Below are 55,746 nucleotides of genomic sequence, written 5' to 3' on the forward strand. Positions count from 1 at the left end.
ATTCGAAGGGTGACACAGGGGGCAGGCATAGGCGGGCTGCTGCAGGCGGGGGGGGTTGGCCCCCCTTTCGAAGCCCGCTTCCCGGGGGGGGGGGGGCCCCGGCCCCCCGGGGGGTCCCCACATGTTTTTCCCAACCCATTAAAACCCCCCAAAAACCCCCCGCCGGTCCCCCCGCGCCTGTTCTGTCTCCGACCTTTTTGCAAGCCCGCTTCCCCGCCGCTCTGGCCGAGGCCAACACGCCAAGTACGGCAGCGACAACTAACACCACTAACACCGTCACCCTGGCCAGCGTCACACAGCGCGCAGTGGTCCCCTTCAAGGGCCTGCGCCCGCTGGCGCGCCCCAGCCAATTGGCTCGCGCCGAAATCCCAACCACACCCGAACCCATCGTGGTCACCCGCCTGTCCACCTCTGGCGGGCGCTATTGGGGCATCAATGTCGGGCGCTACACCAGCCGCTATCAGGCCGAAAAGGTCCTGCTGCGCACCGCCCTGTCTGAAATGGAATCGCTGGATGGCTCACTGCGCAAGGTCGCGGAATCGCGTCTTGGCTTTGACGCCAATTTCCTAGGCATGACCCGCGAAGGCGCAGAGCTGGCTTGCCGTCGCCTGCGCGCGCGCAACGTCACCTGCGACACGCTTGGCCCCTCCTCCTGAGGCAAAGACACCTCGCGACACTCTTTTACAGTGGCCACGATTTACCTCGTCTACAGGCCGCAAACAAAAGGCCCCTTTGCGAAGGGGCCTTTTTGCTTGTCCGGACATGTGGGGTCTCAAGGCTTTGGATGATCATCCCATTCTTCGCTCAGGATGCGGCGCGAGTCCCCTTCAGGGTCGTCATACTGGTTTGAGCGAACCGTATAGACAAAAGCCGCCAGCGCCCCGCCTCCAAGCAGCAGCGAAATCGGAATGAGATAGACGAGGACGCTCATGACGGGTGGGTACTTTGTTTTAGGGGCCTATTATCGCGGCCTATTTCAAGCGCAGGGCGTTGAGCGATACGGTAATCGATGATGTGGACATCGCCAAGGCCGCAATCAAAGGTGTCGCAAATCCGGCGATGGCCAGCGGCACCGCGATCACATTGTACAGCGTTGCAATGCGGAAGTTTTCACGGATGCGTTTGGTGGCCTTTTGAGCCACCACGCAAGCCTCGGCGATGGGTTCCAGATCCTGTCCCAACAGCACGATATCAGAGGCCACGCGCGCGGCATCCAGCGCCGAAGCTGGGGATATCGAAACATGTGCTGCCGCAAGGGCAGCCGTGTCGTTCAGCCCGTCCCCGACCATCAGAACCTTTTTGCCCTGATCCGTGAGCATTTGCACCCGCGCCGCCTTGTCTTCGGGCAGAGCTTCGGCCAGCCATTTGCTGATGCCAAGCCGCGCCGCCAGATCCTCGACCGCGCCGGTGGTGTCACCGGAAATCAGCAGCACCTCTTTACCGGCTGCATGCAGTGCTGCCACGGCCTCGGCGGCGCCGGGGCGCAGACTATCGGTGAAACGGAACCCGCGCGCAGGGCCGCCTGCGCCGGTGTCCAGCCAGGCCGCCGTCTGGCTGCCCTGATCAGCGCCCAGCCAACCCGCACGACCAAGGCGAACCTCACGCCCCTGATAGAGCCCTTCGGTGCCATAACCCGGACGTTCCTGTAGATCGGTCACGATTGCTGGGGCGATGCCCGCGGCACGGGCTGCAGAGGTCAGCGCCCGCGACAACGGATGCGCTGAACCCTCGGCCAGGGCCAGGGCAATCTCCAGATCTTCACGGCCAAAATCATCAAAGTTTTCCAGCTGTGGTGTGCCTGCGGTCAGGGTGCCGGTCTTGTCAAAGACCACGGTATCCACCCCCGCCAGACGCTCCAGCGCTGTCGCATGTTTGATCAGCATGCCTTTTTTGAACAACCGGCCTGACGCGGCCGTGGTCACAGCAGGCACGGCCAGCCCCAGCGCACAGGGGCAGGTGATGATCAGCACGGCCGCTGCGATATTCAGCGCCATGCGCAGATCGAACGTGTAGAGATACCAGCCGACAAAGGCGAGCGCCGAAAGGATGTGCACACCCGGCGCATAAAGTTTTGCAGCACTATCCGCCAAGGAAGTATAGCGCGAGCGGCCCGATTCCGCGATCGCCACCAGATCCGCCATGCGGTGCAGCGATGTATCCTCGCCCACCGCCTCGGCCCGGATCACCAACGGTCCTGTCAGGTTCACCTCCCCTGCGGAAACCTGCGCGCCCGGCGCGGCAAAAACTGGCAGGGTCTCGCCAGTCAGCAGGGAGCGGTCCAGTTCCGACTGACCTTCGGCAACCACCCCATCCACAGGCATCCTCCCGCCGGGGCGTACCAGTATCAGATCGCCAATTGCCAGATCAGCCACCGCGACTTCGACTTCTGCCCCGGCTTCCATACGGATAGCACGAGGCACTTCCAGCGCGGCCAGTTCTTCGGCAGCAGAGCGCGCTACAGCGCGGGTGCGATAGTCGAGATAACGCCCCGCCAGCAAAAAGAAGGTCAGCGTCAGGGCGGCATCGAAATAGGCGTGCTCGCCCGAAAGGGAGGTCTCCCAAAGTGATGTGACCAGCGCCAGCACCAGGGCCAGCACAATTGGCACATCCATGTTCAGCCGCCCGACACGCAGCGCGCTCCAGGCGTTTTTGAAAAAAGGTTGGCCCGCAAAGATGACAGCCGGAAAGGCAATCGCCGCCGAAATCCAGTGGAACATGTCGCGGGTCGCATCCGCCGCCCCGGACCAGACAGAGATCGACAAAAGCATGACATTCATCGAGGCAAAGCCAGCCACCGCCAACCGCATCAAAAGATCCCGCCCGGCGCGATCGCTTTGGGTCGCGGCCAGTGTGGCCAGATCCAGCTCATGCGCTTCAAAGCCCAGCCCCGCCAGCACCGGGATCAGATCATCGGCGCGCACCTCCGGGTCGGCTTCGATCAGGGCGCGCTTGAGCGTCAGATTGACCCGCGCCGAATGGATGCCCGGATACGCATTGAGCCCGCGTTCCACCGCCGAGATACAGGCCTGACAGTGGATGGAGGGCAGGGAGAGTGCCAGACGCGCCTCGGTCGGAGCCGTCTCTACCGCCTCGGTTGGGGCAGCGACACAGCCGGGGCATACAGCCATCGCGGGGCGCATCTGTGCAGTCATCTTGGGTCAGCCTTTCACGTGCAGGATCACCCGCTGGGTGAATTCCGTGCCGTTCTTGGCCCGTGCCACCATGCGGATGTTCCAGTTGCCGTCGCCCAGTTCTGCCGGGGCGACATAGGCCGCACCGTCGAACTGAAAATCAGGCTTCTGGTCGTCTTTGACATGGGTGGCTCGACCCAGCGTCGCGGTCAGCTTGGCCACTTCGACCGGATTTCCATCCGCATCGCTGATTTCAAGCTTCACCTGATCCTGCGTTGCAGAGGCATAGACCGACCAGCCCAGCGCCTGCTGGGCGTCGCGGCGCACATCAAACTCCTGACTGGCCACATAGGAGTTTTTAACCTCAAGCCCCGGGAAGGTTTTCACCGCGTTGACCGCCAGCGCAATATTGACGCCGATGATCACTGTGAAGGCCCCACCAAAAACCATCAGGGCATGACGGCCGGTGAATTCGCGCTCCCGCTTGGTCATGCTCAGTTTCCTCTTCCGTTAAAGGTGGTGTCCTTGAAGGCGCGATCCCCGGTGGTGAGGTCTTCGACCCAGATGCGCACCGGTGTCGATTCCGCATCAGATGCAGCAGCACCCTTGGGTGTCACGATATAGACCCTTTGAAGATAGGCGGTATCGGCCGGCACCTCAACAGTGGCATAGGGCGTACCTTCGAGCTGCACCCGCATCGCAGGATCACCCTTGAGCGACAGCTGGAAAGGCCGTGCCTCGCCGTGCTTGTTGCGCAGGCGCACATCATAGGTGTTGCGGATCGAGCCATCCGACAAGGTGACAAAGGTCGGGTTACGGACCGGTGCCACGGTCAGGTCGATTTCAGAACGGATGAACAGCGCAAAGACCAGCGCCAGACCAACAAAGCCCCACATCGAAGTATACATGACGGTACGTGGTCGCAGGATATGCTTCCAGATATTCTTGGGCGGCTGGCCTGAGCGTTCATGCGCCTCATCCGAGAGCGCCATGTAATCGATCAAGCCGCGCGGTTTGCCGATCTTGTCCATAACGTCATCGCAGGCATCAATGCAGAGCGCACAGGTGATGCACTCCAACTGTTGACCGTCGCGGATATCAATCCCCACCGGGCAGACGTTGACGCAGGCCATACAGTCGATGCAATCGCCCTTTGGTTCCTCGGCGATCTCTGCCTTGCCCTTGTTTTTGTGCATCTTACCGCGAGGCTCACCGCGCCAGTCACGATAGCCAACCACCAGAGTGTCTTCGTCCATCATCGCGGCCTGAATACGCGGCCAGGGGCAGGCGTAGATACAGATCTGTTCACGCGCGATACCGCCGAAAAAGAAGGTCGTCGCGGTCAGAACCAGCATGGTGGTATAGGCAACGGGATGCGCCTGACCTGTTACCAGATCCACCATCAGGGTCGGCGCATCGGCAAAGTAGAACACCCAAGCACCACCGGTAGCCAGCCCGATGAGCATCCAGGCAGCCCATTTGGTCACGCGCAGGCGCGCCTTGCGGAAATCCATCTTTTTCTGCCGGTGCAGACGCAGGCGCGCGTTGCGATCGCCCTCGATCCAGCGCTCCACCAATATGAACAGATCGGTCCAGACAGTCTGCGGACAGGCATAGCCACACCAGACCCGCCCCAGCGCCGAAGTAAACAGGAATAGGCCAAGCCCGGCCATGATCAGCAACCCTGCGACGAAATAGAATTCATGCGGCCAGATTTCGATCCAGAAGAAATAGAAACGACGGTTTGCCAGATCCAGCAGCACCGCCTGATCCGGCAACGATGGCCCCCGGTCCCAGCGGATCCACGGGGTTAGATAGTAAATCCCCAAAGTTATCGCCAGAATGTACCATTTCAGGTTACGGAATTTACCCGATACGCGCCTTGGAAAAATTGGTTCCCTGGCGGCGTATAGGCTGGGGGCGGGATCGGAATCACTCACGGACTCACTCCACTGAATTTAGGTCTCTCTTCTAGGGTTTCTTTCAAATGTTAAGTGCGCGCTCTTTGACGTGGATCAAAAAGCGCATCAGACAAGCATCTTTATGTCTGCAACCGATCTGAAAATTCTGTGAACAGCAAACGCCGGAGAGATCAAATTGCAGGCGGCCGCTGCAGGCAGGCGAGCCTTTTACTCAAGCGGCATTTCTCTGCCGTCGCAGCCAGGCAATGAACTGACGCGCCTGCGTGCGCTGCACCCCCGGGCGGGTCACGATGTGATAGCCACGCCCCTGATTTTCGACAAACAGCTCCAGCAGGCGGCCTGTATCAATGTCTTCGCTGACGAAATCACGCACCCCAACGGCCACCCCCTGCCCTTCGCGCACCGCCTGCATCAACAGGTTCCCCGGCAATTTGATCCTGGATCCGCGTATGGCATCCGCCACCCCACGTGAGCGCAGCCAATGGGCGGCCTCGGTGGTGCCCAATTCTTCGAGCCAGGGAAAATCCAACAGATCTTCGGGTGCACAGACCTGCTGCCCCTGCAACAGATCCGGCGCCGCTACCACCACCATGGGAGAGGCCAGCAGGATTTCTGCCTCAAGCCCCGGCCAGCTGCCATCGCCATAGCGCAGTGCAATATCAATGCCACCCGGGCTAAGCTGGACCAGCTCACCGCTGGGATCCAACACCAGATCGATTTCCGGGTTCCTGGCGCGAAACTCTGCCAGGCGCGGCATCAACCAGTTGGCGGCAAACATCGGAGTGCAGCTGATGTGCAATGGACGGACAGCCCCACGTGTGCCGATATCTGACACTGCCGTCTGGATAGCTCCAAAGCCAAGCAGGAGCGCCTGCGCGAGATGCTGGCCATCGGAGGTCAGCGACAAAGCCCGCGCGCTGCGATCTACCAGCACCGCGCCAAGCTGCTCTTCAAGGCTGCGCAATTGCTGGCTGATGGCAGCATGGCTGACATTGAGCGCGGCCCCCGCCTTGCTGACATTTCCATGTTCGGCAAAGGCCGCAAAGGCCCGCAAGGCAGCAAGGGGCGGCAGGGTCAACCAATCCATATGTAATCCTGACTTACATTGCTACATTTTTCCTGAGTCGCATCTTGCGCCAACTGAGACCAGTGTCAAAGGCAGAAAAACCAGCCAAGGAGACATTGAGATGCTCACCGATATCTACGCCCGCTCCATGCTGACCGCGACGCGCCATGACTGTGTTCGGGTCCGGGATCTGCCCTCTACAACCGGTCGCCTTCGCGATTTGCCGCCGCCCGCGCACTATCAAAGCAGCGAGGCCGGAGTCTTTGCCAAGCTAGTCCTGCTGATCAAAAGGCGCGCGGCTGTATTCGGCCTCCAACGCCGTCCGGTGCGCTGCATCGACCCACAAAACCTTTAGAGAGCGACAGATGGAGCTTTCGTCCGGAGAGAAAACTGGGAACGAAAAGGCACCGGCTTTTCAGGAAACGCGCGAACAGATCGAAAAGCCGGTGCTTGATCCCAGTTGACCTGCACGTCGGTCAGTTGGGAATGAAATGCGTGCCAGTTTTAACCCCCATGGGAGGGCTGTGCGACTGGCCCGCATGTCTCCATCGTTGCGATCAGTTGATCAAATAATGCGCGGTAAAACCTTGACCCTGATCAAGTTTCACAAAGAAATTCTCTTGTTGCGAAAAAAGTCTCCAAGTCAGGCTTTTGCCTGTAACACGCAAAAAGGGCCGCTCCAATTGGAGCGGCCCTTCGATTTTAAACGAGAGGGTAAAGACCGGCTTATTCGCCGCCACCCAACTGGTGCACATAGGCGGAAACTGCACGGATCTGCGCCTCGGTGAGGCGGGTGTTCCAGGCTGGCATCACACCATAGCGCGAATTGTTGACGGTCTGCATCAGACTGTCGTAGTCGCCGCCATAGAGCCAGATCGCATCCGCCAGATTTGGCGCACCCTGGCTGCGATCACCGGTACCGTCTTCCATGTGGCAGGAGGCACAGTTGTCTTCAAAGACCACAGCACCGGCTTCAACCTGCGCCGGATCCTGTGCTTCACCGGACAAAGACATGACAAAGTTCACAACCTGGTCAATCTCTTCTTTTTCCAACAGCTCATCACGACCAAAGGCAGGCATTTCAGAATAGCGCGCATCGTCGCTGTCCTCGTTGCGAATGCCGTGGGTGATGGTCATGTGGATGTCCTCGACGGAGCCACCCCAAAGCCAGTCATCGTCCAGCAGGTTGGGATAGCCCTTGGCCCCAGCCGCACCGGATCCGTGACACTGCGCACACCACGTTTTGAACACGGCAGAGCCGGAAGACACCGCGTAAGAGCCCAGATCGGGATCGCCCGCAATCGATGTCAGCTCAGCCACTTCGAGCTTGGCATTCATCGGTGCGTTGGTTTCTTCCACCGCCGCGATTTCGGCGGCCACGTCCCCACGGGTTGACCAGCCCAGCACACCCGAGGTGGCAGAATTCACCATCGGCCAGGCGGGGTACAGGATGGTGTAGCCAATCGCCCAGACGATTGTTGCGTATAGAGTCCAGAGCCACCAGCGCGGCATCGGGTTGTCAAACTCTTCGATCCCATCCCAGCTGTGGCCGGTGGTGTTTGGATCGTCGTCGAATTTTTTGACGGGTTTGCTCATGTCCTCGCCTCCTTGGATGCGGCGGGTTTCGCCTCGCCCCTTACCCGGGCCGGGGCGTCTACGTGGCGAAAGGGAATGCTTGCGGTGTCTTCATAGGCCTTGGTGCTGCCCGGGCGAAACGCCCAGACAACAACGAGGACAAAAAAGGAGAACAGGAACAAAAGCATCCAGCTGTCTGCGAATTCCCGCAGGAGAGTGTAGATTTCCATCGTCAGCCCCCCTTAGCGGCTTGCGTCAGGTGTGAAGGTCGAGAAATCAACCAGCGTGCCCAACATCTGCAGATAGGCGATCAATGCGTCGGCTTCGGAAACACCGGGCTGACCATCAAAATTGCGTACACTGACTTTTTCACCGTAGCGTTCCAGCAGACCGTCGTAATCCGCATCCGGATCACCTTGCGCTTTGAAGTCAGCTTGGGCACTCGCCAGCATTTCTTCGCTGTAGGGCGCACCAAGCATCGCATTGGTCGACATCAGATCACCGATATATTTGCCGTCGATCATGGTGTTTTCCAAGAAGCCATATTTGGGCATCACGGATTCAGGAACAACCGACTGCGGGTTGCGCAGATGGTCGACGTGCCATTCATCCGAATAGCGGCCACCAACACGGGCCAGATCCGGCCCGGTCCGCTTGGAGCCCCACTGGAACGGACGGTCATACATCGATTCCGCCGCCAGCGAGTAGTGGCCGTAGCGTTCGACCTCATCGCGCATCGGGCGGATCATCTGGCTGTGACAGGTGTAGCACCCTTCACGGATGTAGATGTCACGCCCCGTCAGCTCGAGAGGGGTGTAAGGGCGCATGCCCTCCACCTTCTCGATGGTGTTTTCCAGCCAGAACAGCGGTGCGATCTGAACCAGCCCCCCAATGGACACAACCAGAAAGCTGCAGACCAAAAGGAGGGTTGCGTTGGTCTCGAGGATTTTATGTTTGTCGAGAATTGCCATTTGCCATCCCTCCTTATTCAGCCGGGACCGATACCGTCAGGCTCGACTCTTTCGCCGGGGCCTTACGGACAGTCATCCACAGGTTGTAGCACATGATCAGCGCGCCAGAGAGGAACATGACCCCACCCAGACCACGGACCACATACATCGGGAACTTCGCAGCGACAGTGTCAGCAAAGGAGTTCACCAAGAAGCCATCGGCATCCACTTCACGCCACATCAGGCCTTCCATGATCCCGGTCACCCACATCGAGGCGGCATAAAGAATGATGCCGATGGTGGCGAGCCAGAAGTGCCAGGAGACCAGGCTGAGGCTATAGAGACGTTCGCGTTTCCACAGCACCGGAACCAGGAAGTAGAGCGCACCAAAGGTGATCATCCCGTTCCAGCCAAGCGCACCGGAGTGCACGTGACCAATGGTCCAGTCAGTGTAATGCGACAGTGAATTGACCGCGCGGATCGACATCATCGGGCCTTCAAAGGTCGACATGCCGTAAAAGCCGATCGAGATCACCATCATCCGGATCACCGGATCGGTGCGAAGCTTGTCCCAGGCGCCAGACAGCGTCATCAGACCGTTGATCATGCCACCCCAGCTGGGCATCCACAAAACGATCGAGAACACCATGCCAAGGGTCGAAGCCCAATCCGGCAGCGCGGTGTAATGCAGATGGTGCGGACCAGCCCAGATATAGAGGAAGATCAGTGCCCAGAAGTGGATGATCGACAGCTTGTAGCTAAAGACAGGGCGTTCAGCCTGCTTTGGCACAAAGTAGTACATCATGCCCAAGAAACCCGCCGTCAAGAAGAAGCCCACAGCGTTGTGGCCATACCACCACTGCACCATGGCGTCCTGCACTCCGGCCCAGACGATGACCGATTTGGAACCCCAGATGGACACTGGGATCGTCGCATTGTTGACCAGGTGCAGCATCGCAACGGTCACGATAAAGGCCAGATAGAACCAGTTGGCCACATAGATATGCGGCTCTTTACGCTTGATCACGGTGCCGAGGAAGACCGCCAGATAGGCTACCCAGACGATGGTCAACCACAGGTCAACATGCCATTCGGGCTCCGCGTATTCTTTCGACTGGGTGCCGCCAAGCAGGTAACCGGTTGCCGCCAGCACGATAAAGAGCTGGTAGCCCCAGAACACGAACCAAGCCAGGTTGCCGCCCCAAAGGCGCGCCGCCGACGTACGCTGTACAACGTAGAACGATGTGGCGATCAACGCGTTGCCTCCAAAGGCAAAGATCACGGCAGAGGTATGCAATGGGCGCAAGCGGCCAAAATTGGCAAACCCCTGAGCCCATTCAAAATTCAGCGCTGGAAATGCCAGCTGGAAAGCGATGAACGTCCCGACGAGAAAGCCCACAACACCCCAAAAGGCGGTGGCGATCACACCGTAGCGTACAACGCTATCGAAATATTCATTTTGCAGGCTGCCAGCAGCCGGCTGTGGCTCGCCCGTGCGGCGAAGCGTGTAGAGGAACAGGCCACCAGCCACGAGCATGACGATAATCGCATGCACCTGGTAAGCCAGATCCCGCGCATAATTGGTCCCGATCATCGCGAAAAGCGTGACCAGACCAAGCGCTATCAGCTTGATATAATTAGACATCTTGCGTCCCTTTGCCTTGTTCCCCGCGATTCTTAACGCCACGTGGAACCCGTTTAGTCCATGCTTTAGATGCAAAACATGCGCTTCGAATGCATTGATCTGCATCAAGACAATTGCCATTCAACTGTGACACACCTTGTGCGATCCCGCTAGAACAACAAATTCTCCTGCCGGAGCCCTGAATTTTGCCACCATGAGGTGAAACATGACCTACAAGACCATTCTCACCGTGCTGACCTCCAAGGAGACTGCCGAGACACCCTTGTCACAGGCAGCCGCCATGGCCCAAGCGTTTGACGGCCATGCCGAAGCGCTTTGCTTGGGGGTGGATCGCACGCAAACCGGTTATTATTATGCCGGAGCCAATGCCATGGTGCTGCAAGAAACCATGACACGCGCCAAGGACGACGCCGCCGCGTTGAAAGCTTACGCCGATGACTACCTCGAAAAGTCCGGCGTGCACTTCGCAACTGACGCGGGCATTGCGCAGATTGCCGACATGGGACGCCATGTCGCACGACTGGCCCGTTTTTCCGACTTGGTTGTACTGGGCCAGCCTTATGGTGTCGGCAAGGGGGTCGAGGCAGAACCGGTTGTTGAATCCGCCCTCTTCGAGGGGCGCACGCCAGTGCTGATCGTGCCCGACAATGCCAAGCCCGTTGGCCAGCCAAAGACCGTTCTGATCGCCTGGAACGAAAGCATTGAGGCCATGACGTCGATCCGCAAGGCAATGCCTTTCCTCACCGGTGCTGATCTGGTGCGTATCGTGGTGATTGATCCGCCGCAGCACGGCCCGGAGCGCTCTGATCCCGGCGGCATGCTTGCACAGATGTTGTCACGCCATGGGGTGAAATGTGAGATTGATGTGCTCAGCAAGACCATGCCGAGGGTTTCCGATATTCTGATCCGCCATGCCACTGACACCGATGCCGGGATGATCGTGATGGGGGCCTATGGGCATTCGCGTTTCCGCGAGGCCATCCTGGGCGGCGCCACCCGCAATATGCTTGAGAAGGCCACCGTGCCCGTCTTCATGGCACACTAGGTTTGCAGGGCACGAGTGCAGGGCCTGGGTGTGGGGCTGGGGGCTGGGGGCTGTTTCTGATCCGGCTTCTCCGCATCGGCAATACTTCGTAAAAAGAGACTGCAACAACGAATTGGTAGCTGTTTGCCTCTAGCGTGATCGGTGTTTTGAGCAGGCCATGGTCGCAGTCTCAACCTCTGGTGGGAGATGGGGGAAATCCTGTTGAACACAAGGCCAGGGTTCTGTGAAAGACAACTGGTTCTGCGCGTGAAACACGCGCAGAACCTCCCTGCCCCATCATTTTGCCAGCCAGTTTGCGCAGCTTTCACCGCCTGAAATCTTGTGTTCAAGCGTAAAAAGCAGCATCCCATCGGGGCGTATCAGCTACGGATATAGTGAAAACCCTGGAACCTCGCCCGCATTTCGCGGGTTTGCGAGGCAATCATCGCAGGATCATTACTGGTCAGCCCCTGGGCAATCAGGCGGGCCAGCCCTGGCGCATCCGCCACCGTCACGCCACGGCGTACCAATTCCGGAGTGCCAATGCGCAGCCCGTTCATGTCCCCCGCAACAGGGTCAATTGGCAGGCCAATGCCACAGGCCAGAAACCCTGCCCTGCGCAGCGTTTTCGACGCCGCCTGACCGCCGCCAAACCGCGCCGCCTCGATGGCGAACTGATGCGAGGTTGTGGCTTGCCCGTTTTTTTCACCACCGGGTTTGAATACCGGCAACCCGAGGGTCTCCAGCTCAACCGCAAGGGCCTGTGACAGATCAATCATGGCCTGCGCATAAGCGTTCCCGTGATCAATCCAGTCCAGCATGCACAGGGCCAGAGCCGCAGATTTTGCCGCGTCGAAATTCGCGGTCATTCCCGGAAAGGCAATCTCATCCAGGCGTTCGGCGATCTCAGCGTCATTGGTAACGATCAACCCTCCGGCCGGACCACCAAGGCTTTTATAGGTGCTCATCGTCATCATATGCGCACCTTCGTCCAGCGGGTTGGCCCAGGCCTGTCCGGCAATGATGCCGCATTGGTGGGCTGCATCAAACAACACCTTGGCCCCGATCTCATCGGCGATGGCGCGGATCTCGGCCACCGGATGAGCAAAGAGGTTGAGGCTGCCGCCAATGGTGATCAGTTTGGGGCGCTCGCGCTGCGCCAGCTCCCGCAGGGCCTCCAGATCGACAGTGTAGCCATCCGCATTGACCGGCGCCGGATGCGTCACCAGACCATACAGTCCGGCGCAGCCATCGCCGTGATGGGTCACATGGCCACCGACAGCCGCCGGTGGCGCGATAATGCAGTCTCCCGGCTTGGTCAGCGCCATGAAGCCATAAAGATTGGCCAGCGCGCCGGATCCGACACGGATCTCGGCATATTTCGCGCCAAAGACTTGGGCTGACAGCTCGGCGGCCATGACCTCGATCTCTTCGATCGCCTCAAGACCCATTTCGTATTTGTCACCGGGATAGCCCAGCGACGGGCGGCTCCCCAGTCCCCGCGCCAGCACCGCCTCGGCGGCGGGGTTCATCACATTGGTGGCCGGATTGAGGTTGAAGCACTGGTGATCATGGATCTCGGTATTGGCCTCTATCAGGCTCTCGATGCGGGTGGCTGCGGCGGAGCTGTCCATGCCAGAAGTTGCCTTGGCGATATCCTGAACACGGGCCTCGCAGGCGGCGGGAACCCAGGGGCGGCGGGCAAGTCTGGTCATCATTGTTCTCCTTTGCGCGGGATTGCGGTGGATCCGGTTATCCAATTGATGCGCATCGCAGCCCTTGCCCGCAAATCAGTTTTCTGAAAATCTAGAGCCAGAAAAATTAAGCCTTTCGAAGGTTGCGATACCATGGCCGTTGCTCCGCCCCGCCCCAAGTCTTTGCCGCTGAATGCGCTGCGTGCGTTTGAGGCGGCAGCCCGGCTCAAGGGATTTGCTGCTGCCGCCGAAGAACTGGGGGTCTCTCCCGGTGCGATTTCGGCCCATGTCAAAGCGTTGGAGGCGGAGCTTGGCGCGCCATTGTTTCAGCGCAGCCCCAAAGGGGTCACGCTCACCAATCTAGGCCTGCGCGCGCTGCCCGGCTTCACCCAGGCCTTTGATCAGATGGGACAGGCCGTTCAGGACATGCGCGATGCCGCCGCCCCAAAGGTGGTCCATATCGCCACCCTTCCGGCCATTGCCCAGTTCTGGCTGTCACCCCGCCTGCCACAGCTACGGGCAGAAATGCCCGGTATCGAAATCTCGATCACCGCGCTGGAACAGCCGCCGAACCTGAAGCGCACGCCCTATGATCTCTGTCTGTTTTTTGACGCAAGCCAGGGCGATACCCTTGCCGATGACACTGTCTTTCCGGTCTGTGCGCCGAGCCTTGCCAGCGCCCTATCCAGCCCGCAGGATTTGTCATCGGTGCCCTGCCTTTTTGACACCACCTGGGAGGATGACTGGTCACGCTGGCTGGAAACCGCAGCCCCCGGACAGGAGATCGCCCCGCGCGGCCCGGTCTATTCGCTATATGCGCTGGCTGTGGAAGAGGCGCTGAATGGGGCCGGTGTGCTGATGGGCCATGCAGCCCTGCTGGCACCGCATCTGGCAAGCGGTCGTCTGGTTGCTCCATTTGTTGCGCAGGTGACCCTGCCCAATGCCCTGCGCCTATGGAGCATGCCCGGGCGCAGCACCGCTTCAGTCAGCCAGCAGGTTGCCCGCTGGCTGCACAAGACCTGTGAGCCCAGCCCATAGATGCAGAATTGATGGTTCCGGCAGTGATGAACCCATTCAGGCGAGGAACCCGCCGTCGCTGTCGTCGCCTGCTTCTTCCATCAGGCGTCCCATGTCGGGCACCGTAACACGGCGTTTGCCTTCCAGCACGATGACCCCGTCCTTCTTCAGCGCCGAAACCTGTCGACTGACAGTTTCAAGCGTCAGACCAAGGTAGTCGGCCATGGCTTCGCGAGTGAGCGGCAGATCAAAGACCATGCTGTTGACGGCGCCTTCCGGCGTCAAGGAGGCATCACGTCGGGCGATGATCGCCAGCAGGCTGGCGATCTTTTCGCGGGCCGTCTTGCGCCCCAGAACCAGCATCCATTCGCGGGCTGCGTCCAGTTCATCTAGGGTCATTTCCAGCAGACGATGAGCGATATGAGGGGTGCGTGCCATCATGTCTTCGAAAGGTTTCTTGCGAAAACAGCACATCACCAGATCTGTCGTTGCCACCACGTTATAGGCGGCCCCGTCGCGACCGGGTCGGCCGACAAAATCGCTGGGCAGCAACAGGCCCACCATCTGCGTGCGCCCGTCTTCCATGGTCTGTGTCAGGGTGGCAATACCCGATACCACCGAGCCCACGAAATTCATCACATCGCCCGACCAGATAATCGGCTGCCCCGCCTCATAGCTGCGGTAATACTTGATCGTATCCAGCGCTTCCAGCTCGTCCGACTCGCATCGGGCGCACACAGCACGGTGGCGGATAGGACAATCGGCGCAGCTAATATGTGCAATAGTTGGGGCGTTCATGGGCAGTCCCGCTTGATCTAGGTCAAAGTTTGGTCGCGCGAATAACGAATACAATAATCGTATGTGTCCAAAACCACAATTGGCCAAGCTCGGTTTATTCGATGCCAAAGTGCCGCGCTACACGAGCTATCCCACCGCGCCCCATTTTGGCGCGGAAATTGATTCCGGAGATTTCGCCTCCTGGCTTGGCGATATCCAGCCCGAAAGCCAAATATCCCTTTATTTGCATATACCTTTTTGCCGACGGTTGTGCTGGTTCTGCGCTTGCCGGACGCAGGGGACCCGATCAGATGGGGACCTCAGTGCCTATCTGGATGTGTTGAAACAGGAAATTAGCCTGTTGAAGTCCCATCTGCCACCAGATGTCAGCCTGTCGCGGGTCCACTTTGGTGGCGGTACGCCAACCATTCTCCCGCCTGAGATGATTCGTGATTTGACGGGGGCGATTGCCGATCTCGCGCCTTTGGCTCCGGGGGGCGAATTTTCGGTGGAAATCGATCCCAACGAATTTGACCAGCAGCGCTGCGATGCCTTCCTGCAGGCCGGGATGAACCGCGCCAGTATCGGCGTGCAGGATTTTGACGGCACCATTCAGCAGGCCATTGGCCGCATTCAAAGCTACCAGCTCACCCATGAAACGGTCGAAATGTTGCGCACAGGCGGAGTCCGCAACCTGAGCGCGGATATTCTTTTCGGCCTGCCACATCAGACCAAAGCCCGGATCACCAAAAGCATAGAGCAGCTGCTATCGCTCGCGCCGGATCGGATTGCACTTTATGGCTATGCCCATGTGCCCTGGATGGCACGGCGTCAAACCATGATCCCCACCGAAACCCTGCCCACACCCGAAGACCGGCTTGAGCTGTTCGATACAGCAAAGGCACTGCTGATGTGGGATGGCTTTGAGGAGATCGGCATTGATCACTTTGCCCGCCCGCAGGACGGTTTGGCGCAGGCACGCAACAGCGGGCAGCTCAGGCGCAATTTTCAGGGGTATACAGATGACCCCGCCGAAGTTCTGATCGGTCTTGGGGCTTCGGCAATTTCCAGGCTGCCACAGGGCTATGCCCAGAACGCCCCCAGCACCGCCGCCTATATGTCAGAGATCCGTCAGGGACATCTGGCAACCGCGCGCGGCCATGCCTTTCAGGGCGACGATCAGCTGCGGGCCCGTTTGATCGAAATGCTGATGTGCGAATTTCGCATTTCACTCACCGAGATAACTCGCCAGTTTCCGCATGCTGCCAGCCAGTTGCCAGGTCTGTTTGCCAAGGCTCAACAGGCATTTCCCGGCATGGTCGAAGTCACCCAAGAGGGGCTAAGCATAACCCATGCCGCCCGGCCGCTAACCCGGATGATCGCACGCAGTTTCGATGCTTACGGACTTGCTTCGTCGGGACATAGCAGCGCCATCTAAACTGCGCCACCTGCCTGTTTGCTCAACCAGTGCTTTCGCCGCCTCTTGGCCCGGCCTGCCTAGCGCGCTGCCGCAAGTAGCGTCCGGGTATAACCTTCCTTCGGATGCTCAAACAGCTCTTCGGCGGCTCCGGCCTCGACGATGTCACCCTGTTTCATCACCACCACCTGATGCGACATCGCCCGCACCACGTTGAGATCATGACTGATGAACAGATAGGCCAGCCCATAGCGTTTCTGCAGGTCGCGCAACAGCTCAACTATCTGCACCTGCACGGTCATATCAAGGGCCGAGGTTGGCTCGTCCAGCACCACCAGTTTGGGACGCAGCACCATGGCGCGGGCAATGGCGATCCGCTGGCGTTGACCGCCAGAGAATTCATGCGGGTAGCGATCCATGGTTGCGGGATCCAGCCCCACTTCCAGCATCACCTCATGGACCAATTCGCGCGGCGCGCGATGCTGGTCCACCTTGTGGATGGCCAGACCTTCGGCGATGATCTGCGCGCAGGTCATCCGCGGACTGAGAGAGCCAAAGGGATCCTGAAACACAATCTGCATATCCTTGCGCAGGCTGCGCAAATCCTTGGTGGACCATTGCCGCAGATCGTCACCGCAGAACCGCACCTCGCCCTGGGATGCAATCAGCCGCATGATTGCCAGTGCCATTGTGGTTTTGCCTGATCCGCTTTCGCCAACAATGCCCAGGGTTTCGCCCGCGCGCACCGATATCGAGGTCGGGTTCACCGCCTTCACGTATCCCACGGTGCGTTTCAGCAGGCCTTTCTGGATCGGGAACCAGACCTTCAGATCGCGCGTGCGGATCATCTCGGCCGCATCAGCTGCGACAGGGGCGGGTTTGCCCGAAGGCTCTGCCGCCAGCAGTTTTTGCGTATAGGGATGCTGCGGGTTGTCAAAGACCGCAGCCGCCGGGCCTTCTTCAACGATCTCGCCGCCCTTCATCACGCAGACCCGATCAGCAATGCGGCGCACCACGTTTAGATCATGGGTGATGAACAGCAGCCCCATGCCTTCGCTTTTCTTCAGATCCGCCAGCAGTTCCAGGATCTGCGCCTGAATGGTCACATCCAGCGCCGTGGTAGGTTCATCCGCGATCAGAACATCGGGCTTATTGGCCAGCGCCATGGCGATCATCACCCGCTGACGCTGCCCTCCCGAGAGCTCATGCGGATAGGCGCCAAGGCGGCTTTCGGCGTCACGTATGCCGACCTTTTGCATCAGTTCCAGAATGCGCGCGCGCGCCGCCTCGCCCTGCAATCCCTGATGCAGGGCCAGTGATTCCGACAGTTGCTTTTCAATAGTGTGCAGTGGGTTCAGCGAGGTCATCGGTTCTTGGAAGATAAAGCTGATGTCGTTGCCACGCACCTGCATCAGGTGCTTTTCATCGGCGCCCACCATTTCAACCCCGTCATAGGTGACAGAGCCCTCTACGATGGCGCTATCGCCCAGCAACGACACGGTGGAAAGCGCCGAGACGGATTTGCCCGACCCAGACTCGCCCACCAGCGCCACGGTCTCGCCACGCCCCACCGAGAAGGAGACGCCTTTGACGGCTTTGGTGATCTTGCCGTCCTGCCGGAAAGACACCGACAGGTTACGCACCTCAAGTACCGCGCTCATGAAAAGGTCTTCCTTGGATCAAAGGCATCGCGCACCCCTTCAAAGATGAAGACCAGCAGCGACAGCATTAGGGCAAAGGTGAAAAAGGCGGTGAAGGCGAGCCAGGGGGCTTCAAGGTTCTGTTTCGCCTGCAGTGTCAGCTCCCCCAATGAGGGGGCCGAGGACGGCAGGCCAAAGCCAAGAAAATCCAGACCTGCAAGGGTGCTGATGGTGCCGGTGACGATGAAGGGTAGCATGGTCAGCGTGGCAACCATGGCATTGGGCAACATGTGGCGGAACATGATGGTCATGTTGCCAACCCCCAACGCTTTGGCGGCGCGGACATATTCCAGATTGCGCGCACGCAGGAATTCAGCCCGCACCACGCCCACCAGCGAGGTCCAGCCAAACAGGATCATCAGCCCCACCAGCAGCCAGAAACTGCGGCCCAAAATAGCGAACATGATGATGATCACATAAAGCTGCGGGGTCGAGCTCCAGATCTCGATGAAGCGCTGAAACACCAAATCGGTCCAGCCGCCAAAATAGCCCTGCACCGCGCCTGCCAGAATACCGATCACCGTCGCTGCACCGGTGACCATAAGGGTGAACAGGATCGACAGGCGGAAGCCGTGAATGACCCGCGCCAGCACGTCGCGCTTGGTATCGTCGGTGCCCAAAAGGTTTTGTCCATTGGGCGGCAGGGGCGCTGCCCCGGCGCGATCCACCGAGGTGTTATAGGAATAGGGGATTAGCGGCCAAAGGCTCCAGCCTTTGTAGAAATCTTCCGCCGCATATTCGCCTGCGGCAATATCCTCGAGGATCTCTTCGGGCTCATCAAAACAGTCTTCAATGCCGCCGGATCGGATCAGGCATTCCACCTCCGGGTCGCGATAGATCGCCTCGGTCTGGAAATCGCCGCCAAAGGTGGTTTCGGGATAGAACTTGAACACCGGCGCGTAGATTTCACCGCGATAGCTCACGAGGATGGGTTTGTCATTGGCCAGAAATTCGGCAAACAGCGACAGGCCAAACAGCACCGCAAAGATCCACATGGACCAATAGGCCCGTTTGTTGCGGCGAAAGGTGTTCCAGCGGCGCTGGTTGAGGGGCGATAGTGCCATGGCTCAGCCCTCCCGCTTGTCAAAGTCGATGCGCGGATCGACCAGCACATACATGATGTCAGACAGGATGCCGACCACCAGACTCATCAGACCAAAGATAAACAGGGTGCCAAAGATCACCGGATAATCCCGCGCCACGGCGGCCTCGAACCCCAGACGGCCCAGGCCATCCAGCGAAAAAATCGTCTCGATGATCAGGCTGCCGGAAAAGAAGATGCCGATGAAAACGGCGGGAAAGCCGGCAATCACGATCAGCATGGCATTGCGAAACACATGCCCATAAAGCACGCGCTGCTCGCTCAGCCCTTTGGCGCGGGCGGTGATGACATATTGCTTTTTGATCTCATCCAGAAACGAGTTCTTGGTCAGCAGCGTCAGCGTCGCAAAGGCGCCGATGGTCGAAGCAATCACCGGCAGCGCGATATGCCAGGCATAGTCGGCGATCTTGCCGAACAGGCTCAGCTGGTCCCAATTGTCCGAGGTCAGCCCCCGCAGCGGAAAGATCTGCCAGTAGGAGCCACCGGCAAAAAGCACCAGCAGCATGATGGCAAACAAAAACGACGGGATCGCATAGGCGGCAATGATCACGCCGCTGGTCCAGGTGTCGAACCGGCTGCCATCGTGCAGTGCTTTGCGAATGCCCATCGGGATCGAGATCATATAGGCAATCAGCGTCGACCAAAGCCCCAGTGAGATCGACACCGGCATTTTCTCCAGCACCAGTTCGGTCACGTCGATCTTGCGAAAATAGCTCTCGCCGAAATCAAACTGCATGTAGTTCCACAGCATCAGGCCAAAGCGTTCCAGCGGAGGTTTGTCGAGGCCGAACTGTTCTTTCAGCTCGTCGATCAGCTCGGGTGGCAGGCCCTGACGGCCCGCATAGCTGTCGTTGGCCTCAATGGCGCTGGCTCCACCTGCGTCGCCACCGCCACCGGCAAAGCCTTCGAACACATCACCACTGCCCTGCAGCTGTGCGATGACCTGCTCAACCGGGCCGCCGGGGACAAATTGCACCAGGGCAAAGTTCACCACCATGATGCCGAACAGGGTGGGGATCACCAGCAAAAGGCGTCTGAGAATATAGGCTGCCATGATCCGTCTTTACCGCAATGCGCCCGAGGCTTTCAATGCGGCCTCCCGGTCAGCATCCACCCACCACAGGTCCAGCAGGCCAAGATCATAGGGCGGTAGGACATCGGGGTAGCGATACATGTCCCAATAAGCGACCCAGTTCACATCGAGATACCAGACCGGCACCATGAACCGTTTCGCCCGCAGCAACCGATCCAGCGCACGGGTGTTTGCGTAGAGTTCATCCTTGTTGGTGGCATTTACGATATTCTTGATCAGCACATCCGCCGCCGGATCCGCCAGCCCCGCCGGGTTGAAGACCGAATACTCATGTGCTTCAGATCCAAAGAACTGCTGCAATTCGGTGGATGGCTCCAGATCCAGTGGGTAGCCGGCAAAGATCATATCAAAGTCTTTTTCGCGGCGCCGACTGGAAAACTGCGCATTATCCACCCGGTTGAGCACGGCGTCGATGCCCATGGTTTGCAGGTTGCCGATGAAAGGCTGTACCACCCGCGCCGTCGTCGGGTTGTCCAGCAGGAATTCCAGGCTCAGAACGTCCCCCTTTGCGTTGCGACGCAACCCGTCTGAACCAACAGTCCACCCCGCCTCGTCCAGCAGTTTCATGGCGCGGCGAAGGTTGCGGCGGTCATTGGGGCGCTTGGGCTTGGAACTATGTGCCATCACAGGCTCTGACGTCAGTAGCGCGGGATCAATTTGGTTGCCCAGCGCGGTCAGCACCTCCAGCTCGCGCCCCTCTGGCAAGCCGCGCGCTTCGAGTTCCGTATCCTGCCAAAAGGCATGGCGTTGCTGGAACAGACCATATTGCAGGCTTTCATTGGTCCACTCAAAGTTAAAGCCGAGCTGGATCGCCTCGCGCACACGAATATCCTGCAGCTTGGGGCGCAGCAGGTTCATGATAAATCCAGCAGGGGCCGCAAGATTGCCATCAGGAATAGCCGCTTTGACCACCGCTCCATTTTTAACTGCGTCGAACCCATAGGCCGTGGCCCAGTTTTTCGAGTTATTCTCATTGCGCAGCGTATAAAGTCCGGCCTTGAACCCTTCCATCGCAGCAACAGAATCGCCAAAATATTCAATCCGGATCAAATCGTAGTTGTGCCGCCCGACATTGACGTTGAGATCCGCGCCCCAGTAGTCGGGATTGCGGCGATAGGCGACGCGCTGATTTATATCGACCGTTTCCAGCACGTAGGGGCCAGATCCGACGCCCGGATCCAGGCGTGGCTCATCCAGGCGGCGATTTTCAGGATCTGCCTCAAACCAGGCCTTGGAGAAGATCGGCACATTGCCCACCTGAGTAATCAAAGAGCGCCGTGACACATCCGCAGCGAAATAGAATTTGGCCTGATGTGGCCCCAGAACTTCGGCTTTGGGAATGCGTTTGCGCACCGCGTCACCATAGGATTTCAACCCCTGGTCCAGCAACAGATTATGAGAAAACACCAGATCCTCTGCTGTGACAGGGGTGCCATCCGAAAACCGGGCCTCGGGGCGCAGATTAAAGATCACCCAGTCCTGGCTTTCCGGGTACTCCAGGCTCTGCGCGACCAGTCCGTAAAAGGACCCTGGCTCGTCATAAGATTCCACCAGCAGGCTTTCGAACTGTTCCGAGGACAGCGCCCCAGCCCGCCCTGTGCGCGAATAGGGGTTCATGCTGTCAAAGGTACCCACGGCAGAAATTGCCAGCTCGCCGCCCTTGGGGGCCTGCGGGGTTACATAGTCGAAATGGGCAAACCCTTCGGGGTATTTCAGTGCGCCAAATTCCGCAAAGCCATGCGATTTAATGATTTTGTCTTCGGCCCAGACTGGCAGCGCCAAAAGGGCGAGCAGTACAAAGGTCAGAACGGCCAGCGCCAGATTGGCGCCGCGCGCGCCACCGTCGCGTGGTAAAACCCGCGCCTGTGCTGTGGATTGCTTGTGCCGCTGCGCCGCCCGATGGGATGTCATCTGCCATAACCTCCTGTGTCCGGGGTTAAACATCCCCAGATTATTCCTGTGACCCAAGCTAATGGGCGCAGGTGGTACTATTCAAGTTGAGATTGAGCGTTCCCGGCCTTTGGCTGATCGAAAGAACGTGATCAGGCCGAAACCTGCCAAGCTGCGTTCTCAAAACGCAAAAAAGGCCGCAACAGATGCTGCGGCCTTTTCAAAAATTGGGTCACTGATCTCGGGATCAGCCGCCAAGGCTTTCCAGATAAGCAATAAGGTTCACACGATCCTTTTGCTTTTTCAGACCATTAAAGGACATAGTGGTGCCCGAAGCGTAAGCCGACGGCTTGGTCAGGAAGGCATCAAGCTCTGCCGTGGACCAGGTGCCGCCCAGTGCTGTCAAAGCACCGGAATAGCCAAAGCCCGCTTCGGCGGCTGTTGCGCGACCGACAACGCCGTAAAGCGAAGGACCGGTGGCATTCACGCCTTCTTCGATCTTGTGGCATGCTGCGCATTTCTTGAAGACCTTGGCACCTTTGCCGAGATCTGCTGAGGCCATCAGCTCATCAAAGCTGACTTCTGCCACTTCTTCGTCACCGCCGCCTGCTTCTGCTACTTCAATAACATAAGATTGCTCACCGTGTGCATCTGTGGAGTAGAGCACATCCGCGGCCCACTGGCCCAGAAGAAGTACCAGTAACGATCCGCAGACGCCTGCAGTCGCTTTGGTTAGGGTCATCGTGTCAAACATGAATCGCGTGTCCGTTTTAGCTGTCTGCTGGTTGTCTAAGGCTTCCACTCGTCAGTGGCAAGGTATAGACAACGCGACGAAATGCCCGTTTGCTGAAGTTTTGCAGGAAAGTCGCACTGATGACCGGAAAAATTGCCATTCAGGGGGAGCTGGGCTCCTACAGCCATGAGGCCTGCCGCAACGCGCGCCACGATATGGAGGTGCTTCCCTGCCGCACTTTTGAAGACGTTATCGAGGCTGTGCGCGCAGGCGAGGCCGATCAGGCCATGCTGCCGGTCGAAAACTCCACCTATGGGCGGGTTGCCGACAGTCACCGCCTGCTGCCCCATAGCGGGCTGCACATCATCGACGAGGCTTTTGTGCGGGTGCACATTAATCTTCTGGCGGTGCCCGGTGCCAAGCTGGAAGACATTCGCGTGGCCAAATCGCATCTGGTTTTGCTGCCGCAATGCGGGGAATTCCTGCGTAAACACAATATCATCGGCGGTGTCAGCCCCGATAACGCCCGCGCCGCGCGCGATGTCGCCGAGGCTGGCGATATCCACACCGCCGCCCTGGCCAGCGAGTTGGCCGGCGAGATTTATGGCCTTGATGTGCTGGAACGCAAGATCGAGGACCATGGTGACAATACCACGCGTTTCCTCATCATGTCGCGTGAACCCGACCGCAGCCGTCGCGGTGCCCACGGCATGATCACCAGCTTTGTTTTTCAGGTCCGCAACATCCCAGCAGCGCTGTACAAAGGCATGGGCGGCTTTGCCACCAATGGCATCAACATGACCAAGCTGGAGAGCTACATGGTTGATGGCTCCTTCACCGCGACACAGTTTTATGCGGATATCGAAGGCCATCCGGATGATGCAAATGTGCAACTCGCCATGGATGAGCTGGACTATTTCACCACCAACGTCGAGATCCTGGGCGTCTACCCGGCCGACAACGGCCGCTACTGACCCCCCCGTCGGGTCTCGATGCTTGCTGGTGGCAATGCCCAACTTCAACCGCTGTCACGTCCGCGCACAGCGCGGACCTGGCCCTTGCTGACCTGACGCATCGGAACGGTGGACTTTACGGCGCATCACACATATCGCGAGATAGTCTTTTGCCAGAGTTCGCCCATGACTGCAGTGACCTACCCTAGCGCCATACCGTCCCATCGCCATGCAGACATGGTCGTGCATGCCTTTGGCTTGGCGTTGGTGCTGACCGCTGGCGGCTTCCTGATTTTCAAAAGCACCGCAACCCTTGAGACCAAGCTGGTCTTAGCGATCGGGCTCTACGTCGCCTGCGCGCTGGCCTCCAATCTAGCCTCCTGCTTTTATCACTTCTCGCCTTGGCATGACCGGCGCACTGTCTTGCGGCGCATTGATCACGCGGCGATCTATCCGAGTATTACGGGGACTTTTACCCCCTTCTTCGTGCTGGCAGGCACCAGCTGGACCTTTGCACTGCTTTGGATGTGCTGGGGGCTGACGGCTCTGGCGATCTGGAACAAAGTCACACATGTGAACGTGAAAACACGCTGGTCGACCGCTTCGTATCTGGCCCTGGGCGCGCTGGGAATGAGCGCCCTTCCGGATTTGACAACGGTCCCGGTCGAAACCCTATGGTGCATCATCGTCGGCGCAGCCTGCTATGTCATCGGGACTTATTTTTATACCCGCAAGGCCATGCCCTATCGCTATGCGGTTTGGCACATTTGGGTCAATTTTGGTGGCATTGCGATGTTTGCAGGCATCTGGTTTGCATTGTTCTAAACACAGGGCGTGACACGGGGCGTCAACCGACAACCGACGGGCCTCAGCCTACATTTGGCGCAAAGCGAGCGGGCGAAGGGATTGAACCCAACTGTCGGGGCAACGCTGAATATCGGAGGGAATAAGGTGAGAGGTTGGACATCGACCCAAGCGGGGCTCGTTGTGGCTGCTTCCTTCCGGATCTGACCAGGTTGGCGAGGCGCCTGCCCGCGCCAACCTCTCGAATCCCGATATAGGCAGCTGCAGAGAAAATGACAAGAGCGATGCGCAGGCCAGTTTCTAAAGCTTAAGTCCCAATTTCAGAAAACCGCTAGCCGTAACACCTAGATCCTCTGCCAGTCCTTCCGGCAGCTCGTCCAGATAGGACCGTGCGGCAGGACCGATGAAAACGCAAACCCCAGCCCCGTCCAAAGCTGTCAGGTGCCAGGGATAGGCTGCCTCGGACAGAGGATCCTTTGGCAGTCGCTCGGCGACATAGTCGCGGATCGCATCACGGATTTTCAAGGATGGCAATTGCAGCCGCTCGGCGTTCTGAACCATTTTGAAATTGCCGCCGCCACTGACCCGATAACTGCTCGTCGCCACTGCAAAATGTTGATCTTTGATCACGTCATGCCCCTTGTAGCGGGCCCATTTCACACGTCGCGCCTGCGGGTTGATCAGCAGGCCGGAAGAGGAAAAGCGCGCGGGTTGCGCCAGATCGATCTCATACTCCAGGCCAAAAAGTACGTCGAAATTGTGCCCAGCGCGATCTTGATTTACCAATTCGCGGCCCTGGCTGGCCGGAGAAATCTGATTAAACAGCCCCGCCGACATCTCCAGCCAGTCCAGCAGCTCTGCGCCGCTTACAATCACCAGCCAGAGCTCATTAGGAAAGATCTGCAGATCCGCAACATTGCGCATGCACAGATCACCAGCCGCGATATCTGTATAGTTCTCCGGACCGGATCGGCCGCCAAATTTTCCGGGTGACACCGCTGAAAGCAGCGGCAAAGATCCCGCATTTGTGCCCGTCAGCATCGGTCGCAGGGCGGCCATCTGTGCTGCGGCGACCAGGGACAGTCCGCGGTCTTCGCCAAAAAAGGTGAAATAGGAATGCAAAGGTGTGCAGCTATGACCCACCGGCTCCTTCATTCTGGCCTGGGTGTCTTCATGCGCCGCCGTCAGTGCCTGCACAATTTGTGCATCTTCACTCACCACGGGTGTCAGCCGCCCCCAGGCATCCCGCCGAGAGATCGGTTTGGCGCTGGCCTGCCAGGTATCGACCTTCCAGCCATCCACCCCATGGCGCAGGTGCAAATCGATTTGCCCCAGATGCGAGCCATGCGCGCCCGGCATCACCACCGGTTTGCCAAAGGGGTGATCCGGGTTTGGCAGGATCAGGTGGGTATGGCCGCCGATCACAGCATCGATGCCCGCGGTGGCGACAATCGGGCACAGCGCATTTTCCATTTCCGGAACCACCTCCTCACCCCCCAGACCGGTATGCGCCAGCGCGACGATCAAATCGCAGCCCGCCGCCCGCAACGCCGCCACCTGCGCCGCCGCCGCCTGCAGCATATCCTGCACCTGTACCCTGCCCTGTAGCAGATGAGCATCCCAGACCATCGTCTGGGGCGGCAATACCGAAAGAATGCCGATCCGCAGCACCGGTGTCTCTGGCAGATTGCTCAGTCGCCGTTCCAGGATCGCCTGTTGCAAAAAGGGCAGGTTCCGCTCTGGGACGACCGGATGCATATTTGAGCAGACCACCGGACAGGGGGCGCTCTGCAGGACATGCTCCAGCGCCGAGAGACCAAAATTGAAGTCGTGATTGCCAAGGCCGATTGCGTCGTATTTCAGCACCGAAAACGCAGTCATCAGCGGATGGATCTGTGTACCATCGCCCCGGCTGTGGGGGGGGCAGCTGGTGGGCTGGCAAGTGTTACTCTGCTTGCCACTACTCTGCTTACTGTCGCTTTGGAGGAATTCCCGATGCAGGTTGACGAAACCTTCGCAGATCGGAGCCCCCTGCAAAGCATCTCCATTGTCCAGAAGGACCGTTGCCCCGCCTGCGGCAACCGCCTCTTGGCGGGCGCGACCGATCAGGGTGGCCACCCGCGACAGCCCCACTCCGGGGTCGGGCCGGTCCGCATAATAGTCATGACTTAGCAAATTGCTATGCAGGTCCGTCGTCGCAAGGATGCGCAACAGACCGGTTTCACCACCGTTAGAAGACCTGCGCTCCGTCATGATACCGAAGTTGCGGCTGTCACTGCCTATCCCAATCCCCTGCCTCACCCGGTCCACCATTCTGCAGACCGTCGCCCCTATGAAACAGCGTTTCACAGATTTGCAAAGCCACCAAATTCATCGAGTTTGAGAAATGTGGCAGCAATATCGACGAACTAGCGGCGACACCCACAATTTCAAGGCGACGAAATCGCAGACACCTCACTTATTTGCGGCATGCACATTTGGTCGCAGGGTTGCACTGGTCTTTCCCGGTCTGTCAGGGCATCACTTTGCCATGGGCCGAAGAATACGTGGCTCTCCCCACCCCTTGATGTGACCAGCGCGGAGACAATCAGATGAAACGGGCAGAACAGGTAACATTTGGCGGCGGCGGCGGTCTGGATCGCAGGGCTGAGCTGCGAGAAGATCCGACTGCGCTGCACGGTCTCTGGACGGCGTCTGACACGCGGGTCCTGCTGACCTGGCGCGGCAAGGTGCTTGGCCAGCGCTCTGATCCAGAGCGCCGTCCCGATGGGCTGGCCTGGATCATCAGCACGCACGCGCTGGCAGAAAAGCATCGCGAAGCAGCCCTGTTTCTGGGAACCGGCCCCGACGGCGCCGCGCTGTTTGCCTGTGACCTTGGCGCTTGGCAGCCCGACGCGCTGGACGAGATGGCACTGGCCAGTTTCGCCGATGTCAGCGAGCAGCAGCATCCGGATCTGCCTGCAGGCGACGTGTTTTGCGAATTGCGCCTGATGATGGCCCGCCTCACCCCACTGGAGGCCGAACTGGCCGCAACCGCCAAGGCTTTGCTTTCCTGGCACCAGTCGCACCAGTTCTGCGCTCGTTGTGGCAGTAGAAGCGCAGTCAGCCAGGCTGGCTGGCAACGCAAATGCCCGGATTGCAAAGCACTGCATTTCCCCCGCACCGACCCGGTTGTCATCATGCTGATCACCCATGGCGACGATGTACTGATGGGGCGCTCACCGGGCTGGCCCGAAGGGATGTATTCGCTTTTGGCAGGGTTTGTCGAACCCGGCGAAACCCTTGAGGCAGCTGTCCGCCGGGAGGTATTTGAAGAAACCGGCGTCAAGGTCGCCGAGGTCGGGTATCTGTCAAGCCAGCCCTGGCCATTTCCAATGTCGCTGATGTTTGGCTGCAGCGGCAAAGCCAGCAGTCGCGAGATCACCATCGACCCCAAAGAAATCGAAGATGCCATCTGGGTCAGCCGCCAAGACATGATGGCGGCCTTCGCCGGAGAACACCCGGTTCTGCAACCTGCCCGCAAGGGTGCCATTGCACATTTCCTGCTGGAAAACTGGCTTGCGGACACCTTGGATTAAGGAGACTATTCTAATATCAGGTTTCAGGAATATTCCCTAAGACTGACCAGAAGGCGGGCGACAAAACATGAAGCTATCCAGCAAAGAAGACGTCGATGCCCCCATCACCGAGGTGTTTGAAGCGATTTCGGATTTTGCGAGCTTTGAACGCTCTGCCATTCGTCGTGGCATCGAGGTTCAGCGCCTTGGAGATCAGACCACACCGGAGCTGGGCCTGACATGGGATGTACGGGTAAATTTTCGGGGCAAGGCCCGCCGGATGCAGCTGCAGCTCTCTGATTATGATCCTGTGACGCTGATCGGGCTGAGCGGTGAAAGCGATGGCCTCAAAGGCGACAGCCAGATCGAGCTGCTTGCGCTGTCGCCACGGCGCACACGGATAGCGGTTTCAGTGGATGTCAAACCCAAGACCCTGTCCGGTCGGCTGATCCTGCAGTCTTTCAAACTGGCCCGTAGCAAAATTGACAAACGGTTCAAATTGCGGGTCGCTGAATTTGCCAAGTTGACCGAAGACCGGTTGAAAAGCAGCGCCTGAGCACCGAAGCTGTATACTCAGCCTGAACACTGGGGCTCGTTACTGGGCCTTGCGTTACTAGGCCTTGCGTTACTAGGCCTCGTTTCCGAAAACGCATTGACGACTCATCCCCGTACCCGCTAGCGCTAGGGGGATGGTTCCCGTGACACACAATCCTGTGTGGACGGGATGAAAAGGGAACGCGGTGCGATCTGACAGGTTTGTTCAGGTCAACTCCGTGACTGCCCCCGCAACTGTAGGCGGCGAGCACCCCGGATGAACCACTGGCCAGACGCGCTCCTTTGGACGCCCCTGGCTGGGAAGGACCGGAGCTGCGACGACCCGCGAGTCAGGAGACCTGCCATCACATGGAAACTCGAAACTGGACGGGGTGTCCGGGGCGGGTGCGTGTGATGGGTCTTTTGGGAAAAGCCCTGTTACCGCCTCTCCTGATGGATACCCGGTCACCGCGCGGAGGGCGCATCATGACTAAGACCGATCAGACCCATCATTTCTCGGAAACCACCTGCAGGCATATCGGCGGCCCCTGCCCGGCGATGACGCGGATGCTGCGTGCCCTTGCAGGCGCGCTCGACAAAGCCCGCCCGGTGACCCAAGAGGACTTCGAAATCTGCGGAGAAAGCATCCTGGACGGCTGTTCCCGACAGTGTCCGGCGCGATTTTTCGCCACTCATGACCGCATCCGGGTATTTTGCGACGTGAGCGCCGAGGCCGATCGCCGAAAGCTGGATCAATTTGCCGACGCCCTGCTGTCGCCAAGATCAACAGGTTTTCCGGCCGGACAGACGGCCACCTACCCCTGCGCTCTGGGGGAAGCGCTGCCCAAGCCTGCACATAGTGCCGCCACAGCACTCCAACAGGCCCTGCCATATTAGAGGCAGGTTTGCGAAACCTCTGATGGGGCTGCTGGCAGCCCCGGATGCAGCCCCGGACTAGGGCGCCTGATCCGCCTCAGGTTCAGTCGCCCACTGCATTTGCGCCTCGGTTTCCACCGCGCAGGGCCGGACCTTGCGCAACCTGATCAGGGCTTTGGCGGGGTATTCACCCGCCTCAATCATCAACCGCAGCACCACCATGCCAGAGCGCCCACAGCCGCCTCGGCAATGGATTAGAACCCGGCCACCCCCCGCAAGGGTCTGGCGCGCCATGGCGCTGATCTCGGGCCAGCTTTGCAGCATCGTCTCTGTCGGGGCTGCAAAATCCGGCACCGGCACATGTACCCAACGGCATCCCATGCTCTGAAAGGCTTGCCCCAGATCATGGGCCCCGACCGCAACATGTTCGACTTCGGTGGTCATGGAAATCACCAGCCCCGGCTGCCAGTCATGGATATGCTCCATGTCACCGGCATAATCCCCCCCCGCTCCGGGAAGCGGACAGAGGGCGAGAATACCGTCTCCAACACAGAGAGCGTGCAAACTGAGCGAGGTCGCAGATGCCGCAGCGCTTTTTCCATCCATTCCAGATCTCTCCCAAAAGCCACGGCACACACCAGACAAGCCGGTCCAAAGATCCAGCCAAAACAAACAGCCAGAAAACGCAGCCACAAAACTCTGGCCCGACAGCCCGTCGCGGGTCAACAGCTGTGGACGAACCCCGCCCGCCCGCGTAGTTTGCTCCGGTGCGATCCTGCATCTTTCGAATCCGGCAAGAGACATCATGAACGACAGCACAAGCGACACCAGCCAGACCGCCTATCAAGTCCTGGCGCGCAAATACCGCCCCGAGACATTTACCGATCTCGTTGGCCAGGATGCCATGGTGCGCACGCTGAAAAACGCGTTTGAAACCAATCGCATCGCTCAAGCCTTCATCATGACCGGCATTCGCGGCACCGGCAAAACCACAACCGCGCGGATCATCGCCAAAGGGATGAACTGTATCGGCCCTGACGGCCAGGGGCAGCCCACCACCGAGCCCTGCGGCACATGCGAACATTGCACCGCGATCATGGAAGGCCGCCACGTCGATGTCATGGAAATGGATGCCGCCAGCCGTACCGGTGTGGGCGATATTCGCGAAATCATCGATTCGGTGCAGTACCGTGCCGCCTCGGCTCGCTACAAGATCTACATCATCGATGAGGTGCACATGCTCTCCACCAGTGCGTTCAACGCGCTGTTGAAAACACTGGAAGAGCCACCGGCCCACGTCAAATTCATCTTTGCCACCACCGAAATTCGCAAGGTTCCCGTCACCGTCCTGTCGCGCTGTCAGCGCTTTGATCTGCGCCGGATTGAGCCCGAAGTGATGATCGCGCTGATGCGCAAGATCGCTGGCGCCGAAGGGGCTGAGATCAACGAAGACGCGCTGGCGCTGATCACCCGCGCCGCCGAAGGCTCAGCCCGCGATGCCACCTCCCTTCTGGATCAGGCCATCTCCCACGGCGCCGGTGAAACCACAGCAGATCAGGTCCGGGCCATGCTGGGGCTGGCCGACCGGGGCCGCGTTCTGGACCTGATGGATATGATCCTGCGCGGTGATGCGGCGGCAGCATTAACCGAACTTGGCGCGCAATATGCCGAAGGCGCTGATCCGCTGGCCGTTCTGCGCGATCTGGCCGAGATCACCCATTGGGTTTCGGTGGTCAAAATCACGCCTGATGCCGCCGATGACCCCACCATCAGCCCGGATGAACGCGCCCGCGGCCAGAAAATGGCCGAAGCCCTGCCGATGCGGGTGCTGACACGCATGTGGCAGATGCTGCTGAAAGCGCTGGAAGAGGTTGCCGCCGCACCAAATGCGATGATGGCGGCTGAGATGGCGGTGATCCGCCTGACCCACGTGGCCGACTTGCCCAGCCCCGAAGAATTGATCCGCAAACTGCAGGACACACCACCCCCCACTGGTGGTCCCGGTGGCGCCCCCATGGGGGGCGGAGGCTATGGCGCCGGGCCGACTGGTCAAGGTGGTCAGGGTGGTCAGGGCGCGATGCAGACTATGGGCGGCGGAGCTGGGCCCGGAGCGCCCATGGCATCCGGCGCACCCGGCGCATCCGGTGGCGCAGCTTACGGTGCACCAGTTGCGCAGGGCGGCAGTGGCACCTCGGCGGCACTGGCACCCGAGACGGTTCAGGCCCTGGCACGCTATCCCACTTTTGAACATGTGGTCGATTTCATCCGCCTCAAACGTGACGGGTTGCTGCTGGAATATGTGAAAACCTATCTGCGCCTTGTGGCCTATCAGCCGGGTCGGATCACCATCCAGCCTACCCAGGACGCGCCAAAAGATCTGGCCGCGCGATTGGGGCAGCAGCTGCAGAACTGGACCCAGGCCCGCTGGATCATCTCGCTTGAAAACGAAGGCGGTGGCGAAACCATCACCGAGCGGGAAAATGCCGCCGAAAACGCCCTGCGCGCCAAGGCCTCGGAACATCCGCTGGTGCAGGCTGTGCTGGAAAGTTTTCCCAAGGCCAAGATCACCCGCATCCGCACCGCCGAAGAACTGGCCGCCGAAGTCGAGGCCGAGGCGCTGCCAGAGGTCGAAGACGAATGGGATCCCTTTGAAGAAGAGTGACCTTGCTGTAGCTGCCGTTTTGGACAAGAAATAGCCAATCCAGACACGGGGTACCCAGGCCACGAAAGAATAGCTTCAGGCCCAGCCCTGCTGTCAAAGCAGAGCTGGGCCTGTCTTTATCTGAAATCTCAGGCTTTCAGAATCTCGGCTGTCGCAACCACATTGGCGTAGCCCATGGCCAGCGGTGCCATGAAGGCCGCATGCACCTGCTCGGCACTGATCTCAACCCCACCAAACGACATCGCCCGCGCGGCACAGGCATCTTCGGCCACTGTCACCTCAAAGCCAAAGTCACGGGCAGCCCGTGTGGTGGCATCAACGCACATCTGGCTCATGGCACCACAGATGATAACCGCTTCAATCCCCGCCCCCTGCAAAAGCTCAAGCAGGCCAGTGTCGAGAAAACTATTGGGGCGCGCTTTGGTCAGAACCACTTCGCCTGTGGTCGGCGCAACAGCATCGTGAATCTCGGCCCCGGTGCTGCCGGGTCGAAAAAACGGCGCTTCAGCCGTGGGATTTTCATGGCGGATATGCACCACCATCTGGCCGCCCCCCCGCGCGCCGGCAAGCAGGGAAGCCGCATTCAGTGCCGCCTGATCCATCTGGTGCAGCTCCCATTCTCCGCCCGGAAAGTAGTCATTCTGAATATCCACCAGCAGCAATGCAGTCTTGCTCATCTTGAGCCTCCTTTTGGTATCGATGACAGTGTGATGCCAGTTCTTGACCGCAATACAAATTGGCGTGTACGACAATAATTATGCAGAAACTGCCAAACCTCTCTCTCGCGCTTGTTGACTATCCCGGCGTGCAGAAATCTGCACTCTGGGGGCTGGCCGATCTGTTTTCCCTGATCCCACGCCTAGCCTGCGACGTTTCCGGGCCGCAGATCACCCTGGTGAGTGCCGAAAACCTGCCCAACACGAATTTCACGGCTTTTGTTTTTCCACCCTCTTTGGAACAGGACCGTGGCACCGCCCAAGACAGGCTTGCCCTATGGGCCAAGGATCAACACAGCGCTGGGGCGCTGGCCTGCTCGGTCTGTGCCGGCGCTTTTTGGCTTGGGGCTGCTGGCCTGTTGCAAGGCCGCCCTGCCACCACCCACTGGGCACTGGAACAGGAGTTTCAAACGCATTTTCCGCAGGTGGACCTAAAGGCCGAAGAAATCCTGATCGACGATCACGACGTTATCACCGCAGGCGGGTTGATGGCTTGGCTGGACCTGGGATTGCACCTCTCCGGGCGTTGGTACGGGCCAAGCATTGTCTCCAAGTTGTCACGGCATCTACTGGTCGACCCTGCAGGGCGGGCACAGCGGCACTATTCCAGTTTTCGGCCCAATCGCGCTCATGGCAACAGCGGCATTCTTAGCGCCCAGCGCCACATGGAACAGCATCTTGCCAAGCCTCTGGTCAGTGCCGATCTGGCAAAGATTGCGAGGATGAGCCTGCGCAGTTTCACCCGTCATTTTGATCGCGCCACCGGCTATACTCCGGCCGCTTACCTGCAAAGCCTGCGTATTGAGAAGGCCCGCAACCGACTGGAGCAAAGCAACGCCACAGTGGCTGAGATCTCCTTTGCGGTCGGCTACACTGATCTGCCTGCGTTTTCACGCGCGTTCAAATCTGTCACTGGCCTGACCCCCGGCGCCTATCGCGACCGGTTTCGCACCTCCCCCCAACAACACAAGGCCTAGAGCCGGTGCTGCCCCTTGTGCAGACAGGCCTTGCTTCGTATTTAGGGACCAACAGAACTTTTAGGAGAGATCCAATGCTCAAAGGCCTCGGTGGTCTTGGCGATATGGCCAAGATGATGAAATCGGCACAGGAACTGCAGACCAAAATGGCAGAGATGCAGGAAGAGTTGCACAATGTCATGGTCACCGGCGAAGCAGGGGCCGGCCTGGTCAAGGCAACGGCCTCGGCCAAAGGCGAGCTCAAGGGGCTCGACATTGATCCTTCGATCTTTTCCGGCGACGACAAGGAAGTTGTAGAGGACCTGATTCTGGCGGCGATCAAGGATGCCCAGGCCAAGGCTACCGAAAAGGCGCAGGAAGAGATGACCCGTCTCACCGAGAGCATGGGCCTGCCCAAGGACATCAAACTGCCCTTCTAAACTGGCGTTCTAAACTGCATAGACGCGCAGATCGGATCAAAGGCGGCTCTTCGGGGTCGCCTTTTTCATTTGCCCATTTCAGACACAAGGTCAGGCAAATTTCTGGCTGCAAAATACAGGATGGAAAGACTGGCTGAAAAATGAAAAACGCGGCCCCTGTTGCCAGGGACCGCGCTTAAAAACCTTTGAACCGAAGTGGCTTATGCCAGCTCGAGGTTCACAGCGGACTCACGACCGTCACGGCCGGGTTCGATGTCGAAGGTCACTTTTTGGTTGTCGGCCAGACCGGTCAGACCGGAACGCTCAACAGCAGAAATGTGAACAAATACATCTTTGCTGCCGCCGTCGGGTGCAATGAAGCCGAAGCCTTTGGTTGAGTTAAACCATTTTACGGTGCCTGAAGCCATATCCGTAGTCTCCTAAAAAATTGCTGCCCGCGTTGGTGCGGCAGCCCGGCGTGGTAGGTCTGGATCGAAAGACTGAACACCGGTAACGGAAGACAGCTGGCCGAAAAAGAAAAACGTTAGCGCCCCCTATATGCGAGGTGACGCGCCTGTTTTCAAGGGGCAATCCACAAACCCCGAAATCGGCGAACAGACGATGCACAAAAGCACCGCCCACCAAAATGGGCACCGCCATCAATGTTGTGGCCAGGCGAATAGCGCTACCGCGCCAATGGCTATACTCAGCGCTAGGATACCAAGACAGCGTTTGCATGGCCGGGCCAGTTTGAACAAGAGGGCAGGTATAAAACAGGGCGCTGGGGAAAAGGATGGCTCTTGCCACTCCCTGCCCCCTTGGGCCTATATGCACAGGCACCGCAGATTGGCACTGCAGACTGGCGCCGCAGATTGGCGCAAAGGACCAGATCATGACCGACGACAGCACCAGCGACATTGAACACCTGATTGCTCTGATGGCAAAACTGCCGGGCATGGGGCCGCGCTCTGCCCGACGGGCGGTGCTGCATCTCATCCGCAAGCGCGCACTGCTGCTGACACCACTGGCGGATTGTATGAGCGAGGTGGCAGCCACCGCACGCGAGTGCCTGAACTGCGGCAATGTCGGCACCAGCGACATCTGTGGTATCTGCACCGACGAGCGCCGCGCCAATGGCGAAATCTGTGTCGTCGAGACGGTTTCAGATCTTTGGGCGATGGAGCGGGCTGCGGTTTTCAAAGGGCGCTATCATGTGCTGGGCGGCACCCTGTCAGCGTTGGATGCAGTCGGCCCCGAGGATCTGCACATCCCGCGACTGGTTGACCGGGTCGCCAGCGAGTCCGTGCAGGAGGTAATTCTCGCCCTGAATGCCACCATCGACGGCCAGACCACCGCCCATTACATCGCCGATCAGCTCGAAAGTCAGGTCCGACTGACCTCGCTGGCGCAGGGCGTCCCGATTGGCGGCGAGCTGGACTATCTGGATGATGGCACCATCACCGCAGCCCTCAGGGCCCGCAAGCCCCTATGACGCATCTGGCTGTTGCGGCAATGCCGATATCAGCGCCTGCACCAGATCTTGAGCCAGACCATGGGCATGGGCGCTTTTGCGCACAGCCACTCCGATCTGGCGCTGAGGGGTCTGACCAGCCAGCCTGACAAACTTTATTCCAGTCACCCCGGCAACATGGTCTTTTGGCACCAGTGCGATACCCACACCCGCCCGTACCAAATCCAGTACCTGATGATCATGCACCGCGTCCGCCACCGGGGCAAACCGTTCGCGAACTTCCAGTTCTGCCTGATCGGCCCGTCCTGCCTGCTCAGCCATATTTCTCAGAAACAGGTCCGCATTGGGACAATAGGGCCGACCAATCAGTGGTTCCTGCGTTAGCCTCTCAGGAAAGATCTCCTCCTGCAGAGCAAAGGCGTGCTGCTGCGGAACAGCCAGCCCATAGGTTTCGCGCCTTGTTGGAAAAAAGCGGAAACGCGGCGGCAGGCATTCTTCCGAAACAAAGGCGATATCAGACTGATCAGCGGCATCGCAAAACTGCAAGGACAGATCCCACCTCGCTCGCTGCAGGGCCTGCAGAGCGGCCGCATAAGGCGCCAACAGAATATCGGGCTGACAAAAGATGCGCAGAACCTCAGGGGCCTTTTGCAGCATGCGCCCTTCGATCCGGTCCAACTGTGCCAGCACTGGTGCCAGCTGAACATACAGTTCCTGCCCCTTGCGGGTTGGTTTCAGCCCCTGGCGGCTGCGCTCGAACAAGCGCCCGTCGTAGCGCGCCTCCAGTTTCAGGATCGCCGCCGAAACAGAGGGCTGGGTGACACCAAGCGCCTCTGCGGCGCGGGTGAAGGATCCCACCTCAAAGGCGGTCAGGAAATATCGCAAGGTCTGTGCATCATACATAAGCAGTACCTATGCATGATATAGGCAGCATAGGAATATTAAATATCAAAACAACAGCGCATTCTGGCCGCACATCACATCGCAGAAAGGTCAAAGATGTTTGATTCCGTGCCCGAAACCACCCAAATCGCCATCAGGCGTGTGCTGGAGAAATTCATCGCAGGCGACGCCAGCCTGTTTGATGACATCTCACCCGAAATAAACTTCCGCATCGAACACTACAGAGACGAGACTGACGTTTCCTGGCAGGCGGCGACCTCTCTCAACGCCCTGGTCGAGGTCATTTCCCGTCTTGGGGTCGAGGTCTTTCCCAAAGGGACCGCAGCGATTGGGATCGACAGTCTTGCGCTGGGAAACAACTGGCACCTCACCCGGTTTGAACAGCAGTTCTTTTACGCCGTGCGCCAGAACATGTGCCAAAGCGTGACCTTTATCCTGTCGCATGAAGAAGACGCAAAGCTCGACTTTTTCCGCGAGATTGTCACGACCGTGGACGATGTCGTGGAGGATCCGGCCCAATAGTCGCCCTTTTCAGGAGGCCCTGTGCAGAAACGAAAAGCCCCGGCGCTGACGCGCCGGGGCTTTGTTCAAATCACTGTCTCAAAAAACTGCGAGATCAGAAACGGGGATCATCACCGTTGTCTTCATCCTCATCGTCCTCTGTCGCGTCGGGAAGGTTGAAGAAGCTGTCAGCATCGACAACCGGCTCATGGGCTGGGCGTTCGTCGTGGCCACCACCCAGGGTAAAGCTCTCCAGACCTTCGATCGCCGAGGGAATCTTGGGCTCACTATCCATGCCCAGAGACTGCTCGGTCGAGACCAGTTTACGGCGCTCATCATCGCTCATGACACCGCCTTCGGCGGCTTTTTTGGCGGCAGCCTTCTGAACAATCGAATCAAGCTCGGACTGTTTACACAGGCCCAGTGCAACCGGATCGATCGGCTGCATGTTCGAGATGTTCCAGTGGGTGCGCTCGCGGATCGACTGGATGGTTGGCTTTGTGGTGCCGACCAGTTTGGCGATCTGACCATCCGACAATTCAGGGTGGAATTTCACCAGCCAGAGGATCGAGTTGGGGCGATCCTGTCGTTTGGACAGCGGCGTGTAACGCGGGCCACGGCGCTTTTCCTCACCTGCGGCGGCTGCGTTGAACTTCAACTTCAGCTTGTACAGCGGGCTGGCTTCGGCCTGATCGATCTCTTCCTGGGTCAGCTGATTGTTGGCAACCGGGTCAAAGCCTTTGACACCGGTGGCCACATCGCCATCCGCAATGCCCTGAATTTCCAGCTCGTGCATGCCGACGAAATCCGCGATCTGCTTGAAGCTGATCGTTGTATTGTCCACCAGCCACACGGCGGTCGCTTTGGCCATCAATGGTTTTGCCATGTGTTCATCTCCTAAACTGCGTCCGGCCCCGAAATACAACTTTCCCGTCGCCTGAATTAGGCTGCCCCGGTGATTTGGGGTCGGTTTCCATTGTCGGGGAACTTCAGTCCTATATAGTCGCGCTGTTTTCATAAGGAAAGAGGCGATGCGCAGGTTCTTGTTCGCAGCTATTTTGGCTTTTGTCGGATTTTCCACCTCTGCCCTCTGGGCGGATGGCGAGAAAGCCGGGGAGTTTGACTATTACGTTCTGGCGCTCAGCTGGTCGCCCAACTGGTGCGAGATCGAAGGCGATGCCAAAGGGTCGGATCAATGCCATCCACGCCATGACCACGGCTGGACGCTGCATGGGCTTTGGCCACAGTTCCATCGTGGCTGGCCCAGCTATTGCAACACCCCCGAGGCCCCACCCCGGCGCAGTGAAACCGCTGAAATGGCTGATATCATGGGATCTCCTGGTCTCGCGTGGCATCAATGGAAGAAACACGGCACCTGTACCGGCCTGAGTGCAGCGCGCTATCTTGATCTGTCCCGCAGCACCTATGAAAGCGTCAACCGACCAAAGATCTTTCGCAAGTTGCAGCGCCCTGTGACCTTGCCCGCCACATTGGTGGAACAGGCGTTTTTGCAAGCCAACCCGAATTTTGAAAAAGACAGCGTGACGGTGATCTGCCGTGATCATCATATCCAGGAGGTGCGTCTGTGCCTGTCCAAAGACATGCAGCCCGTGCCCTGCGGGCGGGACGTGATCAGGGACTGCACCCTCAAAGATGCCCATTTCACGCCAGTGAGGTGAAGAATCAATCGTCAGTTAGGCGCGCAGCCCTCTGGCAGCCCTGATCTGTGGCGCGGCCCTTTCACAAGGACGCGCCACAGTCTTTTATAAAATCGCTTGCGCGACCTGCCTAGCCTCAGTCGCCTGCAACACGCAGAACGATCTTGCCGATATGGCCCGAGCTTTCCATCCGGGCGTGCGCCGCAGCGGCCTCTTCCAGCGCGAATTCGCTGTCCATCACCGGCGCAAGCTTGCCTGCCTCAATCAGCGGCCAGACCACCTCAAACAGATCCTGCGCGATGCGCGCCTTGGCCAGATCGCTTTGCGGGCGCAGGGTTGATCCTGTCACCGTCAGGCGGCGCGCCATGATCTGAGCAAAGTTGAGCTCGGACTTTGGGCCCGACAGAAAAGCGATGTGAACCATCCGCCCATCATCCGCGAGAGTCTTGATATTGCGCGGAATATAGTCACCCCCCACCATGTCGAGGATCAGATCTGCACCGCCTTCGGCGCGTAGCACCTCGACAAAATCCTCGGTCCGGTAGTTGATCGCGCGTTCAGCGCCGAGATCGAGACAGGCCTGGCATTTCTCATCCGAGCCGGCAGTTGTAAAAACCCGCGCGCCCAGCGCTGATGCCAGCTGGATTGCTGTTGTGCCAATCCCGGACGAGCCACCATGCACCAAGAACCGTTCACCAGCCTGAAGCCCGCCACGGGTGAAAACATTGGACCAGACGGTAAAGCAGGTTTCCGGCAGGCAAGCCGCCTGTTTCAGGCTCATCCCATCGGGGATCGGCAGGCAATGGGTCGCAGGCGTTGCGACGAATTCGGCATAGCCGCCGCCCGGCAGCAAGGCACAGACGCGATCGCCGAGCTCAAGCCCCACGACACCAGCGCCGACGGCAACAACCTCTCCCGAAGCCTCCAGCCCGGGCAGATCACTGGCACCGGGGGGCGGATTATAGGCCCCGGCCCGCTGCAATGCATCGGGTCGGTTGACCCCGGCATAGGCCACCTTGAGCACCACCTGCCCATGGGACGCTTGTGGCACCGGGCGCTGTGTCAGGGTCAGAACCTCGGGACCACCGGGTTTGGAGATTTCAATAGCACGCATCATATCGCTCATGCAGGAGATCCTTCTCTAGCTGATCAGATTTATCTGTCAGCGCTGAACATAATTGTTTGGGCGCAACTTTGATCTGTCTTGCCACTAAAGCCCAGCAGGAATTGAGCGGTCAGACGCGAGGTGCGTTGCTATGCCGTGCCGTCAGATCCAGATATCAACCGTTGCGGTGTCGCCCCGGCAGATCATCACGTTCTGCGGGGCGCTTGATCTGGCTTGATAGCCATTCCGGACCTGCCAGCAGTGGTTTCAGCAAAGGATTCTTGCGCAGGCCTGCCTTTACCTTTTCGAACTGCATCACATTGTCGATGCGTCGGTCCAGGAACTCCCAGGTGGCCTGATGACCCGGGCTGTCATCCCCCAGCCAGTACAAGACGGTCGAAGAATAGACTCCCGACAAAGTGGCGCGCTTGCTGTACCAGTTCAGATCGTCTGATGTGTCACCCAGCGCCGTCCAGATGGCGTCACAGGTGCCCCAGATCGCCTTGACCCCTTCGGCTGCATGTTGTGGCATGGCAAAAAGGGTCACGCCGCGGCGCACCGCCTCCTTGTCCTCGGAAGCCTCGAGCCGGAACCGGACCATGGCGGCGATCTTGTCGCGAAACCGCAGGCCAGAGAGGTCTTCATCGGCCAGGCGCGCCAGCATCATCTGATCACCCCGCCGGTGATAGGCCAGCGCCAGGTCGGTGGCGCCACGCGGACACAGAGCCCGCGCCAGTGTCGGTTCCAATCCGCTTTCGCTGACGGCGGCCTCAAAGGTCGCCTCTGACCAACCATCAAAGACTACATGCATCAAAGCTGCATCCAGCAGCAGATCGACCGGATCGACCGCTGCCGTCTGCTGTGCCTGCTGGTCCTGACTGTTCATCTGCTGTCTCCCGGTAAGAATATGAAACGGCTGCGCCATCATTGCCAATATGGGCCTATGCCCCCAGATATCACAGTACTGGACAAGGTCGAGAGCCTTTGCTATATGGCGGCTTCCTGCAAATCCTTGCAACTCTATCTAGAAAGGTGGTGAAAACCACATGCAGGTTAGTGTTCGTGACAACAATGTCGATCAGGCGCTCCGCGCTCTGAAGAAAAAGCTGCAGCGTGAAGGCGTCTTCCGCGAAATGAAGCTCAAGCAACATTTCGAGAAACCGTCCGAGAAAAAAGCGCGCGAGAAAGCTGAAGCGATTCGTCGTGCCCGTAAACTGGCGCGTAAAAAAGCACAGCGCGAAGGTATGCTCTAAGCTCCTTTGTTCCGCCTTTTTGGCTTCCAGTCTTTATCTGGACACAAGTTGATGACCCCCGCGCCATGGCTCGGGGGTTTGTCATTTTTCAGGCTCCGTTTTCGTCCTGGGCCTCGTGTTTGCGGCCTCGTTTTTGCGCCACATTCCTGCTCTGACTTGCAGCTCCGCTCCCCTGCCATACTCCTGTCATCACTTCAAAGTCCGCCTTACGACCCTGGGCGCAGGAAGAATTCCGCCGTCAAAAACCCGGCTCATAGGCGAAAAATCACCGAAGACTAAACTTTAACGTGCATTCCTCCACCGGACTCGTCTAGGTTGATCCTATTGGGCGATACCTCAGGGTTTCCCCGCCCATGTTCCTGCAGCCGGACCTGGAACACCCGGCTCTTCCCCGGGGTGGCATAGCGTCCCCCCCAAGTTGTCGTGACGCGCGCCTTAACCCCCTGCGCTCAAGGCTACTGCCACCTCGGGGCCTTATTTTTCGTCCGCTGGCTTCCCTGTGATCCACTCCCCTTGCCATTCACCTCCCGTCACTCCGACTTCAGATCCCGGGTTCCACATCCGATCAGGACTGCGGTCAGGAAAACGACTAGGCCTGCCATGCAACGGGCACCGAAAGTGGCCCGCGAAATGCCCAGCCCCCCAACTGAACTGGCCCAGTCAGGCGTAGATCAGAGACCCGGTCAAACAGCAGTGGCAAGGCCACCTCAGCGATCAGCGCTTTGGATATCCAGGCCCCGGCGCAGAAATGCGGACCAGCCCCAAAAGAAATCGCGGCGCGATTGTCCTGCTGCAGATCAAACTGGTCAGGATGCGCAAAAACACGTTCATCCCGATTGCCGGACCCGAACATCAAAAACACCCTGTCTCCGGGATGCAAAGCCACTCCATGCAGCTCATGGGGCTGCGCCACCTGGCGCGGTGACATACCAATCGGTGACATCCAGCGGGCAAATTCCTCAAAGGCCTGCAACCAGCTGGCGTGCCCAGACTGAACCAGAGCAAGCTGCTCCGGGTGGCCCAAAAGCGCCCAAGCGGTTCCGGCAATCGCATCCCGCGGCTCGTTCTGCCCACCAGAAATCGCCAGTTTTACATTCGCCCGCAATTGCGTCTGCGACAGCCCGGCGCGATGCTGTACGGCAATCAGCGAAACATCCTCTGGATCCAACGGTTCAGCCAGTTTCCGGGTGATAAACGCATCGATCATCGCGGTGCTGACGTTGCATCTGCGCTCCACCTCCGGGTCGCCTGCGTAGTTTGCACAGCCGTCGATCATATCTTGGCTGGCCCGGTCCATCTCCACCGCCGTCATATCGCTGAGCCCGGTCACCAGTTTCAGCGCCTCGGCGGAAACCGGCATGGCGTAGTCTCGCACCAGGTCGCAATGCCCACGGGGAGCCAATTCTGAAAGGATCTCATTCGTTGCCGCGCGAAACTGCGCCAGCCAGCGGTTTTTGACCGTCTTTGGCGACACGGTGGGAAAAATCACCCGGCGCTCTGCCATATGCGCGTCTCCATCTTTGCGCATCATGTTTTCGCCCATCAGACGGGTCATCAACCCCTCCGGCTGCGCCGAAGAAAACACCTCAATTCGTTTTTCCTCACGAAAGATATCGTCTCGTCTGGTGATCAGATAGGCCTGCAATTGCGGGACATAGACAACTGGCGCCAGGGCGCGCATTGCTGCAAGGTCCGGATAGGGGTCGCGCCAGAACCGTTCAAGATCAATATCATAAGCTGTACCAGATGGGGCTGTTCCGGATGGCATGTCGATCTCCGCACCTATGCATCAAGACCAGTGGAGGCTACGCGTGTTGATCTGTCAACAACATTCACTTACCCTAGCTTCATGACAGATACCCCCGACCTTCCCGACAGTCTTTTTCTGGTGTCACCTGATGGCAGCCCTCAGGCGCCTGCGGCCCCCACCCTTAGTTACAACCGCAGTCCAGTGGTGCTGGTCACCTTTGCCGGCAATCGCCTCACCCGTGAGGCCACACGCGCCTATCAGGCGGAGTTTGGTATCGGGGTGATGGATTGGCGGATGCTGGTTCTGTTGACTCGCGAGCCCGGCGCTTCGGTTGGCCAGGCCGCCCGCGTGACCGGAATTGACAAGGCCGCTGTCAGCCGCTCTCTGCAACGGCTCCAAACAGCGGGGCTCGCGACATCAGAGGCCCTGGGCGGCGACGAGCGGCGCAAATCCTGGCAGCTCACCGATGCGGGTCACGCCCTGCATGCCAAACTGCTGCCGCGTGCACTGGAACGCCAAAGGGATCTGCTTGAGGGGTTTTCTCAACGCGAGGTCCAGGAATTCACCGCTTACCTGCAGCGTTTCCTGAACAATATCGAAAGCTCTGAATAGTACACAACCGCGCTGAGCCGCAGGCTCAGCGCCGGGCCCAACAGCCCGCGGTCTTCGTCAGAAGGCCGCATGGTTGGCGGGAGCCTCCCCTTCTGCCCTTTCTTGGATCAGTATATTTTGGGCACATAGAGCTCATCAGGTAGCACCCGGCGCTCATAATCCGGGTTATATTCGCGATCCGGCAAAGACACTTTGTCACTGCCGGTTTCCTGATAAGGGATCTTGCTCAGCAAATGCTCAATGCAGTTCAGCCGCTCGCGTTTTTTGTCGTTGCCTTCAACGATATACCAAGGGGCTTCAGGGATATTCGTACGCTCAAACATCTCTTCTTTGGCTTTGGTATACTGCTCCCAGCGAATACGGCTTTCCAGATCCATTGGTGACAGTTTCCATTGCTTCATTGGATCATGGATTCGCATCATGAATCGCAGCTGCTGCTCCTCATCCGTGATTGAGAACCAATATTTCAGCACAATGGTGTTTGACCGCACCAGCATCCTTTCGAATTCTGGCACATCGCGGAAAAAATTCTCCACCTGGTCGTCATCGGCAAAGCCCATAACCCGTTCGACCCCGGCCCGGTTGTACCAGGAGCGGTCAAACAGCACGATTTCACCCGCTGAGGGCAGATAGGGCACGTAACGCTGGAAATACCACTGGCTTTGCTCGCGCCGACTTGGTGCAGGCAGGGCCACCACCCGGGCAACCCGGGGGTTCAGGCGCTGGGTGATCCGCTTGATCACGCCACCTTTACCGGCACTGTCGCGCCCTTCCATGATCACCAGGACCTTGGCGCCCGTTTCCACCACCCAGTCCTGCAGTTTGATCAATTCAGCCTGCAGGCGAAGCAGGTTGCGAAAATAGACCTGACGGTCCAGCATCTCCGGGTGCTGTTCGCGATAGATCTTGCGCAACTCCATCGACAGCATCGGTTCGGCAAATTCAATCTCGATATCCTCGTCCAGCGTGTCCTGAAGCTCGGCTTCAAGCCAATCAAAGGAGTCGGGATGGGTATCGCTGGTCACAGGGGCATTCCTTCATCAATATTCAGTCGTTCTGGATCTCACTATCAGGCCAGTATATCAGGCCGGTGTAATCCTTTAATGTCACTTTCAGGACTGTCACTTTCAGGCGTATCGCCCCCCAAGTGATCCTTTGTACTGCGACGCCTTTGGCGATTGAGCCCAGAGCGCCCCTTGGCAGTCAGTGCCCATAGGGAATCGAATTTCGCGGCGGGGCGCAAGAGCAATCACATGGCCTGCGACCACCTCAGCTGAATTATGCTCTGGCTGCCGCCAAAATCATCTCTGCGCCTTTCTCTGCAATCATAATTGTCGGCGCATTGGTGTTACCACTGGTGATCGTCGGCATCACGCTGGCATCAGCCACCCGTAAACCCCGGACCCCACGCAGCCGCAACTGGGCATCCAGCGGCGCACTGTCTTCTGCGCCCATATGCACGGTGCAGGTGGGGTGGAAAATCGTCGTTCCAACCTCTCCTGCGGCCTGAACCAGATCGGCCATTTCATCTGACACTCCGCCAGGTTTCATCTCACTGGGCGCATAGTCCCGCATTGCCGGTTGCGCCATGATGGCGCGCGCCTGGCGAATTGCCGCAACGGCCACTTGCCGGTCGCCTTCGGTCGACAGGTAATTCGGCGCGATCTTTGGCGCCTGATGCGGATCGTTTGAGGCGATCTCCACTGTACCGCGACTTTCCGGACGCAGATTGCAGACGCTGGCCGTCAGGCCGGGGAAATCATGCAACGGCTGGCCAAAGGCTTCCAGCGTGAGAGGCTGCACATGATACTCCAGATCCGGCGTTGCAAGATCCGGCCGCGAGCGTGAAAACGCGCCCAGCTGGCTGGGTGCCATCGACATTGGCCCGGAGCGTTTCAGCGCATACTCTAGCCCGATCTTTGCTTTGCCCCACACAGAATTCGCCAAAGTGTTCAGCGTTTTGCCCTGGCTCAGCCGCCAGGCGCAGCGCAGTTGCAGATGATCCTGCAGATTGGCCCCGATGGCGGGCACATCCCGTTTCACTTCGACCCCATGTTGCTGCAACAGCGCACCGGATCCCAGACCAGACAGCTGCAGGATCTGCGGAGAATTCACCGCCCCGGCGCAGAGCACCACCTCAGCCGCGGCACGCGCCTGATGGGTCACGCCACCTTTGTCATACTCCACGCCAACGGCACGTCCATCTTCGATCAGGATGCGGCGGGTATGGGCCTTGGTTTCCACCTTCAGGGTTTGGCCAGTCACCGTTCTCAGGAAAGCCTTGGCGGTGTTCATCCGCCAGCCGTTGCGCTGGTTGACCCGGAAATAGCCGACGCCTTCGTTGGTGCCCGTGTTGAAATCGGTGACCTTTGGCAGCCCCCAGCTGGCGGCGGCCTCCATCCAGTCATCCAGCACGTCCCAATGCAGGCGCTGGTTCTCCACCCGCCACTCGCCGCCCGCGCCGTGCATATCGGACGCGCCTTCAACATAGTCTTCGGATTTTTTGAAAAAGGGCAGCACATCGTCCCAGCCCCAGCCAGCGAGGCCACGCTGACGCCAGCCGTCATAATCCGCTGCCTGACCGCGCAAATACAACATACCGTTGATCGAAGAACAGCCGCCCAGAACCTTGCCACGGGGATAGATCAAAGAACGCCCATTCAGGCCCGCCTCAGCCTCGGTGCGATACATCCAGTCAGTGCGCGGGTTGTTGATGCAATAAAGATAGCCCATCGGGATATGCACCCAGTGGTAATTATCCTTGCCACCCGCCTCCAGCAGTAGCACCTTGTGCCCCGCTTCGCTCAATCGATTGGCAATCACACAACCGGCACTGCCTGCGCCCACCACGATATAGTCCCACTGCATGGCCTGCCTCCTCTGTCTTGCCCTGATGCATCTGATCACACATGCTGGCGCGACAACAGTGCGAAGACGGCAAGTATCACAGTCTTTCAGGGGGTTGCGCGCAGTGCGCGCACAGACTGACCCGCGCGCCAGACATGCTCAGCTGGCTTTCCTCACACCGGTAGAGCCGTGGTTTTGAACACTGTGCGCAGGGCAAAACTGGATTGCATCTGCGCCACGCCTGGCAGCCGCGTCAGGTGCTGGCGATGGATGCGGGCGAAATCATCGGTATTCTCGGCCACCACCTTGAGCAGGTAATCCGCCGTGCCCGCCATCAGGTGACATTCCAGTACATCCGGGATTCGCGCCACCGCGCGCTCAAAGGCATCCAGCAACTCATCCGCCTGCCCCTGCAGAGTGATTTCCACAAAAACCGTGGTCGGCACCGCCATTTTACGGGCGTCCAGCAGCGCGACATAGTTCTTGATATAGCCGTCGGTCTCCAGCCGTTGTACCCTGCGATGGCAGGCCGAGGCAGACAGATTGACCCGCTCGCTGAGCTCGGCGTTGGAAATCCGTCCCTGGCGCTGCAAGACCTGCAGGATGCGACGATCCGTGTTATCAAGTGACATTTCTTCTAAGATCCTTGCTGATATTCACGCGTATAGTCGAAGATTCTTCGAATTGCATGTTTTTAATCTGCCCAAAAAGACAGCACCTTTTGTTCCATCTGCGTCAGACTGACGCAAAGGAAACGGAGGAGAGATCATGAAAATCGGTTGCCCCACAGAGATCAAGCCACAGGAATTTCGCGTTGGCATGACGCCCGACGCCGCCCGCGAAGCCGTCAATCATGGTCATCAAGCCCTGATTCAAAAGGGCGCCGGTCTTGGCGCAGGCTTTACCGATGCTGACTACATCGCCACCGGCGCCGTGATCATCGATACCGCCGAAGAAATTTTCGCCACAGCGGATATGATCGTAAAGGTGAAAGAACCCCAGGCGGTTGAACGCAAGATGCTACGCGAAGGCCAGTTGCTGTTCACCTATCTGCATCTCGCCCCCGACCCAGAGCAAACTCATGATCTGCTCGCTTCGGGCTGTACCGCCATTGCTTATGAAACCGTCACCGACAACCACGGTGGCCTGCCGCTGCTGGCGCCCATGTCCGAAGTGGCCGGTCGTCTGGCACCACAGGTTGGTGCCTGGACCCTGCAAAAGGCCAATGGTGGCCGGGGTGTGCTGATGGGCGGCGTGCCGGGCGTGGCCCCCGCCAAGGTCGTCGTCATCGGTGGCGGTGTCGTTGGCACTCATGCGGCCAAGATTGCCGCTGGCATGGGCGCCGATGTCACCGTGCTGGACCGGTCGCTGAACCGCCTGAAGTACCTTGATGATGTCTTTGGCCGTGATTTCAAAAACCAGTATTCTACCGCAGGTGCCACCGCTGAGCTGGTCCGTGAAGCCGACATGGTGATTGGTGCAGTGCTGATCCCCGGTGCTGAAGCGCCGAAACTGGTTTCGCGCGCCCAGTTGAGCGAGATGAAACCCGGCGCTGCACTGGTGGATGTCGCCATTGATCAGGGTGGCTGCTTTGAGACATCGCGCGCCACCACCCATGCCGACCCGATCTATGAGGTCGATGGCATCATGCACTACTGCGTCGCCAACATGCCCGGTGCCGTTGCCCGCACTTCAACCCAGGCGCTTGGCAATGCCACCCTGCCCTTCATGCTGAACCTGGCCAACAAAGGCTGGCGGCAGGCCTGTGAGGACGACGCGCACCTGCTCAATGGTCTGAACGTGCATGCTGGCAAGCTGACCTATTATGCGGTTGGCAAAGCACTTGGCATTGATGTGATCTCCCCGAGCCTCGCGTTGAAGGCCTAAACGCCCGACACACGCCTGAGGCTTAAAGCCCGCCAGCACCTCCCGGCTGGCGGGTGTTTTTGTCCGAATTTGTTGAGAATTCGATCTTTTGCCGCGCCTTTTTGCAATTTCCCCCTAGCTCAAAAGGTGCATTTTGCAGTCCTATTAAAGCCGTTCCAGCCAGATGGTCGACCAAGACCACGCCAGAGGAACAGGTTTTTAAAGGGGACCAGAACCAGATGCTTTCAGAATTCAAAGACTTCATCGCCAAGGGCAATGTCATGGACATGGCGGTTGGTATCATCATCGGCGCCGCCTTCACCGCGATCGTCAAATCATTGGTTGGCGACCTGATCAACCCGCTCATCGGCTTGTTCACGGGCGGCGTTGATTTCACCAATTCCTATATCGTGCTGTCCGGCGAAGTCGCCGCCGGTGCGTCACTTGAAGCGGCCCGCGAAGCCGGCGCCGCCGTCTTCGCCCATGGTGCCTTCATCATGGCGGTGATCAACTTCCTCATCATCGCCTTTGTCGTCTTCATGCTGGTGCGCTATGTCAACCAGGTGAAAGAGGCCGCGGCCCGCAAAGAAGAGACCGCCCCTGAACCCGAAGCCCCCGCAGGCCCAAGCGAGCTGGACATCCTGATGGAGATCCGCGACTCGTTGAAAAAGTAAGCGGTACACTACGCCGTTCCATACCGGCCCCCAAACTTGCCAGCGCGCCAGTTTGGGGGCCTTTTTGTGCAGAGCTCCCCCTTGTGGGCTGGCGTCAATATGTGCTTCACCCGCGCAAAACCCCAACATCAGACGAATAGCAAAAGAGTGAAACTGACATGGAAGACTTGATTGAACAGGGCTTTGCCTACTGGCCCATGGTTTTGAACGGCATCAAGGCGCTAGCTGTTCTTGTCATCGGCTGGATTGCCGCCGGGATGGTAAGCCGCACCATTCGCAACCGGATCAATGCCACCCCCGAAATCGACCCAACGCTCGGGAATTTTGTCGCCAGCATGATCCGCTGGGCGCTCATCGCTGTGGTCTTGATCGCGGTTCTTGGCCTTTTTGGCATCGAGGCCACAAGCCTCGTCGCCATGATGGGTGCTGCAACGCTGGCCATTGGTCTGGCGCTGCAAGGTACGCTCAGCGATCTGGCTGCGGGGTTTATGCTGGTGCTGTTTCGCCCCTATAAACTCGGCCAGTTTGTTGACATCGGCGGCACTTCCGGCACGGTCAAGGATCTCAACCTGTTCGTGACCGAGCTGGTGACCCCCGACAATGTCCAGATCATCATCCCCAACGGTCAGGCCTGGGGCGCCATCATCACCAATTTCTCGCATCATGACAGCCGCCGGGTCGATATGGTTTTTGGCATCGATTATGGCGACGATATCGAAGCCGCAAAGGCCATCATTCTGCGCCTGGCCGCAGCAGATGCGCGTGTCAAACAGGACCCGGAACCCTGGGTCCGCGTGACCAATCTGGGCGACAGTTCTGTCGATCTGACCACCCGCATCTGGTGTGATGCCGCCGAATATTGGGAAGTTAAGTTCGCCATGACGCAGGCGGTCAAGGAAGCCTTTGATGCCGAAGGCGTGTCGATTCCCTACCCACATCAGGTCGAAATTTCAAAGCAGGGCTAACCCCGACATTGGGTCTCTGTCCCAGACACATCCCGCAACGGCGGGATGTGTCAACTGAACGGTGGTCGCCCGCCCAGATTGGTGACACCATCCGCATCCGCAAAGGCCCAGCGCGACGCCAAAAGCTGAAAACTGCGCTGATCCCAGCCCGACTCATCCGCTTGAAACCGCGGGCGCCAAGCGCCTTCGATATGCACTGGCAGCCGGATCCTGTTGATATGCGGTGGATCAGCTTTTGATCTCGCAGCTGCGTGGCTGGCTCTGGAAAACATGGTCTTCAGTCGGTTTTCGATAGGCAAAGCCTGTTTGGTCCGGCGCCCGGCAAAAATCACAAATACTTCGGATGTGCCGTTCAGGTAGCCACGAATGACCAGATCACCCCGACTGCTGTGCTTGATATGCGGCACAAGGGCCACCCAGAACTGCCCGAGTTCTTTTTTGAATAACCCACGGTCTTCACTCTTGGGGGTGATTTCCCGGGCCGGGGTACGACGATTCTGCATAAATTTTGTCCGCAGGCGTGCCGCAGTGCGGCCCACCAAGTTTCCTGATTGAGATCCTGTTGGACGGCATTCTAGGCAGCGGCTGTTAACGAACGGTTTTCGCTCGGCAAATGCACGACAAGCTTGCACAGCTCCTGCGGCCTAGACGCCCCGCTGCCGCAACAGCACCGAAATCGGCGCATCGTAGTAGCGCGCCTGCCCCTCAATCCGGTAGCCATGCTTTTGCGCCACTTTCAGCGAGGCCACATGATCCGGGTCGATAATACAGCAGGTTTGCGGCCAGTCCCGATCCTTGTCAGCCCAGCTGTGCATGCAGCTGACCGCTTCAGCTGCAACGCCGCGCCCATGCGCCCGCTGCGCAAGCACCCAGCCGGCCTCGGGGATATCAGGCAGGGCCGGTTCGATCGCGCGTTTGAATTGGGCAAATCCCACTTCGCCCAGAAAATGCCCATCGGCACGGTCACACACCACCCAGTAGCCAAAGCCTAGCGCCTGCCAGTGGCCAATGTTGCGTAACAGCCGTGCCCAAGATTGCTCGCGCGTGTTCGGAGATCCTCCGATGTATTTCACCACCGCCGGATCCGCCCAGAGTGCCGCAACATCGTCAAGATCCTGCGGCACATGGGGCCGCAGGATCAAACGCTCGGTCTGCAGAACTGGCGCCTTCTCCGCACCATTCACTGGGGCAACTGACCAGCCAGCACATAGTTTAGAATCTCGACCACCTGGCGCGGCTCGTCAGCGACAGCGAGCGCGGCAGCATGGACTTCCTTCAGCGCATGTTGATGCTCGGGCCGGCTCAGCACGATGATGGATTTGCCCAAAGCAGCGGCATAGCCCGCATCAAAGGCCGCGTTCCACTGCTTGTATTTCTCGCCAAAGCGCACCACCACGACATCGGCGTCTTCCAGCCCCTTGCGGGTGCGGATTGCATTGAGTTTTGCGCCCTTGTGATCATGCCAGAACTTGCTGTCCTCGCCCCCCAGGATCGCCACGCCGCAATCATCGCTGGCAGCGTGGTCGGTCACCGGGCTTTGAAAGCTGACGTCCAGCCCCTTGGCACCCTCGATGATCTGCTCACGCCAGTCGGTATGAATTTCGCCGGAAAGATAGATCTTCAGTGTCATTTTGCGCTCCTGCTCCGTTTGGATTGCCTTAGAAATAGGCCGGATCACCAATCGGCACCAGAGGACAAATCAGAGCCTGCGCGCCACAATATAGCGGCCCGGAGTGGAGATCGGGTAATTGCCGGTTTCAACCAGATCAAAACCGGCAACACGGATTGCTGCCTCGAGCGAACCACTATCGAAGAACTGCACCGGCGATTTAGGTGCCTTTCCAATCAGGCGCATCAAGGGGATCATCGTCTTGATCAACCAGTATTTGATCGAGCCACGGACCTCTCCCAGACAAGGTGTCTTGGAGATAAACAAAGCGCCTTTGGGCAGGCGGTCAGCTGCAACAGACAGCGCCGCATCCAAATCGGGCAAAAGATGCAGCAGGTTATGGGCCATGACCACGTCCACCTCACCCTCCGGGGCCTGCGATACACTGCCATGGTGAAAGCGGATGTTGGACACTCCTGCGGTCTTGGCCCGCGCCCGGCCGATCTCCAGCATTTCCTGTGACAGATCAGACGCCGTCATCTCAGCCACATGCCCGGCGAGTTCAATCGCAGTCGTCCCGGTGCCACTGCCCAGTTCGAGAACACGGTCCGTTGGCTTCAGATAGCTGATGCTCCGGGCCAAGGATTGTTGGTAGGCCGCCTCATCGCGGATGGGGGATTTTGCATATTTTGCGGCAATGCGGTCCCAGAACGGCGCGTCGGTGTTCATCCAGTCTCTCCTGATTTCAGGGCAGCATACCCATGCGCGAACAGATCATAAATTGCCAATTATCGCAGTTTGCATATACACATATGCATGAATAATCCCGACTGGACCCATATTCGCGCCTTTCTCGCCACCGCTGAAACCGGATCGCTCTCAGCTGCGGCGCGCCAACTGGGCCTTACGCAGCCCACCCTGTCCCGTCAGGTGGCGGCGCTGGAGGCCGCGCTTGGTGTACTTCTGTTTGAGCGTCTTGGGCGCAGCCTCGTCCTGACCGATGCCGGGCGAGAACTGTTGCCTCATGGACGTAAGATGGTCGAAGGCGCCAATGGGCTGAGTCTTGCCGCCAGTGCCCAGGTTCAATCCATCGAGGGCACGATCCGGATCACTGCCAGCGATGTCATGTCAGCTTTTGTCCTGCCGCCAGTGTTGCAGCGGTTGCGCCAGCAGGCCCCGCGCCTGACCATTGATGTGGTCGCTTCCAATGATATTCGCGACCTGATGCGACGCGAGGCCGATATCGCCATTCGCCATGTGCGCCCCGATCAGCCCGAGCTGATTGCGCGTCTCGTACAAGAAGCCACGGCGCATTTCTACGCGGCCCCCAGCTATCTGGCCCGGCACGGACGCCCCACATCCCTTGCCGATCTGGCCAGGCATGACTTTGTGAATTTCGGCGACATCGAACGCTCAATCGAGTTCTTCGGCCCGCTTGGGGTGCATCTCACCCCGGATAATTTTCGCATCGGCAGCAACAGCGGTCTGGCCGCCTGGGAGTTGGTACGACAGGGCTTCGGCATCGGCCCCATGGCCGATGATGTCGCGGAGAATTCCAGCGGTGTGGAACGCTTGTTTCCGGACCAGCCGCCCATCCAGTTCCCAGTCTGGCTGACCACCCACCGAGAGCTGCACACAAGTCGTCGCATCCGGCTGGTATTCGATCTGCTTGCGGATTTCTTCGCCACAAAATGAAAACGCGTCCCCAAAAGGGACGCGTTTCAGAATCGGAAAAACCAACCTGTTTCAGTCTACCTGTTTCAACCTAAGGTTAGCCCCGCAGGGTGCCGCCCGTGGCCTTGGTTACCTTTGCGATGATTTTGTCGCTCACCGCTTCAATGTCCTTTTCCTTCAGCGTCTTATCGCTTGGCTGCAGCCGTACGGTGATGGCCAGGCTCTTCTTGCCTTCGCCAAGTGAGCCGCCGATGAATTCATCAAAGACCCGGACCTCCGTGATCAGCGCCTTATCGGCGCCGCCGGCCGCATTGACCAGCGTCAGGGCCTCGACCTCGGCATCGACCACAAAGGCAAAGTCACGCTCGACCGCCTGCAAATCACTTTGCGCCAACGCCGAACGGGTGGCGCCGCTTTTGCGCGGCAATGGCACCTCATCCGGCCAGATGGTGAAGCCAACGACAGGACCCTTGACGCCCATTTCAGCAATCACCTTAGGGTGCAATTCGCCAAAGACGCCCAGCACTTTCTTTGGACCCAGACAAATCTTGCCGTGACGACCTGGATGCCACCAGCCCTGCGCGCCACGCAGGATCTGCACCTTGGCAGGCGCCCCGATGGCTGTCAGGATCGCCTCGATATCCGCCTTGGCGTCAAATGTATCCACCCCGCGCGATGTGCCATGCACATCCTTGGGGCCAGTCCGGCCGACCAGAATACCGGAAATCAGGTTGTGCTGCTCGCCCGGCTCACCACCGTGAAAGGCAGGGCCGACCTCAAACAGGGCCAGATCCATGAAGCCGCGCGCCTGATTGCGGGCTGCAGCCTGCAACAGACCGGGCAACAAGGCCGGGCGCATATGCGACATCTCGGATGAGATCGGGTTGGCCAGCATGGTGGCGTCATCGCCACCACCAAACAGCGCCGCTGCAGCCTTGTCGATGAAGGTATAGCTCACAACTTCGTTGTAGCCGAGGCTGGCCGCCGTACGCCGCGCCATCTGCTGGCGGCGCTGCTGTGGTGTCATCACCGCCTTGGGAATGCCATCGGTAATGCGCGGCAATGGTTTGCCCTGCAGTTTGGTCAGCGAGGCAATCCGTGCCACCTCTTCGACCAGATCGGCCTCTCCCTGCACATCGGGACGCCAGCTGGGCACATGCGCCATGTTGCCTTCCAGACGGAAGCCAAGCCGCGTCAGGGTCTGACGCTGATCGCTTTCAGGGATATCCATGCCAACCAGTGACTGCACCCGTTCGGCATTCAATCGATAGGCGCGGGAATGATCCGGCACGTCACCTGCGATCACCACCTCGGAAGGCTCGCCACCGCACAGATCCAGGATCATCTGGGTCGCACGATGCAGCCCGTCAATGGTGAACTCGGGGTCAACGCCGCGCTCAAAACGATAGCGCGCGTCTGAGTTGATTTTCAGCGCGCGGCCCGTAAGGGCAATCTGAACATGATCCCAGAAGGCACTTTCGAGGAAGACATCCACGGTTTCATCCGTACAGCCTGTCTCTTCGCCGCCCATGATGCCGGCGATGCTTTCGGCGCCCTGATCGTCAGAGATCATCATTTGCCCGGCGGCAAAGGTGTATTCCTTTTCATCCAGCGCCTTGAGGGTTTCTCCACCCTCGGCCCGATGCACCCGCAGATCTCCCGCAACCTTAGCCGCATCAAAGACGTGCAGCGGGCGGTTCTGATCATAGGTGAAGAAGTTGGTGATATCGACCAGTGCCGAAATGGGGCGCAAGCCAATGGCGGTCAGCCGGTCTTGCAGCCACTGCGGGCTGGGACCGTTTTTTACGCCTTTGATCAGACGTCCGGTGAACAGCGGACAGCCATCCAGCGTATCCTCATCAATGGTGACCTTGATTGGGCTCGCAAATGTGCCTGCAACCGGCGCAAAGTCCGGCGTCTTCAGGGTGCCAAGGCCGCGCGCCGCCAGATCGCGGGCAATGCCGTGAATACCCAGCGCATCGGGACGGTTGGGGGTGATGGCGATTTCAATCACCGGATCCACCTTGGCGGGCTGATTTGCCGCCAACCAGTCGACAAAGCGATCACCTACAGCGCCCGAGGGCAGCTCGATAATGCCGTCATGTTCGTCCGAAAGCTCCAGCTCGCGCTCGGAGGCCATCATGCCAAAGCTGTCCACACCACGGATTTTGCCAACGCCGATGGTGATGTCGAGACCGGGAATATACATGCCCGGTTTGCAAACCACCACAGTGATGCCTTCGCGGGCATTGGGCGCGCCACAGATGATCTGCAGATCACCCTCGTCGGTTTCAACCTGACAGACGCGCAGCTTATCGGCATCGGGGTGCTTTTCGGCGTGCTTCACATAACCCAGGGTAAAATCCTTGAGCCGATCCGCCGGATTGCTGATCTCTTCGACCTCAAGGCCGAGGTCGGTCAGGGTTTCAGCGATCTCATCCACTGATGCGTCAGTGTCGAGGTGATCTTTCAGCCAGGAAAGAGTGAATTTCATCGGTCAGGGATCCTATGGCAAGCCATGCGTATACAGGGATAGGCAATGACAAAGAATGACGCCCGGCGCAAGCCTTGCTGGCCCTCCCCCGCACGCGCGGTCAGAACTGCGGCGCAAATGCGTGGGAAAGCCTTACGTGATCATCAAAGAA

54 protein-coding genes, 1 other RNA gene, 1 pseudogene and 1 riboswitch are annotated in these 55,746 nt (G+C 58.9%); of the genes and pseudogenes, 22 read left to right on the forward strand and 34 right to left on the reverse strand.

Annotation, left to right across the window (positions count from 1 at the left end; genetic code table 11):
• Positions 1-380 precede the first annotated feature (380 nt).
• Positions 381-656, forward strand: a pseudogene (locus PH5382_RS10055) (D-alanyl-D-alanine carboxypeptidase); the annotation flags it as partial.
• A 116-nt stretch (positions 657-772) separates the two neighbouring features.
• On the opposite strand, the gene ccoS reads toward PH5382_RS10055, so the two are convergent.
• The 5 genes from ccoS to PH5382_RS10080 form a co-directional block, all read right to left on the reverse strand.
• Positions 773-931, reverse strand: coding sequence for a cbb3-type cytochrome oxidase assembly protein CcoS (gene ccoS / locus PH5382_RS10060; protein WP_058334257.1), 159 nt, complete (start codon positions 929-931; stop codon positions 773-775).
• Positions 932-971: 40 nt separating this feature from the next.
• A complete protein-coding gene (locus PH5382_RS10065) occupies positions 972-3,152 on the reverse strand; it encodes a heavy metal translocating P-type ATPase (protein WP_058334258.1) in 2,181 nt (726 codons plus the stop codon).
• 6 nt (positions 3,153-3,158) lie between these two features.
• Positions 3,159-3,623, reverse strand: a complete 465-nt coding sequence (locus PH5382_RS10070; RefSeq protein WP_058334259.1) for a FixH family protein — start codon at positions 3,621-3,623, stop codon at positions 3,159-3,161.
• Between the two features lie 2 nt (positions 3,624-3,625).
• Positions 3,626-5,071, reverse strand: a complete 1,446-nt coding sequence (gene ccoG, locus PH5382_RS10075) for a cytochrome c oxidase accessory protein CcoG (protein WP_058334260.1) — start codon at positions 5,069-5,071, stop codon at positions 3,626-3,628.
• Between the two features lie 193 nt (positions 5,072-5,264).
• A complete protein-coding gene (locus PH5382_RS10080; protein ID WP_058334261.1) occupies positions 5,265-6,140 on the reverse strand; it encodes a LysR family transcriptional regulator in 876 nt (291 codons plus the stop codon).
• A 100-nt stretch (positions 6,141-6,240) separates the two neighbouring features.
• Here PH5382_RS10080 and PH5382_RS10085 point away from each other — a divergent pair, with 100 nt between their 5' ends.
• Positions 6,241-6,474, forward strand: a complete 234-nt coding sequence (locus PH5382_RS10085; protein WP_058334262.1) for a hypothetical protein — start codon at positions 6,241-6,243, stop codon at positions 6,472-6,474.
• Positions 6,475-6,845: 371 nt separating this feature from the next.
• Here PH5382_RS10085 and ccoP read toward each other — a convergent pair whose 3' ends face one another.
• The 4 genes from ccoP to ccoN are packed head-to-tail and all read right to left on the reverse strand — an operon-like array spanning position 6,846 to position 10,289.
• Positions 6,846-7,715 carry a cytochrome-c oxidase, cbb3-type subunit III gene (gene ccoP, locus PH5382_RS10090; RefSeq protein WP_058334263.1) on the reverse strand — a complete coding sequence of 290 codons (870 nt, stop codon included), beginning with the start codon at positions 7,713-7,715 and terminating at the stop codon, positions 6,846-6,848.
• Complete coding sequence (locus PH5382_RS10095) at positions 7,712-7,924, reverse strand: CcoQ/FixQ family Cbb3-type cytochrome c oxidase assembly chaperone (protein ID WP_058334264.1); 213 nt, start codon at positions 7,922-7,924, stop codon at positions 7,712-7,714. Before PH5382_RS10095 ends, ccoP begins: the two co-directional genes overlap by 4 nt.
• Before the next feature lie 12 nt (positions 7,925-7,936).
• Positions 7,937-8,665 (reverse strand): cytochrome-c oxidase, cbb3-type subunit II, encoded by a 729-nt coding sequence (gene ccoO / locus PH5382_RS10100; RefSeq protein ID WP_058334265.1) that lies wholly within the window; start codon positions 8,663-8,665, stop codon positions 7,937-7,939.
• A gap of 13 nt (positions 8,666-8,678) precedes the next feature.
• Complete coding sequence (ccoN, locus tag PH5382_RS10105) at positions 8,679-10,289, reverse strand: cytochrome-c oxidase, cbb3-type subunit I (RefSeq protein ID WP_058334429.1); 1,611 nt, start codon at positions 10,287-10,289, stop codon at positions 8,679-8,681.
• Positions 10,290-10,494: 205 nt separating this feature from the next.
• Here ccoN and PH5382_RS10110 point away from each other — a divergent pair, with 205 nt between their 5' ends.
• Positions 10,495-11,334, forward strand: coding sequence for a universal stress protein (locus PH5382_RS10110; protein WP_058334266.1), 840 nt, complete (start codon positions 10,495-10,497; stop codon positions 11,332-11,334).
• Positions 11,335-11,693: 359 nt separating this feature from the next.
• Here PH5382_RS10110 and glyA read toward each other — a convergent pair whose 3' ends face one another.
• Positions 11,694-13,028, reverse strand: a complete 1,335-nt coding sequence (gene glyA, locus PH5382_RS10115; protein WP_058334267.1) for a serine hydroxymethyltransferase — start codon at positions 13,026-13,028, stop codon at positions 11,694-11,696.
• A gap of 132 nt (positions 13,029-13,160) precedes the next feature.
• On the opposite strand from glyA, the gene PH5382_RS10120 reads away from it, so the two are divergent.
• On the forward strand, positions 13,161-14,045 hold the full coding sequence (locus tag PH5382_RS10120; protein ID WP_058334268.1) for a LysR family transcriptional regulator: 885 nt from the start codon (positions 13,161-13,163) through the stop codon (positions 14,043-14,045).
• A gap of 36 nt (positions 14,046-14,081) precedes the next feature.
• On the opposite strand, the gene fnrL is transcribed toward PH5382_RS10120, so the two are convergent.
• On the reverse strand, positions 14,082-14,822 hold the full coding sequence (gene fnrL, locus PH5382_RS10125; protein WP_058334269.1) for a transcriptional regulator FnrL: 741 nt from the start codon (positions 14,820-14,822) through the stop codon (positions 14,082-14,084).
• 61 nt (positions 14,823-14,883) lie between these two features.
• Here fnrL and hemN point away from each other — a divergent pair, with 61 nt between their 5' ends.
• Positions 14,884-16,239, forward strand: coding sequence for an oxygen-independent coproporphyrinogen III oxidase (hemN, locus tag PH5382_RS10130; RefSeq protein WP_058334270.1), 1,356 nt, complete (start codon positions 14,884-14,886; stop codon positions 16,237-16,239).
• Positions 16,240-16,298: 59 nt separating this feature from the next.
• Here the strand turns inward: hemN and PH5382_RS10135 are convergent, their stop codons facing one another.
• From PH5382_RS10135 to PH5382_RS10155, 5 genes are all read right to left on the reverse strand, one after another.
• On the reverse strand, positions 16,299-17,879 hold the full coding sequence (locus PH5382_RS10135) for an ABC transporter ATP-binding protein (protein WP_058334271.1): 1,581 nt from the start codon (positions 17,877-17,879) through the stop codon (positions 16,299-16,301).
• Positions 17,876-18,982 (reverse strand): ABC transporter permease, encoded by a 1,107-nt coding sequence (locus tag PH5382_RS10140; protein WP_058334272.1) that lies wholly within the window; start codon positions 18,980-18,982, stop codon positions 17,876-17,878. Before PH5382_RS10140 ends, PH5382_RS10135 begins: the two co-directional genes overlap by 4 nt.
• Positions 18,983-18,985: 3 nt before the next feature.
• Positions 18,986-20,074, reverse strand: a complete 1,089-nt coding sequence (locus PH5382_RS10145) for a microcin C ABC transporter permease YejB (RefSeq protein ID WP_058334273.1) — start codon at positions 20,072-20,074, stop codon at positions 18,986-18,988.
• Positions 20,075-20,083: 9 nt separating this feature from the next.
• A complete protein-coding gene (locus tag PH5382_RS10150) occupies positions 20,084-22,024 on the reverse strand; it encodes an extracellular solute-binding protein (protein WP_058334274.1) in 1,941 nt (646 codons plus the stop codon).
• A 226-nt stretch (positions 22,025-22,250) separates the two neighbouring features.
• Positions 22,251-22,757, reverse strand: coding sequence for a c-type cytochrome (locus tag PH5382_RS10155; RefSeq protein ID WP_058334275.1), 507 nt, complete (start codon positions 22,755-22,757; stop codon positions 22,251-22,253).
• Positions 22,758-22,876: 119 nt separating this feature from the next.
• Between PH5382_RS10155 and PH5382_RS10160 the strand changes: the two genes are divergently transcribed.
• Positions 22,877-23,710, forward strand: a complete 834-nt coding sequence (locus PH5382_RS10160) for a prephenate dehydratase (RefSeq protein WP_058334276.1) — start codon at positions 22,877-22,879, stop codon at positions 23,708-23,710.
• Between the two features lie 165 nt (positions 23,711-23,875).
• Entirely contained in the window at positions 23,876-24,514 is a 639-nt protein-coding gene (locus PH5382_RS10165; RefSeq protein ID WP_058334277.1) for a PAQR family membrane homeostasis protein TrhA, read from the forward strand.
• A 124-nt stretch (positions 24,515-24,638) separates the two neighbouring features.
• On the opposite strand, the gene ffs is transcribed toward PH5382_RS10165, so the two are convergent.
• An RNA gene (gene ffs, locus PH5382_RS19475) (signal recognition particle sRNA small type) lies at positions 24,639-24,737 on the reverse strand.
• Positions 24,738-24,793: 56 nt separating this feature from the next.
• Entirely contained in the window at positions 24,794-26,746 is a 1,953-nt protein-coding gene (locus tag PH5382_RS10170) for a 5'-nucleotidase C-terminal domain-containing protein (protein WP_058334430.1), read from the reverse strand.
• Positions 26,747-27,084: 338 nt separating this feature from the next.
• Between PH5382_RS10170 and nudC the strand changes: the two genes are divergently transcribed.
• From nudC to PH5382_RS10185, 3 genes are all read left to right on the forward strand, one after another.
• Entirely contained in the window at positions 27,085-28,071 is a 987-nt protein-coding gene (nudC, locus tag PH5382_RS10175) for an NAD(+) diphosphatase (RefSeq protein ID WP_058334278.1), read from the forward strand.
• Between the two features lie 67 nt (positions 28,072-28,138).
• Complete coding sequence (locus tag PH5382_RS10180; protein WP_058334279.1) at positions 28,139-28,606, forward strand: SRPBCC family protein; 468 nt, start codon at positions 28,139-28,141, stop codon at positions 28,604-28,606.
• Between the two features lie 117 nt (positions 28,607-28,723).
• A riboswitch (cobalamin riboswitch) is annotated at positions 28,724-28,966 on the forward strand.
• A 104-nt stretch (positions 28,967-29,070) separates the two neighbouring features.
• Positions 29,071-29,481, forward strand: a complete 411-nt coding sequence (locus PH5382_RS10185) for a hypothetical protein (RefSeq protein WP_058334431.1) — start codon at positions 29,071-29,073, stop codon at positions 29,479-29,481.
• A 57-nt stretch (positions 29,482-29,538) separates the two neighbouring features.
• On the opposite strand, the gene PH5382_RS10190 is transcribed toward PH5382_RS10185, so the two are convergent.
• The gene (locus tag PH5382_RS10190; RefSeq protein WP_058334432.1) at positions 29,539-30,066 is read right to left on the reverse strand and encodes a protein-tyrosine phosphatase family protein; all 528 of its coding nucleotides are present in this window, start codon (positions 30,064-30,066) and stop codon (positions 29,539-29,541) included.
• Positions 30,067-30,265: 199 nt separating this feature from the next.
• On the opposite strand from PH5382_RS10190, the gene PH5382_RS10195 reads away from it, so the two are divergent.
• The gene (locus tag PH5382_RS10195; protein ID WP_058334280.1) at positions 30,266-32,122 is read left to right on the forward strand and encodes a DNA polymerase III subunit gamma/tau; all 1,857 of its coding nucleotides are present in this window, start codon (positions 30,266-30,268) and stop codon (positions 32,120-32,122) included.
• Positions 32,123-32,250: 128 nt separating this feature from the next.
• Here the strand turns inward: PH5382_RS10195 and PH5382_RS10200 are convergent, their stop codons facing one another.
• A complete protein-coding gene (locus PH5382_RS10200; protein ID WP_058334281.1) occupies positions 32,251-32,799 on the reverse strand; it encodes a cysteine hydrolase family protein in 549 nt (182 codons plus the stop codon).
• Between the two features lie 80 nt (positions 32,800-32,879).
• On the opposite strand from PH5382_RS10200, the gene PH5382_RS10205 reads away from it, so the two are divergent.
• Complete coding sequence (locus PH5382_RS10205) at positions 32,880-33,815, forward strand: GlxA family transcriptional regulator (RefSeq protein WP_082645631.1); 936 nt, start codon at positions 32,880-32,882, stop codon at positions 33,813-33,815.
• 74 nt (positions 33,816-33,889) lie between these two features.
• A complete protein-coding gene (locus tag PH5382_RS10210) occupies positions 33,890-34,234 on the forward strand; it encodes a YbaB/EbfC family nucleoid-associated protein (protein ID WP_058334283.1) in 345 nt (114 codons plus the stop codon).
• Between the two features lie 200 nt (positions 34,235-34,434).
• On the opposite strand, the gene PH5382_RS10215 is transcribed toward PH5382_RS10210, so the two are convergent.
• The gene (locus PH5382_RS10215; protein WP_009809887.1) at positions 34,435-34,641 is read right to left on the reverse strand and encodes a cold-shock protein; all 207 of its coding nucleotides are present in this window, start codon (positions 34,639-34,641) and stop codon (positions 34,435-34,437) included.
• Between the two features lie 464 nt (positions 34,642-35,105).
• On the opposite strand from PH5382_RS10215, the gene recR reads away from it, so the two are divergent.
• Positions 35,106-35,705 (forward strand): recombination mediator RecR, encoded by a 600-nt coding sequence (recR, locus tag PH5382_RS10220; RefSeq protein WP_058334433.1) that lies wholly within the window; start codon positions 35,106-35,108, stop codon positions 35,703-35,705.
• Here the strand turns inward: recR and PH5382_RS10225 are convergent.
• Positions 35,700-36,587, reverse strand: a complete 888-nt coding sequence (locus PH5382_RS10225) for a LysR family transcriptional regulator (RefSeq protein ID WP_058334284.1) — start codon at positions 36,585-36,587, stop codon at positions 35,700-35,702. The genes recR and PH5382_RS10225 overlap by 6 nt on opposite strands.
• Positions 36,588-36,683: 96 nt before the next feature.
• On the opposite strand from PH5382_RS10225, the gene PH5382_RS10230 reads away from it, so the two are divergent.
• On the forward strand, positions 36,684-37,109 hold the full coding sequence (locus tag PH5382_RS10230) for a hypothetical protein (RefSeq protein ID WP_058334285.1): 426 nt from the start codon (positions 36,684-36,686) through the stop codon (positions 37,107-37,109).
• A gap of 94 nt (positions 37,110-37,203) precedes the next feature.
• On the opposite strand, the gene PH5382_RS10235 is transcribed toward PH5382_RS10230, so the two are convergent.
• The gene (locus PH5382_RS10235) at positions 37,204-37,974 is read right to left on the reverse strand and encodes a DUF1013 domain-containing protein (RefSeq protein WP_058334286.1); all 771 of its coding nucleotides are present in this window, start codon (positions 37,972-37,974) and stop codon (positions 37,204-37,206) included.
• 145 nt (positions 37,975-38,119) lie between these two features.
• Here PH5382_RS10235 and PH5382_RS10240 point away from each other — a divergent pair, with 145 nt between their 5' ends.
• Positions 38,120-38,767: a ribonuclease T2 family protein gene (locus PH5382_RS10240; protein ID WP_058334287.1), complete on the forward strand. Its 648-nt coding sequence runs from the start codon at positions 38,120-38,122 to the stop codon at positions 38,765-38,767.
• Positions 38,768-38,882: 115 nt separating this feature from the next.
• Here PH5382_RS10240 and PH5382_RS10245 read toward each other — a convergent pair whose 3' ends face one another.
• Together PH5382_RS10245 and PH5382_RS10250 are read right to left on the reverse strand one after the other, a co-directional pair.
• The gene (locus PH5382_RS10245; protein ID WP_058334288.1) at positions 38,883-39,872 is read right to left on the reverse strand and encodes an NAD(P)H-quinone oxidoreductase; all 990 of its coding nucleotides are present in this window, start codon (positions 39,870-39,872) and stop codon (positions 38,883-38,885) included.
• A 154-nt stretch (positions 39,873-40,026) separates the two neighbouring features.
• On the reverse strand, positions 40,027-40,737 hold the full coding sequence (locus tag PH5382_RS10250; RefSeq protein ID WP_058334289.1) for a COQ9 family protein: 711 nt from the start codon (positions 40,735-40,737) through the stop codon (positions 40,027-40,029).
• Positions 40,738-40,897: 160 nt separating this feature from the next.
• Here PH5382_RS10250 and rpsU point away from each other — a divergent pair, with 160 nt between their 5' ends.
• A complete protein-coding gene (gene rpsU / locus PH5382_RS10255) occupies positions 40,898-41,104 on the forward strand; it encodes a 30S ribosomal protein S21 (RefSeq protein WP_008207378.1) in 207 nt (68 codons plus the stop codon).
• Positions 41,105-41,693: 589 nt separating this feature from the next.
• Here rpsU and PH5382_RS10260 read toward each other — a convergent pair.
• Positions 41,694-42,872, reverse strand: coding sequence for a cytochrome P450 (locus PH5382_RS10260; protein WP_058334290.1), 1,179 nt, complete (start codon positions 42,870-42,872; stop codon positions 41,694-41,696).
• Positions 42,873-42,953: 81 nt separating this feature from the next.
• On the opposite strand from PH5382_RS10260, the gene PH5382_RS10265 reads away from it, so the two are divergent.
• A complete protein-coding gene (locus PH5382_RS10265; protein ID WP_058334291.1) occupies positions 42,954-43,466 on the forward strand; it encodes a MarR family winged helix-turn-helix transcriptional regulator in 513 nt (170 codons plus the stop codon).
• A gap of 107 nt (positions 43,467-43,573) precedes the next feature.
• Here PH5382_RS10265 and ppk2 read toward each other — a convergent pair whose 3' ends face one another.
• From ppk2 to PH5382_RS10280, 3 genes are all read right to left on the reverse strand, one after another.
• A complete protein-coding gene (ppk2, locus tag PH5382_RS10270; protein WP_058334292.1) occupies positions 43,574-44,491 on the reverse strand; it encodes a polyphosphate kinase 2 in 918 nt (305 codons plus the stop codon).
• Positions 44,492-44,744: 253 nt separating this feature from the next.
• A complete protein-coding gene (locus PH5382_RS10275; protein ID WP_058334293.1) occupies positions 44,745-46,334 on the reverse strand; it encodes a GMC family oxidoreductase in 1,590 nt (529 codons plus the stop codon).
• Between the two features lie 152 nt (positions 46,335-46,486).
• Positions 46,487-46,945, reverse strand: a complete 459-nt coding sequence (locus tag PH5382_RS10280) for an Lrp/AsnC family transcriptional regulator (RefSeq protein WP_058334294.1) — start codon at positions 46,943-46,945, stop codon at positions 46,487-46,489.
• A gap of 136 nt (positions 46,946-47,081) precedes the next feature.
• Between PH5382_RS10280 and ald the strand changes: the two genes are divergently transcribed.
• From ald to PH5382_RS10295, 3 genes are all read left to right on the forward strand, one after another.
• Entirely contained in the window at positions 47,082-48,200 is a 1,119-nt protein-coding gene (gene ald / locus PH5382_RS10285; protein WP_058334295.1) for an alanine dehydrogenase, read from the forward strand.
• A gap of 218 nt (positions 48,201-48,418) precedes the next feature.
• Positions 48,419-48,853 carry a large conductance mechanosensitive channel protein MscL gene (gene mscL, locus PH5382_RS10290; protein ID WP_058334434.1) on the forward strand — a complete coding sequence of 145 codons (435 nt, stop codon included), beginning with the start codon at positions 48,419-48,421 and terminating at the stop codon, positions 48,851-48,853.
• Between the two features lie 158 nt (positions 48,854-49,011).
• Complete coding sequence (locus PH5382_RS10295) at positions 49,012-49,818, forward strand: mechanosensitive ion channel family protein (RefSeq protein ID WP_058334296.1); 807 nt, start codon at positions 49,012-49,014, stop codon at positions 49,816-49,818.
• Positions 49,819-49,868: 50 nt separating this feature from the next.
• On the opposite strand, the gene PH5382_RS10300 is transcribed toward PH5382_RS10295, so the two are convergent.
• The 4 genes from PH5382_RS10300 to PH5382_RS10315 form a co-directional block, all read right to left on the reverse strand.
• The gene (locus PH5382_RS10300) at positions 49,869-50,321 is read right to left on the reverse strand and encodes a hypothetical protein (protein WP_156414884.1); all 453 of its coding nucleotides are present in this window, start codon (positions 50,319-50,321) and stop codon (positions 49,869-49,871) included.
• A gap of 141 nt (positions 50,322-50,462) precedes the next feature.
• Entirely contained in the window at positions 50,463-50,960 is a 498-nt protein-coding gene (locus PH5382_RS10305) for a GNAT family N-acetyltransferase (protein ID WP_197410038.1), read from the reverse strand.
• Between the two features lie 38 nt (positions 50,961-50,998).
• On the reverse strand, positions 50,999-51,448 hold the full coding sequence (locus PH5382_RS10310; RefSeq protein WP_058334299.1) for a YtoQ family protein: 450 nt from the start codon (positions 51,446-51,448) through the stop codon (positions 50,999-51,001).
• 69 nt (positions 51,449-51,517) lie between these two features.
• Positions 51,518-52,156 (reverse strand): class I SAM-dependent methyltransferase, encoded by a 639-nt coding sequence (locus tag PH5382_RS10315; RefSeq protein WP_058334300.1) that lies wholly within the window; start codon positions 52,154-52,156, stop codon positions 51,518-51,520.
• Positions 52,157-52,243: 87 nt separating this feature from the next.
• Between PH5382_RS10315 and PH5382_RS10320 the strand changes: the two genes are divergently transcribed.
• Positions 52,244-53,122, forward strand: a complete 879-nt coding sequence (locus PH5382_RS10320) for a LysR family transcriptional regulator (RefSeq protein ID WP_058334301.1) — start codon at positions 52,244-52,246, stop codon at positions 53,120-53,122.
• A gap of 76 nt (positions 53,123-53,198) precedes the next feature.
• On the opposite strand, the gene pheT is transcribed toward PH5382_RS10320, so the two are convergent.
• A complete protein-coding gene (gene pheT, locus PH5382_RS10325; protein ID WP_058334302.1) occupies positions 53,199-55,595 on the reverse strand; it encodes a phenylalanine--tRNA ligase subunit beta in 2,397 nt (798 codons plus the stop codon).
• Positions 55,596-55,746: the final 151 nt, after the last annotated feature.

It is taken from the genome of Phaeobacter sp. CECT 5382 (genome assembly GCF_001457775.1).
Taxonomy (GTDB): Bacteria; Pseudomonadota; Alphaproteobacteria; order Rhodobacterales; family Rhodobacteraceae; genus Pseudophaeobacter.

Coding starts and splice junctions, on each gene's coding strand:
- ccoS (WP_058334257.1), bottom strand. CDS start 931: ATGAGCGTCCTCGTCTATCTCATTCCGATTTCGCTGCTGCTTGGAGGC.
- PH5382_RS10140 (WP_058334272.1), bottom strand. CDS start 18,982: ATGGCACTATCGCCCCTCAACCAGCGCCGCTGGAACACCTTTCGCCGC.
- PH5382_RS10225 (WP_058334284.1), bottom strand. CDS start 36,587: ATGTATGATGCACAGACCTTGCGATATTTCCTGACCGCCTTTGAGGTG.
- PH5382_RS10065 (WP_058334258.1), bottom strand. CDS start 3,152: ATGACTGCACAGATGCGCCCCGCGATGGCTGTATGCCCCGGCTGTGTC.
- PH5382_RS10275 (WP_058334293.1), bottom strand. CDS start 46,334: ATGCAGTGGGACTATATCGTGGTGGGCGCAGGCAGTGCCGGTTGTGTG.
- PH5382_RS10085 (WP_058334262.1), top strand. CDS start 6,241: ATGCTCACCGATATCTACGCCCGCTCCATGCTGACCGCGACGCGCCAT.
- ald (WP_058334295.1), top strand. CDS start 47,082: ATGAAAATCGGTTGCCCCACAGAGATCAAGCCACAGGAATTTCGCGTT.
- PH5382_RS10210 (WP_058334283.1), top strand. CDS start 33,890: ATGCTCAAAGGCCTCGGTGGTCTTGGCGATATGGCCAAGATGATGAAA.
- PH5382_RS10110 (WP_058334266.1), top strand. CDS start 10,495: ATGACCTACAAGACCATTCTCACCGTGCTGACCTCCAAGGAGACTGCC.
- PH5382_RS10205 (WP_082645631.1), top strand. CDS start 32,880: ATGCAGAAACTGCCAAACCTCTCTCTCGCGCTTGTTGACTATCCCGGC.
- PH5382_RS10265 (WP_058334291.1), top strand. CDS start 42,954: ATGACAGATACCCCCGACCTTCCCGACAGTCTTTTTCTGGTGTCACCT.
- PH5382_RS10200 (WP_058334281.1), bottom strand. CDS start 32,799: ATGAGCAAGACTGCATTGCTGCTGGTGGATATTCAGAATGACTACTTT.
- PH5382_RS10160 (WP_058334276.1), top strand. CDS start 22,877: ATGACCGGAAAAATTGCCATTCAGGGGGAGCTGGGCTCCTACAGCCAT.
- PH5382_RS10145 (WP_058334273.1), bottom strand. CDS start 20,074: ATGGCAGCCTATATTCTCAGACGCCTTTTGCTGGTGATCCCCACCCTG.
- glyA (WP_058334267.1), bottom strand. CDS start 13,028: ATGACCAGACTTGCCCGCCGCCCCTGGGTTCCCGCCGCCTGCGAGGCC.
- ccoN (WP_058334429.1), bottom strand. CDS start 10,289: ATGTCTAATTATATCAAGCTGATAGCGCTTGGTCTGGTCACGCTTTTC.
- PH5382_RS10280 (WP_058334294.1), bottom strand. CDS start 46,945: ATGTCACTTGATAACACGGATCGTCGCATCCTGCAGGTCTTGCAGCGC.
- PH5382_RS10135 (WP_058334271.1), bottom strand. CDS start 17,879: ATGAGCGCGGTACTTGAGGTGCGTAACCTGTCGGTGTCTTTCCGGCAG.
- PH5382_RS10165 (WP_058334277.1), top strand. CDS start 23,876: ATGACTGCAGTGACCTACCCTAGCGCCATACCGTCCCATCGCCATGCA.
- PH5382_RS10240 (WP_058334287.1), top strand. CDS start 38,120: ATGCGCAGGTTCTTGTTCGCAGCTATTTTGGCTTTTGTCGGATTTTCC.
- PH5382_RS10195 (WP_058334280.1), top strand. CDS start 30,266: ATGAACGACAGCACAAGCGACACCAGCCAGACCGCCTATCAAGTCCTG.
- PH5382_RS10155 (WP_058334275.1), bottom strand. CDS start 22,757: ATGTTTGACACGATGACCCTAACCAAAGCGACTGCAGGCGTCTGCGGA.
- PH5382_RS10250 (WP_058334289.1), bottom strand. CDS start 40,737: ATGAACAGTCAGGACCAGCAGGCACAGCAGACGGCAGCGGTCGATCCG.
- nudC (WP_058334278.1), top strand. CDS start 27,085: ATGAAACGGGCAGAACAGGTAACATTTGGCGGCGGCGGCGGTCTGGAT.
- PH5382_RS10095 (WP_058334264.1), bottom strand. CDS start 7,924: ATGGAAATCTACACTCTCCTGCGGGAATTCGCAGACAGCTGGATGCTT.
- PH5382_RS10185 (WP_058334431.1), top strand. CDS start 29,071: ATGACTAAGACCGATCAGACCCATCATTTCTCGGAAACCACCTGCAGG.
- recR (WP_058334433.1), top strand. CDS start 35,106: ATGACCGACGACAGCACCAGCGACATTGAACACCTGATTGCTCTGATG.
- pheT (WP_058334302.1), bottom strand. CDS start 55,595: ATGAAATTCACTCTTTCCTGGCTGAAAGATCACCTCGACACTGACGCA.
- PH5382_RS10320 (WP_058334301.1), top strand. CDS start 52,244: ATGAATAATCCCGACTGGACCCATATTCGCGCCTTTCTCGCCACCGCT.
- PH5382_RS10170 (WP_058334430.1), bottom strand. CDS start 26,746: ATGACGGAGCGCAGGTCTTCTAACGGTGGTGAAACCGGTCTGTTGCGC.
- PH5382_RS10080 (WP_058334261.1), bottom strand. CDS start 6,140: ATGGATTGGTTGACCCTGCCGCCCCTTGCTGCCTTGCGGGCCTTTGCG.
- PH5382_RS10070 (WP_058334259.1), bottom strand. CDS start 3,623: ATGACCAAGCGGGAGCGCGAATTCACCGGCCGTCATGCCCTGATGGTT.
- PH5382_RS10150 (WP_058334274.1), bottom strand. CDS start 22,024: ATGACATCCCATCGGGCGGCGCAGCGGCACAAGCAATCCACAGCACAG.
- rpsU (WP_008207378.1), top strand. CDS start 40,898: ATGCAGGTTAGTGTTCGTGACAACAATGTCGATCAGGCGCTCCGCGCT.
- fnrL (WP_058334269.1), bottom strand. CDS start 14,822: ATGAACGCCCCAACTATTGCACATATTAGCTGCGCCGATTGTCCTATC.
- PH5382_RS10260 (WP_058334290.1), bottom strand. CDS start 42,872: ATGCCATCCGGAACAGCCCCATCTGGTACAGCTTATGATATTGATCTT.
- PH5382_RS10315 (WP_058334300.1), bottom strand. CDS start 52,156: ATGAACACCGACGCGCCGTTCTGGGACCGCATTGCCGCAAAATATGCA.
- ccoP (WP_058334263.1), bottom strand. CDS start 7,715: ATGAGCAAACCCGTCAAAAAATTCGACGACGATCCAAACACCACCGGC.
- PH5382_RS10215 (WP_009809887.1), bottom strand. CDS start 34,641: ATGGCTTCAGGCACCGTAAAATGGTTTAACTCAACCAAAGGCTTCGGC.
- PH5382_RS10310 (WP_058334299.1), bottom strand. CDS start 51,448: ATGACACTGAAGATCTATCTTTCCGGCGAAATTCATACCGACTGGCGT.
- PH5382_RS10180 (WP_058334279.1), top strand. CDS start 28,139: ATGAAGCTATCCAGCAAAGAAGACGTCGATGCCCCCATCACCGAGGTG.
- hemN (WP_058334270.1), top strand. CDS start 14,884: ATGTGTCCAAAACCACAATTGGCCAAGCTCGGTTTATTCGATGCCAAA.
- PH5382_RS10230 (WP_058334285.1), top strand. CDS start 36,684: ATGTTTGATTCCGTGCCCGAAACCACCCAAATCGCCATCAGGCGTGTG.
- PH5382_RS10190 (WP_058334432.1), bottom strand. CDS start 30,066: ATGGATGGAAAAAGCGCTGCGGCATCTGCGACCTCGCTCAGTTTGCAC.
- PH5382_RS10245 (WP_058334288.1), bottom strand. CDS start 39,872: ATGAGCGATATGATGCGTGCTATTGAAATCTCCAAACCCGGTGGTCCC.
- ccoO (WP_058334265.1), bottom strand. CDS start 8,665: ATGGCAATTCTCGACAAACATAAAATCCTCGAGACCAACGCAACCCTC.
- PH5382_RS10235 (WP_058334286.1), bottom strand. CDS start 37,974: ATGGCAAAACCATTGATGGCCAAAGCGACCGCCGTGTGGCTGGTGGAC.
- PH5382_RS10295 (WP_058334296.1), top strand. CDS start 49,012: ATGGAAGACTTGATTGAACAGGGCTTTGCCTACTGGCCCATGGTTTTG.
- PH5382_RS10300 (WP_156414884.1), bottom strand. CDS start 50,321: ATGCAGAATCGTCGTACCCCGGCCCGGGAAATCACCCCCAAGAGTGAA.
- PH5382_RS10120 (WP_058334268.1), top strand. CDS start 13,161: ATGGCCGTTGCTCCGCCCCGCCCCAAGTCTTTGCCGCTGAATGCGCTG.
- mscL (WP_058334434.1), top strand. CDS start 48,419: ATGCTTTCAGAATTCAAAGACTTCATCGCCAAGGGCAATGTCATGGAC.